Origin of the sequence: Arcicella rigui, from assembly GCF_034929435.1 — a bacterium.
GTDB classification, from domain to species: domain Bacteria; phylum Bacteroidota; class Bacteroidia; order Cytophagales; family Spirosomataceae; genus Arcicella; species Arcicella rigui.
Genome location: NZ_JAYFUM010000027.1, coordinates 57,672 through 115,342 on the forward strand (window position 1 = coordinate 57,672; position 57,671 = coordinate 115,342).

The window sequence follows — 57,671 nt, forward strand, 5'->3', positions numbered from 1 at the left end:
TCAAATCAATTTATATTATCCTACCAAGTTACGGTAGTCTTCTCTTGATTTCAAAATGATTTGGTGAGCTACTTCTGCACCGTAAACTTCATCAATATCAACCGCTACTTTTTCTTCGCCTGGGATATTTTTGTACGTTAAGAAATAGTGAACCAAACGGTCGATAATTGGTTTTGGACACTGAGAAATGTCTGTCCAGCCACCATATAATGAATCGCCTTTCAAAACAGCAATGATTTTATCATCTGCTTCTCCTTTATCAATCATTCTAATTCCACCGATTGGAATAGCCTGACAAATAATATCTCCATGTGTGATAGTACGTTCAGAAAGAACTAAAATATCCAATGGGTCTCCATCGCCTGATTCAATCGCTTTTCCTGATTGCTCACGAGCAAACTGAGCAGTATTTTCACCACAGTAAGTTTGAGGTAAGAAGCCGTACAAGGCAGGAACGATGTTAGAGAATTTTTGAGGACGGTCGATTTTCAAATAACCAGTCTCTTTGTCGATTTCATACTTTACAGTATCTGTTGATACTATCTCGATGAAAGCAGTAACTACTTTCGGCATGTTCTCTCCAATCTGGATGCCATGCCATGGATGGGCTTTATAAAAGTTTCTTTGCATACTAATTGGTTGGTAGTGGATGGATAGTGGTGTGTGAGGAATACCCGTTTTAATCTCTTTCGCAACCGGTTTTTTGACTCTTGATTTTTTTTTCATACCACGCTCGAATCGACACTTACTACTATTTTGAAATTTTGTAATATTTGTTCTTGTAAAACTTCAACAGGCTGGTTTAAATAGTTTGAAGCATGGGCAAATATAGTCGAAATAAAGCAATTTTTGTCGTCTGTTTCTAAAAATAACTGCTGAATTGGCATAGTTGAGATGATTTTACTGGCATTCGATTCAGAATTTAATATAGCCGTTCCGAAAGAAAGATAAAATTGATGTTTAATTAATTCTTCGGCAATTTGGGCATTATTATTAAAGCCATGAACTATCATTGGAATACTGGTTTTCAACTTTTTTTTCAAGGCAATCAAGTCCGAAAAAGCCTTTACGCAATGAATAATCACAGGTTTTTGCAAGCTTTCTGCCAAACGAATTTGTCTGATAAATACTTCTTCTTGAAATCTTAAATCTAAAGTTATCAATCTATCCAAGCCACATTCGCCAATGGCTAAAACGTTTGGCTGGCGAGCCAATTTTTCTAATTGAGCAAAATCCTCATCAATCCTTTCAGGTTTGATATACCACGGATGCAAACCCACCGAAAATTTTCCCACAGCCATATCCATCCAACCCGAAGCCGTTTGAGCATTAATAATACTCAAAGTATCTTTTTCTGTGGAAGGATGATGTGTGTGAATGTTGAGATAGATGGACATTAGAAATTCAGCTTTGCGTTTCAAATAAGTATGAGTGATTCTACAAATTACAACTCATTCTCAAAACAAATATACTCCTTTCAAGATTTATAAAGTACTCAAATGTCCTATCAAAATAAGTGATCAATATCTTGTGGTTTAAACGTGACCTTCGTTTGAGAGACAACGAAGCCTTGAAAGAAGCATTGGCGGATAATAAACCGCTTTTGATGCTCTATTGCTTTGAACCCTCGCTGATGCAAGATGCCCATTATTCTGCTCGCCATTGGCAGTTTGTTTGGGAGGCTTTACAGGATTTAAACCAACAATTACAAAGTATTCATCCGCAACTTTCTATTAAAATTATTTATGGAGAAGTAACCTCCTCTTTGGAAACTTTACACAAAAAAGAAACGATTCATAAAATCTTTTCACATCAAGAAACAGGGCTTAAAATTACTTATGACCGAGACAAAGCCGTAAGTACTTTCTGTAAACAAGAGCAAATTACTTGGCTGGAATTTCAGAACAATGGGGTAGTGAGAGGCAAACGCAATCGTGAAAACTGGGGAAAAGAGTGGCATCAGTACATGAGTAAGCCATTGGCAGAAGCTGATTTCAATAATATTGAATCGAATTTGAAATTACCAGAAAATTTGCCCATTCAAGTAATCAACAATCCTGCGATACTTTTCAAAGACTATACTTTCAATAAAGCACAACAGCCCGGAGGAGAAAGTTTTGCTCATCGTTATCTTCATTCTTTTCTGAACGAAAGAGTAAAGAATTATGCAAAATCGCTCTCAAAACCTTTGGCTTCTCGCAAAGGTTGTAGTCGGCTTTCGCCATATATTGCTTGGGGATGTATCAGTGTTCGGCAAATTTATCAAGCTCAAATAAAAGCTTCAAAAGAAAATCCAACACTCAAGTGGCAGTTGGATAATTTTGGTTCAAGACTGCGTTGGCATTGTCATTTTATCCAAAAGTTTGAAATGGAAGACCGAATGGAATTTGAAAATCTCAACCGTGGCTACGATTCCCTTCTGATTAGTGAAAATGATGATTTTTTTCAAGCTTGGGCAGAAGGTAAAACGGGTTTTCCGTTGGTAGATGCTTGTATGCGTTGTTTGATTGAAACAGGTTATCTTAATTTTCGGATGCGTGCTATGTTGGTTTCGGTACTTACTCATCAACTTTTTCAACATTGGAAAGAAGGAGCTTTGCATTTGGCAAGATTGTTTTTAGATTTCGAGCCGGGCATTCATTATCCACAAATCCAGATGCAAGCGGGTGTTACGGGCATTAATACGGTCAGGATGTACAATCCTATCAAACAGTCGCAAGAACATGACCCCGAAGGTATTTTTATCAAACAATGGCTTCCAGAATTAAAGAATTGTCCTTTGTCGTACCTCCACGAACCTTGGAAAATGACCAACTTGGAACAAGATTTTTACGGTTTTCATCTCAACGTGGATTATCCTTTGCCACTTATCAATTTTGAAGAAAATACCAAAATTGCGAAAGAACGTATCTGGGGACACTGCAAAACAGATGAAGTAAAAGCCTCAAAAAAGCAAATTTTAGAAAAACATACCATTCCGAAGAAGGAAGCCGTACAACGAAGAAAGAAAAAATAAACCTTTTCTGTAACTTTGTGGAAAGATTTGCGAAAGCCAATCACATACATAACCAATCGGTGAGTTTTGCCGAATTCAGAAAATACAGAAAATGATTTATCCTATAGTTGCCTACGGTGATTCCGTTCTCAGAAAAGTTGCCGTTGATATAGAAAAAGGCTCAATTGATGTTAAGAAATTATCAGAAGATATGTTTGAAACCATGTACAATGCTTCTGGTGTAGGTTTGGCTGCTCCGCAAATTGGCTTGGCTATCAGAATGTTTGTAGTGGACGGTCGCCCGTTTAACGAAGGGGAAGATTTAGACGAACGAGACAAAGACCCATCTTTAGTAGATTTCAAAAAAGTATTTATCAATGCTGAAATTTTAGAAGAAGACGGCGACGAGTGGGCTTTTGAAGAAGGCTGTTTGTCGATTCCAAATATCCGTGAAGATGTTTATCGTCCAGAATTTGTAAAAATTAAGTACTTGGATGTTGACTGGAACGAGCATATCGAAGAGTACGAAGGTTTGGCAGCTCGCATTATCCAACACGAATATGACCATATCGACGGAATTCTTTTCACCGACCATTTAAGTCCTGTGAAAAAGAGAATGCTGAAAAACAAATTGGCTAACATTAGCAAAGGAAATATCAAAGTAGATTACAAAATGAAATTTCCGAAGTAATTGTTTTTCCATAAAAATTAAAAAGGGTATCGAACTATTTCGATACCCTTTTTAATTTTTATACTTTTCGGAAGCTAAGTAAAGTTTTGATAATCAATGTGTAAAGTCAAAACGCTACACTCGTCAATCATCACTCTTACTCATCTATCTATTCACTGATGTCTAACCAATAACTTTTTCGTTACTAACGAACGTCCGTCGGCTGATAATTGATAGAGATAAATACCGTTTCCCCATTCTTTTGTCGAAATTCTTAATTTTCCTTGTTCTTTGTCTAATACTTCTTCTTTTACTTCACTTCCCAAAACGTTATAAAAAGTAATTTTCACTTCGTTTACCTGCGAGGTCATCACGTAATCAATCGTGGCATAATCATCCGCAGGATTGGGATATATATTAGAAACAATTAATTTTTCGTTATTAAAAAGTCTATCTTCTGTACTGATTGCTTCTTCTGCTTTGTTAGATTCAGTACTTGTTAGACTGGCTGTTTCAGTTTTAGCTAAATGGGCATTACTTTTTGGAGCTTGCACCATTAATGAATTAGTAAAATACTGGCGAATAGCAGTAGAACGTTGATAGTTTATATTTCTATCAAGCGAAAGATGTGATGGCTGAAAGTATGAAAACGGCTTCTTTTTGAAAGAAGTCGAGTTGATAATCTGATTCATCGTTTTTTGCTTGGGTTTTACTTCCAAGCGGCTTTTATAGCGGCTATCTGTTGTTTGTGCAAACACGAATGTCACCGACATTGTGAAGGCAATCAACAAAATAGCTCGTATGTGTGATAGTATAGGTTTCATTTCATTTATTAGTTATTTAGTCCAAACAAGATTAAGATATTCAGAAAAAACTTTTGTGCAATTACAATTATATAGACTGTTTATTCTTGAAAAAGGTTGCTTGGAAATCTTAATATTTTCAATATTTGAACAAAAATATATCAAAAAAATTCTATTTTCAAAGTTTGGTTTTAGATTTCTTGATTATTTTATCTAACGGTACAGGATTTACTGCTTTTATGTCTTTTTTTACCGACAAAGAATCTTTTTTTACTGCCTTTGTACTTGCTGGTATTGTGCGTGCTACTCTTGCTAAAATAGATTCTTTGGTGGGTTTATCTACCGCTTTCCATCTAAAACCGTCCAATTCTTTATCATCTTCTTTTACTTCTTTGGGTGGAATAAATTTTCCTTCGGGCTTTGCTAAAAAGGCAATTTTTGAAATTTTGTTTTTGGCAAAACTCATAGTCATTTTACCACATTGCACACGGTTCATACCTGTTAGCGTATTTTTTTCATCCACTGCAAAATAGATACTTTCGCCATTGCCTTCTACATTTACTTTTTCAATTTTCGAGTCCTTCGTAAAAGTTACCAACATTTTTCTTCCTTTCATTTGGTTGTAGTTGGTAAGGGTATCTATCGAAATCACAAAAGATTTACCTTTCATATTCATCGTACTGATTTTATTGTTTTTCAATAAAATATGAATAGAATCGGCTTCGGATTGATTCTTCAAATTCCACAAAATGGGCTTCTGATAGAAGTAAATAGTAGAATCTGAAACATTATAACTGAGTGAATCGCATTTGCCTGCAAAGTCACTTTTGTAAATCAGTACTTTCTTGTAAGCGTAAAGTTTCTTGGTTTTAGTTTCTTTGTTATCCAAAGAAACTAAAGTATCGGCTGTTAAAAAAAGCGTATCATTCTCAAAAACATTCTTCAATAAAGCGTGTCCAAATACTCTGGTAACACCCGTTTTTTTAGCATATCGTCCTCTATCTCCTGTTAAAATAGCTTTATCTTTTTTCGAGATAAAGTGAATATTTCCAATCGCTACACCAATTTCTGTCGGCGGGTCATAAATCATCGTGTCGGCAGTCATTGTATAATCTTCCGTTTTTACGGTCGAACGTCCTTTCAAATTAGAAATTTTCGTTACCGTATTATACTGACTTCCGGGATTGGCATAAGTAGTATCTTTTTTATTAACAACCAGCGTTGGAGCTATAAAAAAAGCTTCTTTCGACAAAGTACTATACCGCAAAGAATCAGCCGATAGGCTTCCTTCTTTATCAAAAACTTTTACATTTTTCTTGAAATCAAAAAGTTTTGTTACCGTACTGTAATAACCTTCTTTACTGGTAAGTGTACTCTTTTTATCGACAATTTTTCCACCAGTATTGTAATAAGCAATGTTGGTATTTAGGTCATAGTCCAAAGCACTTGTAGAAAGTACGATTGTTCGGTCATCTAATTTTACGTGACCATTAATTTTTGCTTTTCTTTCATTTCCGAAATAATAAGCAGTATCACCCGTAATTGTAACCGTGTCGGCTTGAATAATTTTTACTTTTCCGTAAGCTTCCAAAATATTGGTTGTTTCGTTCAAAACTGCCAAATTACAATACAAAAGCGTAGTGCCTTGTCGTAAACCAACGTTTCCAATCAGCTTTTTCATTTGCATAAATGGCTGATTTATACCAATTAAACTGTCGGCTTTGATAATTTCTACTTGATTTGAATTCGTAGTTTGGGCTTTTACCGAAAAAGAGGTGAAATTCAATAAAATCAACGTCAAGAAAATATACGATAAAATACTTGAAACGGACTTATTGCTTTCAAATGACTTCATCTTCTCTTGAATTGCTTTTAATTGATGTATTTTTGTGGAATATTTCATAAATCTTGTGCTTGCAAAATTAGCCAAATAAAATCATGCTCAACGAGTTTTTAACGTTTATTAACAAACAAAATCTTATTCAACCGTCTCAAAAAGTGCTTTTGGCTGTAAGTGGTGGTATGGATTCTGTCGTGATGTGCGACCTTTTCAGCAAAGCAAAAATTGATTTTGCCATTGCTCACTGCAATTTTGGTCTTCGTGGAGAAGAATCAAATGAAGACGAAATGTTTGTAAAAAAACTCTCTATCAAATACAAAGTTCCATTCTTTGTGACGACTTTCCAAACGGCTGATTTTGCCGAAAATGAAAAAATTTCGACACAAATGGCAGCTCGAATCCTTCGTTATGAATGGTTTGAAAAAATAAGAGTACAACACAATTTCGATTATATCGCTACGGCTCATCACCAAAACGATGTTTTAGAAACCGTTTTATTAAACCTTACCAAAGGTACTGGTATTGCTGGTTTGCATGGAATCAGAGTAAAAAACGGACACATTATTCGCCCAATTTTATTCGCTGAAAAAGAAAGTATTTTTGATTATGTAGTTGAAAATCAAATTATTTGGAGAGAAGACTCATCAAATGAATCCAATAAATATCAACGCAATCTGATTCGTAACGAAGTAGTGCCTTTGTTGAAACAAATCAACCCAAATCTTGAAAATACCATTCAACAAACCGTAGAAAGAATTACGGCAGTAGAAGATATTTTTGAACAAGAAATGGAAATGCTAAGAAAACAAATTACTTGGTCGGATTCTCAGGCGATTTATGTCAATTACAAAGCCATTCAAACGCTTTCGCAACCAGTGATTAAACTGGCGGAATTGTTGAAACCTTATCATTTTAGTTATCAGCAAAGTCAAGATATTTTTGAGGCTTTCGATAAAGAATCTGGTAAAACTTTCCTTACGCCGACCCATACTTTAGTAAAAGACCGAACAGAATTGGTGATTACGCCTAAAAATTTACAGGCTTTTACGAGCAAAACCATTGAAAAAAATAATGTGGTGGTAGAGTTTGGTGAAAGAATGTTGAATATCGGAGCAATTACAGAAATCGAAGAAGGATTTACAGTACCCACAGCCAAAAAAGTAGCTTGCTTAGATGCCGATAAAGTTCGTTTTCCGCTTCAATTAAGAAAATGGAAAGAAGGCGACTGGTTCTGTCCGCTTGGGATGAACAAGAAAAAACTTATCAGCGATTTTCTTATTGACCAAAAAGTACCTTTAAATCTAAAGAAAGAAGTTTATTTACTAACGTCAAACGGTTCGGTAGTTTGGGTAGTCGGTTTTAGAATTGATGACCGATTTAAAGTAACCGAAAAGACAAGTAAAATTTGCTTGATGGAAGTGAAGTAAATTGAGTTTAGAATTTTGAGTGCGGAGTGAGGAATAATTCTCCACTTTGTCATACATTTGATAAAGTGGAGAATTCCGAAAGCGATAAGCCAAGCATCAATCTGCAATAAATGCAATTATTTCCTTTGCAGTATTAAGTCCGTTAGTCATAATTCTTACGGATGGAATTCCGTGATAATAAAGACTTATATGCAAATCTCCATAAGCTTCGTTGAGCAAAGCTAAAAGCTTTTTATTATATTTTACAATTCGAGTTCTGTACTCTTCAATACTTCGAGGCTTAGTGAATTTATTTCCTTCTTTTCGTAATAAATACTCATCCAAAGCTAATAAAACTCCAACATAAGCAATCCCTGCTGCCGATTGAACATACTTTACATCGGCATATTCACCGTCTTTTTTCCCAGCTTTTTCTTTTAAAGTTTGCTTTGCATTTTCGATATACCTGTTGGCTTCTTGATAGGGCGTTGGCATCTTGCCTAAACTATTATTGGCTGTCATGGTTGTAATGATATAGATTTATTTATTTATGCTTTTAAAATTAAGCTTTTTCTTCAATACTTTCAACATAAGTAAAAGAAAATCAGCTTCATTGTATTTCTCAGAAACATACTTTATTAACTTGAAAGGAATTTTAAAACAAAAATTCTCATTTCAATGTAATTCTTTTTAAACTCATGCGACTAAACTTTCAAAAGCCTCAACTGTGTCATTTAATTCTTTAGAAAATCAATTTGTTGAACAAATCAAAATTCACCAAAGTATCGTGCATAAAGTGTGCGGTATGTATCGTCGTGACCCAGACGACCGCAAGGATTTGTTTCAAGAAATTGTGATTCAGTTGTGGAAGGCTTTTCCAAAATTCAGAAATGAAGCGAAAATATCAACATGGATTTACCAAATCTCACTAAATGTTGCCATTTCTGATTTTAGAAAAGAAAGTAGAAAACCTATCAGAGTAGAACTTTCGGATACGCTTTTGGATATTTCTGAACAGCATTACGACGATTCGATGGATGAAAAAGTAAAGGTTTTGTACAAGGCTATCGACCAACTTTCTGAAATTGAGAAGGCAATTATCATGCTCTATTTTGAAGAAAAACCCAATGAAGAAATCGCTGAAATTATCGGTATTACGCAAAATAATGTAAGAGTAAAAATGACTCGTATCAGAGAAAAACTAAGAACCTTGATGATAAAAGAACAGTAATTTCGAGATAAAAGTAAAATATTGTTAAACAAAAAATGGAATTAGACGAACTGAAAAATATTTGGCAAAAGACTTCACAAGAAAGTATTTCTTCGCAAATCGTTCAAAAAGAGGAACTCTCTTTGATGATTAAAGGGAAATCTAAAGATGCTTTGTCTAAATTAAAACGCAATATGGTAATTGAATCCATCTTGAGTTTGCTCTGTTTTCCATTTTTTATTTACATTATTTTGCTGCCAGATATTGCTGTTTTTCATAAGTACGTTTGTGGTATTTTGTTTGTGGTGACAGTCATCATTTTAGGTTTCTTTTGGGTTGAATATCGTATTATTCAAAATTTTGATGCTAATGTGGATTTGATTACTTCTCTTAAAAGTACCGTTCAGCAATTATCAAAATTCATCCGTATTTACCTGATTTTCAATTGTATCTTGCTGCTACCAATGATGTTTTATGGTTCAATTGTGGGGCTTGAAACCTCGGGACTTGAAATCTCCTCCAACTTTTTACTTATCAATGGACTTGTTACGATTTTGATTTCTCCGCTGGGTTATTGGTGGGTAAAATTTTATTTGAAAAAAGTATATCAACAACATTTAGAAAAACTCAAAAACTGCCTTGCAGAATTAGAAGAAAGCATTGACTAAAACTATTTTTCCACAAAAATTTCCTTTAACCAACATGACAAACTCCATTAAATTTTTCGCTATTGCTCTTATTTTTAGCTCTTTGTATTTCACTAAAGTTTATGCTCAAAAGGAAGAAAAATCACTTTTGTATGAAATTTCTGGCAATGGACTTTCAAAGCCTTCTTATATTTTCGGTACAATACACGTGATTTGCAAAGATGAATTTTTTATGCCACAAGTGGTAAAGGACAAATTTGCCACTACCGAACAAGTGTATTTGGAATTGGATATGGACGACCCGACGATGATGACAGAAATGCAAAAATCAATGATGATGACCGACGGCAAAACGCTGAAAACTATCATGTCGGAAGCTGATTATCAAAAGGTTGCTACTTTTTTCAAAGATTCTCTAAAAACAAATATTGCTATGATGAATGGCTTTAAACCTTTCGTTTTAAGCTCGATGACGATTCCTGTCATGCTGGGCTGTCCGATGCAGGGCTATGAAGAAGCTTTTGTGAAATTGGCGAAAGAGCAAAACAAAGAAGTAAAAGGTTTGGAAACAGTAAAAGAACAATTTGATGCTATCGACAATATGGGCATGGAAAAACAAGCTCAATTGATGTTGGTAAAAATGGTAGATAATTGGACAAAAGGTAAAACGGAAATGAAAACGATGATTAAAGATTATCGTAACCAAGACATCGAAGCTATATTAAAAGATATGGAGCATGCTTCAACAGCCGACGCTAATTTTGAAAAAGATTTATTGGAAAATAGAAACCGTAATTGGATTCCAAGAATTGATGCTATCATCAAAAGTAAGGCTACTTTTTTTGGCGTTGGAGCTGGACATTTGGGCGGAAAAACAGGAGTATTAGCTTTGTTGAAACAGCAAGGATATAAAGTAAAAGCCATCAAATAAAAATTTCATTAGAAATGAAACATTGGAAAAACCTCGGCAACAATTCTTATGCTTTTTTCGACTCAGAAAAGGAAATAGGAAAATTTACTTTTTTCAATACGCTCAATAGCAAAGCAATTGCTACTCAAAATGAGCAAGAATTTCATTTTAAAAGAACAGGTTTTTGGAAAAGTACAGTTGAGATTTCAGATAAATTAGGGCAAAAGATGGCTGAAATTTATCCTGAAAAATGGTACTCCAATACCTACATTTTGGTTTATAAAAACAAAAACTATCAACTGGTTATCAGAAACAATCCTTTGGCTGAATGGGTCATACTGGATAATAAAAAAGAGATTTTAGCCTACCAACTAAGTACCCAAAACGGAAAAGCGACGGTAAAAATCACTTCTGCGTCGGCAGAAATAGAAGTACTTTTTGACTATATTTTATGGTACTTGTTTCGACCGATTGCCCTTGAAAATACTGGCGAAGACCTAAGTTTTATGCTCCCTTTGTTGGTTCAGTAAAAGCCAAATTTTAAAACAAAAACCTGTGGAAAATATCAAAATCCACAGGTTTTTGTACTTTTGGAGGAAACCCACAAAATTATGTTACAACTCTCTGAAATTTGGATTTATCCCGTAAAATCACTTGGAGGAATTTCCCTCCAAGAAGCAATAGTTACTGAAAGAGGATTAGAAAATGACCGCCGTTGGCTTTTAGTAGATAATGAAGGCAATTTCTTGACACAAAGGCAATATCCACAATTAGCTATTTTCCAACCTGAAATTGACGACGATTTTTTAACCATTAAATATCTGAGAAATCCTGAAAAAACTTTAAAAGTAGGCATCAATGCCAAAAATGCTGATAAGAAGCTCATAGTGAAAGTTTGGGACGATAGTATCGAGGCTCAGGAAGTAAGCGAAGAGGCAAATACTTGGTTCTCTGAATTGTTGGAGATGCCCGTAAAATTGGTGGTAATGCCCGAAGAAAGTCGTAGAGAAGTAGATAAAAAATATGCTTTAACGGGTGAAGAAATCACTTCTTTTGCTGATGCTTACCCCTTTTTGGTCATTGGTCAGTCTTCATTAAATGATTTGAATACTCGTTTAGAAAAACCTGTTTCGATGAATCGCTTTCGCCCTAATTTGGTTTTTACGGGCGGCGAAGCCTACGAAGAAGAACAATGGTTTGAAGTACAAATTGGTAAAGCTACTTTTTGGGGCGTAAAACCCTGTGCAAGGTGTATTCTAACAACTGTCGACCAAAAAACTGGTGAAAAAACAGGAAAAGAACCGCTTTACACGCTTTCTACTTATAGAAAAGCTGGCAAAAGGGTTTTATTTGGACAAAATTTATTGGTTTCTGTTTTAGATAAAATTCAAGTTGGCGATGAAATTACGGTAAAAAGCACTAAAAAATTGCCTCAATTTGAGATTGAAAATGCCTAAAATGGAATATTTCAGCAATTCTTTGCGTTGTTTTTAACAAAGACTCTGATTAGTGTACGAAGGAAAATTGTTGATATAGGATTTCAAAAGTCGGATTTCGGATTTATTAAATGTTTTCTTTTGACGTATTTTATTAAAAATAAAGTCATTTTATCCATTTCCGAAATCAGAAATCCTAAATAATTTAGAAAATTCGTACACGACCAACTCATCATCCATAATTCCTAACTATTACTTATGACAGACTCATCGTTAAAACAATCTCCTTACGAAGCCCTCAAATACCCACAGTTTGTTGCCTTTATTTTTGCCAATAGTTTTGTTACAATGGCATTGTTGATGCAAGAAGTAATTATTGGATATTCAATTTACAAAATCACTCACGACCCACTGGCACTTGGTTTAATTGGCTTGGCGGAAGCTTTACCCTATATTTCTTTGGCACTTTTCGGTGGACACTTTGCTGATAGAAGAAATAAGAAAACTATTATGCAAGTAAGCTTGGCGTTTATTACAGTTGGTTCTATTGTACTCATCTGGGCGACTAATCCCGGCAATCATCTTAGCCAAACTCAAGTACTTACCATTGTTTATGGAGTAATTATGCTAATTGGTTTTTCAAGAGGTTTTTACAGTCCTGCTTCAAGCTCTTTAAATCCATTTTTGATTCCTAAAGAAGTATTTGCCAATGCTGCTACTTGGCAGAGTTCATTGTGGCAAGCGGGGGCAATTTTAGGCCCGGGTTTTGCAGGTTTCTTGTACGCTTATTTAGGACTTACACATTCGCTTTGGTGCGTAGTAGGTTTATTCTGTGTGGTAATGATGCTGATTTCTACCATCACTGCCCCACCAATTCCTGCACAAAATGAACAAAAAGTAAATATTTTTTACTCTCTTCGTGAAGGAATCGTTTATGTTTTCAAAACAAAAGTGATTTTATATGCTATCTCATTAGATTTGTTTTCAGTACTTTTTGGTGGTGTAATTGCCTTGCTTCCAGTATATTCAGAAGACATTTTGCACGTTGGAGCAGAAGGACTGGGCATTCTTCGTGCTGCCCCTTCTATCGGAGCAGTACTTTCTATGATTGTAATGGTTTATTATCCTCCGCTCAACCAAGCTTGGCGAAATCTTTTATTGGCAATTGCTGGCTTTGGTATAGCTACTTTGGTTTTTGCTATTTCTACCAATATTTGGCTTTCAGTGGTTGCACTGTTTTTTACGGGTGTGTTTGATAGTGTGAGTGTAATTATTCGTCAAACAATTTTACGTTACTTTACTCCCGACGAAATGCGAGGAAGAGTATCTTCTGTAAACGGTATTTTTGTAAGTTCTTCTAATGAATTAGGTGCTTTTGAATCAGGCTTAATGGCAAAATTACTTGGAACAGTTCCTTCAGTAATTTTCGGCGGAGCAATGACGATGATTATCGTGACGATTGTATGGTTTAGGTCTAAAGAGTTGTTTAAGATGAAGATTTGATTTTTGGGACTTGAGGACTTGAGGACTTGAGGACTTGAGGACTTGAGGACTTGAGGACTTGAGGACTTGAGGACTAAAAAAATTGTTACTATCCCCTATAAGTTCCCTTGTTCTCATTTTTTGTCCTAAAGTCATAAAGTCCTAAGTCCTAAAGTCACAACCAAAATAAGTAGAAAAAAGCCTTTAACTGCTTGATAGGGTAATTGAATGAACATTGTTCTTCGATTACCCTTTTTTTTGATTTTAATCTTCAAAACCATGCAAAAAAAGAATTTCATAAGGTGGGCTTTGCTCCTACTGATTGTTCCGCAAATTCATGCTCAAAAACTGCCTAAGAAAAAAGATTTACTTCATGCTTTGACTATCGCAAATGACTATTTTATGACAAAATGGTCGGATGTATCTGCTCCCATTGTTCGTCCTGATAAAACTCGCCCAAGTAATATTTGGACTCGTGGAGTATATTATGAAGGACTCATGGCACTGTATCAGGTTGACCCACAGAAACGCTATTACGACTACGCTGTGGCATGGGGAGAAGCCCACAAATGGGGTTTAAGGAACGGTATCAAAACCCGTAATGCTGATGACCAATGCTGTGGACAAACCTATTTGGATTTGTACTTAATCGACCCAAAACCAGAAAGAATTCGTGACATCAAAGCGTCTATTGATAGTATGTTGGTAACTACTAAAAAAGATGATTGGTCGTGGGTAGATGCACTACAAATGGCTATGCCAGTATTTGCTCGTTTGGGAGTAATGTACAAAGACGATAGATATTTCGAGAAAATGTACCAAATGTATATGCACACCAAAACCATTCATGGCGACAAAGGTTTGTATAATCCAGTTGAAAAACTTTGGTGGAGAGATAAAGATTTCGACCCTCCCTATATCACAAGTACAGGTAAAAATTGCTATTGGTCACGTGGGGACGGCTGGGTTGTTGCGGCTTTGGTGCGAGTATTAGAAATTTTACCTAAAAATGCCCCACATCGTGAAGAGTACGAAAAAACCTATTTAGAAATGATGCAAGCTTTGCCTCCGCTTCAACGTCAGGATGGTTTTTGGAATGTCAGCTTAATGGATGAAAATGATTTTGGAGGAAAGGAATTAACAGGTACTGCTTTGTTTACTTATGGAATGGCTTGGGGAATCAACCACGGATTACTTAGTAAGAAACAATACTTACCAATCATCGCCAAAGCAACCAACGCCATGCTGAAAGACTGTGTACAGCCCAACGGTTTTTTGGGTTATGTACAAGGCACAGGAAAAGAGCCTAAAGACGGTCAACCATTAAGTGCCGACAAACAACCCGACTTTGAAGATTTCGGATTAGGCTGTTTCTTGTTGTCGGGAGCAGAAGTGTTGAAAATGAAGTAGGTGGTGTATCATATTGTTATCTCTATCAAAACGGTTTGGGGTTAAATCCAAACCGTTTTGATTTTTGCTTTAACCTTTGGTTTTTACTTTATGCCTCTTCAATCTTACTTTATGGTCACTATATTTAACAGTATCTTGAATTGATTTTACTTGATACTTATTTAGTCTTACTTTATGGCTATTTCATTTTACAGTATTCAAAACTGATTTTACTTGATGCTTATTCAATCTTACTTTATGACCTTTTTGTTTTACAGTATCCCATTCTAAAGTAACTTGACAGTATTAGGGATAAAAACGGAATTACTACTACCTTTTCTACTATTCATAATTTCCTGATAGACAAAAAGCGAAGGTAAAAAATTGTATTTTTGTATAAAATAGCTTAACAAACATGATACAAAAATATCCCGTAGGCATTCAAGACTTTGAAAAGCTTCGTAGCGAAAACTTCCTTTATGTTGACAAGACTGAGTTTATTTACAAAATGGCAGACATAGGAGGCTATTATTTTTTGTCTCGTCCACGCAGATTTGGTAAATCGCTTTTTATCAGCACTTTGGAATGTCTGTTTTTAGCTAAAAAAGAACTTTTCAAAGGTTTATACATCGAAGACAAATGGAATTGGGAACAAAGCAATCCTATTATCAGAATGTCGTTTAGTAATATTGGGCATAAATATTTGGGACTGAAAGACGCAATTGACAAACGATTAGATGAAATTGCTGAAGAGTATAATCTTAGCTTAGTAGCTCCGAGTATCGACCAAAAATTTAAAGAGTTAATCCAAAAACTCTCAGCCAAACGTGGTAAAGTAGTAGTACTCATAGACGAATACGACAAACCCATTATTGATTATTTAGGCGAAAACCCCGATAAGGCTATCGAGAATCGGGATATAATGAAGGTTTTTTATTCTATCCTAAAAGATGCTGACCCACACTTGAAATTAGTGTTTATCACAGGAGTTTCTAAGTTTTCAAGAGTAAGTATTTTTTCGGATTTGAATAATTTAGATGATATAACGATTGATTCTCGTTTTGCTGGATGCTGTGGAATCACCGAAGAAGAATTGGCTGATAATTTTGTAGAAGAACTAAAAACTTTGGATAAACAAGAAATTAAACGTTGGTATAATGGCTATACTTGGGATTCATCAACCAGCGTGTATAACCCTTTTTCATTATTAAACTTTTTTAGAAAAAAGACATTTCAAAACTACTGGTTTGAAACAGGTACGCCAACTTTCTTAATCAAACTGGCAGAAAAAACGCAGTTATACGATTTCAGTGAAGTAGAAATTGGTGCAAATGCCTTGGCAGCTTATGATATACAGAAATTAGAACTGATTCCTCTGATGTTTCAAACTGGCTATTTGACGATTAAATCATATAGTCCGATGAGTGATGTGTACATCTTGGGTTATCCCAACAACGAAGTCAAGAAGTCTTATATTGAAGTATTAATGGCAGCATATAGTCAGAGTGATTTGGGCTATGGAGTGGTTTATGTTGATAAAATCAGGCAATTATTAGAAAAGGGTGAAATTGAACGTTTGGAGGGAATCCTAAACACTATTTTCAAATCATTACCGTATGAATTATGGCAAAAAGAAAATGAGCATTTTTATCATGCTATTATTCATTTGACTTTCTCGCTATTGGGTGTTTATATTCAATCAGAAGTACAAACTTCGGATGGACGAATGGATGCTTTGATACGCTTGAAAGATTTTGTGTATTGTATAGAATTCAAATTGGATGAATCGGCAGAAAAAGCGATTCAACAAATCAAAGACAAAGGTTACTTAGTCCCTTTTTCAGCAGAAAACAAAAAGTTAGTAGCCATAGGTATCAATTTTTCAAGGGAGAAAAAGAAGGTGGAGGAAGTGAAGTGGGAAGTGATAAAAGCCTAAGCCCTTCAATTATCGAAGGAAAAACCTATAACCAATTGGGAATGTAATCTATATCCCAAACGCCATGAATATAAATAGATTCAGGAAATCGACTGCCGCCAATACCGTAAATAACGATATATTTCTTTGATGCAGTAAAGCTTTTTGTTAGAAAGAAATTATCAAAGGGATATTTTTTTTCAATTATACCATAACTGTTTATTCCTTTTTTCACTGTCAAACCAAAATGAATTGACATAAGCTCTAAATCTTCTAATGAATATCTTTCATGGAATGTTATTAACGCATCAATGGATGGGGCATTGAACAAGTAAATTCTTAGGTTGTCGATTTCAATAAATGAATTTTTGTAAAAATTAAAATCCGCTGTTGTAAGCCAGTTATCGTATGTTTGCTGAACATTAAAATGATTTACTCCATCGAAAAAGACATATTTGTCAATTTTTTTGCATAAAAAATCTTTGTCTAATCTTGATTTATTCGACTCCATTTTAGCCATTTTAAATTTTATTTAGTTAATAATTTTCAAATAGTTATTAATTCCATAAATGAATACTATCCCTCACAAAACAAAACTACTTCCCAACGGAAAGCCCATTTCCATTTGATAGAAAAGCGAGTGAAGCCTGCTTTTTGAATGATATTTTCTAAATCTGTTTTTCGGAAGGCACGCCACACTGATAGCTTAGCGTCATTTTTTACTAAGTATGATTTTAAGAATAATTTGGTAATCCAAGCGATGGAATGATAGGCAAACCAGTGTCGGTGAATGTCGTTAATCACAATCGCTACACGACTTTGCTGTTTGAGTTGCTTGAGTAATTTCACTAAACTTTCATCATCAAAATGATGACAAAAGAGCGTCATAGTAACAATATCAAAAGAATGTTCTTGAAATGCTTCAGCAAAAATATTTTGATGCAAATACGTTATTTCTGGAAATTGAGCTGTTCTTTTTTGGGCAAACTCAATCATAAAATCGTTGGCATCAATGCCGATTAGTGTTGTTTTTAACTGCTTTTTTCTTGCCCATTTAGCAATTACCATCAACATATCACCTCCGCCACAGCCCAAATCTGCTATTTTATAAGTACTTTGTATAGGCTTTGAAGCCTTTAACACAGTTTCTAATCCACTGATAGTTACCTGATTTCCGCCCAAGTATTGATTGATGATTGCCAATTCTTCCAAATTCTGACGGAGGGCATCATTATCTAAATCTAAGTCATCAATCAGTTCTTTTTCTGTACTTCTAAATGATAAATCTGGCATATCTTTGTTGTTGAATATTCATTACTTTACTCATGCCATGACTTTGAGTCATGGCATGAGTAAAGTAATGAGTAATTATAAAGTAAAAATAGGTTAATTTCCTTAAAACATGAACTTAGATTTAACAGATAAAAACGCCATCGTGTGCGGTAGTACGCAAGGACTTGGGCGAGCTTCGGCTATTGAATTAGCTTTACTTGGAGCAAACGTAACTTTGGTTGCTCGAAACGAAGCCACACTCAAGGAAACTCTCAAAAGCTTAGATAGTTCAAAAGGGCAGCAACATACTTATTTTGTCGCTGATTTTTCTAAACCAGAAGAAGTAAAAGCAGGCATTGAAAAACATCTTGAGTCAAATCCAAATGTTCATATTTTGGTGAATAACACTGGTGGCCCAGCAGGCGGAGCGATTTTGGAGGCTAAGATTGAAGAATTTACACAGGCATTTTCTAATCATTTAATTTGTAATCATATTTTGGTTCAAGCTTGCGTACCAAGTATGAAAGTAGCAGGTTTTGGTAGAATTATTAATGTGATTTCTACTTCGGTAAAACAACCAATCAATGGCTTGGGTGTATCGAATACTACTCGTGGAGCAGTGGCTTCTTGGTCAAAAACTTTGGCAAATGAGTTAGGACAATTCGGTATTACGGTCAATAATGTTTTGCCGGGTTATACCAAAACAGCACGTTTAGACTTTGTAGTAAATGCCAGAGCAAATGCCGTAGGTTTGGCTAAAGAGGAAATGGAGAAAGTATTTCAATCGGATATTCCAGCAGGAAGATTTGGCGAAGCAGAAGAATTTGGAGCAGCAGTAGCCTTTTTGTGTAGTCCTGCCGCCGCTTACATCAACGGAGTAAACTTACCCGTGGATGGCGGAAGATTGTCTTGTATGTAAAGAAAAGCAAAAGGGTATTTTATATTTAGGATTTCTGATTTCGGAAATTGGATAAAATGATTTTTTTAAATAAAATACCTTAAAAGAAGTCGTTTAATAAAGCCGAAATCCGACATCTGAAATCCGAAAACAATAACTTTCTTATCCTTTGTTCACTATTAAGTTTAGATTGATTCCTTCTCTTTTGTTTTCAGGTGTCGTTCTCTCATAAACAAAAAGAGTGGAAAGGCAAAAGCGAAAGCAATGAAAAAAGTTAGGAATATATACAACCATACTCTTTTCATTTGTAAGCGAATACCTTCAAAAATCATGAATGAAGTGCCTGCAATAGCACCAGTCCAAAAATCAAGCGTGAGACTTTTAGCATAGAAATTATCAATCCAAGTACTGCTAATAAATTCAAGCACATCAAAACTACCTTGATGTGCTATCACACCCAACATAACATAATAATAAGTATAAGCTCCTCCAACAATGCTTAGGAGAAGATAGCAATAATGTTTTTGATGGAGGAGTGATTTCATGGGATTGATTTTGCTGTAAAAGCTTTACACAAGTTGAAGGTACTGATTTTCAATGGTTACATTGAAGTGTATATCTGCTTTTAAAGCTTTAAAAACTTTAAATACAGTATCAATAGTAGCACTATTAGAACTGTTTTCGAGTTTTGAAATTTGAGATTTCTGTACGCCAACAAGTTGCCCTAGTTGTTCTTGAGTTAAGTTTCGTTCTAATCGAGCGGCTTTAATCATTTTACCAAGCATTTCCATACGAAGTTCATATTCGTATGCTTCTCTTTCTAAAGTTCCTAATTTACCGATATACTTATCTTTCATTTCCTCAAGGGAATATGACTTTATTTCTGTACGTTTCATTTTTTCAGTTGAATAAACTTTCAAAATACTTTGTTCTAATTCTTATAGCTCTTTCAATCTCATTTTTAGGTACTTTATCTACTTTTTTTATGAAACCATGCGTGGCGAAAACTAAAGTATTTTTGCCGTCTGTCTTATCCCAGAAGGCAAGTAAACGAATTTGAAGTCCGGCATAGTTAGTACGAAATTCCCAAATATCGTGTTGAAGTTTTTTGAAAAGTTTTGGGTCGTTGGTTTGTTCGGCAATCTCAACATTATACAGAATTTTCTTTATGATTTTACTATCAAGTCCAGCTATAAACTTGTCAGCTTCTTCTAAAAATCTTGTTTGAAAATACCGCATCTTTTGTTGTAGATAAAATTTGTTTCCAAATATAGCAACTTTTAACTCTAATTGAAATCGTATTCTAAAAAATTAATGTTGCGAATTTTGCTTTGAAAGTAAAGTTTCTGACTTTATATCTTCACGATTGTTCAGAATTAGATTTATGATACTCTATCAAACAAGATGAGGATTACAACAAAAAAATATTGAGAGACTTTTTTTAGAAAGGCTTTAAAACAATACGGCAAGCATGATTTAGTTTCATGCCTGCCCTATCAAAATTAACTTATAAACTCTTTAAAACATAAACGCCACCTTTTACTGTTTGGAACTCGTATGCGTTGAAGTTTTTAGCTTTTTTCAGGCTTTGTTTTCCTGTTAATTGCAATGTATTGGGCGTTTTGATGATACAATTTCCTCCCAACGATGAACGAATGGTTAATTGTGTTACTTGTTTGTTTTTCCAAGTAATGTCGATTTCAAAACCGCCACGGGCTTTCATTCCTTTGATTTCACCCTCTTGCCAGTCGTCTGGAATAGCAGGTAAAATGTTTATCAAACCATCATGACTTTGAAGTATCATTTCTGAAATACCCGAAGTACCGCCAAAGTTGCCATCTATTTGAAAGGGTGGATGAGCACAGAATAAATTAGGATAAGTACCGCCTCCTTTTGTATAGTTTGTCCCTTCCATCCCTGTTAGTTTCAATAATTCACGAACTAATTTATAAGCATGGTTTCCATCGTGTAATCTGGCCCAGAAATTGATTTTCCATGACTTACTCCAGCCTGTTCCGTCGTCGCCTCTAATTTCCAAGGTTTTCTTGGCGGCGTTTGAAAATTCTGGTGTACGTAAAGGTGAAATCTGGCGACTTGGGTGCAAAGCAAACAAGTGCGAAACGTGTCTGTGTTGTGGGTCTTCGTCTTCCCAGTCTTTGTACCATTCTTGTAAATTTCCTTTTTTACCAATGTGCAAAGGATATAGTTTCGCTTTTTTGGCGATTAATTCTTTTCTGAAAGCTTCATCAATGCCCAATTTTTCAGAGGCTTCGATGGTATTGGTGAACAAATCCCAAATAATCGCCATGTCCATTGTAGTTGCCACAGAAACTGAACCCTTCAAACCTTTTTCGGTAATAAAAATATTTTCGGGCGAAGTAGAAGGTGCTGTTACTAAGTATCCATTTTTGTCTTCAACCAACCAATCTTCACAGAAAATAGCGGCTTCTTTCATTAATGGATAAGCTGTGTTGGCTAAGTAATTTTTATCCCCTGTAAAAGCGTAATGTTCCCAGAGGTGTTGGCTCAACCAAGCTCCGCCCATTGCCCAGTTTGCCCAAGAAGGTGAGCCTTTACCTTTGTCTCCCACAGGATTTGAAAGCCCCCAAATATCAGAGTTATGGTGAACCGTCCAGCCACGAGCATTATAAAAATGTTTAGTAGTTTCTTTACCCGTTTTAGCCATGTAGCCAATCCATTTCAATAATGGCGTATGCAATTCTGAAAGATTACACATTTCTACCATCCAATAATTCATTTCTGTATTGATGTTGGTGGTGAAATTACTACTCCAAGGCGGACGAACAGAGTTGTTCCAAATTCCTTGCAAGTTGGCAGGGATGCCGTCTGGACGAGAACAAGAAATCAATAAATAACGACCAAACTGAAAATATAGACTTTCTAAAGCTGAATCTTTTGCCCCATTTACATATTGAATTAGACGCTCGTCTGTAGGTAAATCTACACTTGGATTTCCGTTCAAAGAAAAGCTTACTCTTTTGAAATAACGTTGATAATCAGCGATATGAGCTTGTTTTAAAACATCAATATTTTGCTTCAATGAAGCCTGTAAATACTTTTCAGCAATGGCTTTTTCGTCCTTTCCTTCCGAATCAGGACATTTATCAAAACCATTGAAACTACTTCCTACCGAGATAATCAAAACAGCATCGCTTGCACCCGAGATAGAAATTCCAGATGTATCAGTACTTACTTTTCCATCGGTTGATTTTACTTTAATTCGCCAGTCGAAGCGAACGCCCCCACAGCCTGTTGGATCTTCATAAATCACAGGTGTCGGATTATAGTCAACATAATTTGGGTCGGCGTGGGCAGGCGTTTTTCCACGAACTACCAATTGGTCTGTACCTAAAACCGACTTTTTGATAGGGTGTTGAGCTTTGGTAGAGGCTGTGAAATTCAAAGCACCTTTTGTACTTGCTTTCAAATGAATAACCATTACTTGTGCAGGAGCAGACACAAAAAACTCACGTGTAAATTCTGTATTGCCTACTTTAAAACGAGTAGCGGCTGTGGCATTATTGATATTCAAATCTCTGTAATAATCGCTTACTTCTCCTTTTAAATCTTGTTTCAACAATAAATCACCCAAAGGCTGATAAGCCTCAGAATACAAGCCTTGTAGCTTTTGAGTTAGCTGTTCGGCTTTTGCATAATCTTCATTAAAAAGTGCTTCTCGTACTTGTTGAAGATATCTTGAAGCATCAGGATTGGGATGATTATTCACAGGTTTTCCCGACCAAAGGGTTTGTTCATTCAACTGAATCAATTCATTGGCAGGTCTTCCGAAAATCATTGCTCCGATGCGTCCATTACCGATTGGCAAGGCTTCATTCCAATTTCGGGCTGGCTGTTTATACCAAAGTGTTAGGTTCTTTTGGGCAAACGAACCCAACGTAACACCCAGCATCAAAATAGCTAAAAAGGTTTTTTTCATGTATTTATTGTTTTGAAAGATATTTGTTTTATTTAATTAGTGAATTGTGAATGAGTGATTTAGTGATTTTTTTGTGAAATCAAATGTTAAAAAACTCCTCATTCTTCACTCAAAACTCATCACTTAAAAGATTTTTCTCAGTCCTTCCCAGCGTACTTTCCATTGACCGTTTTTAGGAATACCTGGATTAGTCGTTTTACAACCATCATAGCCTGCACACATCATGGCTACTGCCGCTAATAATCCTCCGTTGCCTGGCAAGTACAAACGCAAACGAGCGTCTTGGAAATTATGACCGTTAGGCAAATAGGTATTCGTTTTAATGTCCATCATCAAAGCATCAATTGCTTTTTCTGGCTGATTCAGTCGAGTGGCTGTCATGGCAACCATTGGGAAATCCCAACCCCAAGTATCGTCCCAATGCCAAACTTTCCAGATTTTATCAAAAGTATTTTGCATGATTTTTTTATCAAGCATTTTACTTTCTGGCAACATTCCCAAAGTACAAAGTACACTCGGATGGTCTGTTAAGTACACAGGATTGGTATAGGAATCCGTAGCATTTTCGGTAGCCAAGTACAGATTATCTTGAACAGGCAGCGGCGACAGTTTCGCCAAAACTTCATCCCATTTTGTATTTCTTTTCAAACCCAAACGTTCACGCCAAATTTGTGCTGTTGATAATCCCCATTGCCAATAAGCCAATTCATAAGTCGGATTAAAAGTATCTTCGGGCTTGAATCGCTCTTGAGCAGGAATTACTCCTTTTCCTAAAATATATCGCCCTTTTTCTGGGTCGAAGTAAGCGTAGGAAGCCATAAATTCGGCAGTTTTGAAAACCAAATCTTGATACTTTACTAAAGTTGTTTTACTGGGATTTTTACGAAAAGCCAATTCAGCAAAAGTGATAAAATGGGGTTGTTGCCAAAGTAAATACGCCCCCACCGACGAAGGTGCTTCTTTGCCTTCGGGGTCGGTCATTTTTTGCCAACGAATCCCTTCAAAACCTTGTCTTTCAGCAATTTTTCTAGCTTCTGGCTCTACTTTTTTGTACCAAGCCATACTCTTTTCGAGCAATTCCGTTCTGTTCCACAAAGCAAAATGAACACCGTGCCACCAGTGCATTTCTAAATGTGGCTTGCCAAACCAAGAATTATAAGTAAGTCCAGTTTCTTGTGGAGGCTCGTTATTGGCACATTGAATTTTGGTCAAATACTGCGAAAGGATAATTCTTCGCTCCAATTCATTGGCTCGTGGGTCGCTACTTCCAGCAAAATCAACCGCAGCACCAGTACTCCAAAAAGTTTTCCAAGCCACTTTTGTACTCAATAAAGTACTATTAAAGTTGGGAATACTTTCTTGATTGGTTTTTTCAGAAAAGAGTACACTAAATTCAAGCGTATTAGATTTTGTGTCGGGACTGAGTACAAAATAATGTGCTTCGCTTTTACTTACTTTATTTTTTTGATTACTTAAAATACTTACAAAATATTGATTATCATTAAGTTGATGTTTGAATCCAATAGCGTTTCCTTTTGAATAAATAATAGAAGATTGATGTTTGTCGGCGTCGGCATTCGTCCAATTGTTTCCTTCATCCGTAAACTGATTTGTAGGGTAAGGAAAACGCAAACGGTACTTCAATTGTCCCGTTTTCAATAATTCAGATTGTACTTTTACCGCAATCAAATCTTTTTGTGAATGAGCTACCGTAATTACTTTTACGGGAACATTTTCTACCGAAAACTGACTGATAATTTCACCTGTGTAAGCATTTAAGGTTTGATGAATATTACTTAAATCTTGTGGATTTACTTTTGTACCATCTTTTTTGAACAACTCAAAACCAAGATTTCCTAATTGTAAACGATGCGGGTTTTGACGAAGAAAATTATTAGCTGCCTTTGCTCTTTCTGTATTTGAGGCTTGAACGGCATAAGGTACTTTTCTACCATGCGAACTGATTTCTTTTAAAGTTTCTTCAATTTTATAATTTTCAGTATTCGGAAAACGATGCCAGCCCCAAACCGACTGCGTGCCGAGCGATATACCTTTGGCATAAAAATTTGGAAAAGTTTGCAAGCCCGTAACATCGACAGTAAAAGCAAAAGCTCCATTTCCGACCGACAACGAAGCTAAAGTATCAACTTGATTTACTACAACCGTGTGGCGTTCGACCAAGGCTTTTCGATTGATTTTTTGTTGTGAAAAAGTATTTTTAGCAAGGCAAAGAATGAGAAAACAGCCAATAAATATGAGGTTTTTCATAGGAAATAAAAGGTTGGAGTTGAGCGAGTACTTATTAAAACAAAAGCCAAAAAACGATAAAATTTACCCTAAACAAAAAATCCTCCCCAAAACACAGATTGAATGTTACTATCAACATCAATCTGTACTTTGGGGAGGAGTATATTATTAAATTAATTATGCAAAATTACTTTTGGCTCTGATTTATCCGATAAGCAAATTCACAATTCACCACTCACACTTAACCCATTCTATACACGCAAGATAAATCTTTTACCACAGGCGAATTATCTGGATTCGTATCCATAATATCAGCCATAAATGCCCACCATTTTTTCATGATTTCGGTTTGTGGCAACTCGTCAAGGGTATGATTATCCACTCTTTTCTGAACAGCAAATAAAATTCCAGATGACTCATCTAAATAAATAGCATATTCGGTGATGCCAGAGTTTACCAATAATTCAGATAATTCTGGCCAAATTTCATCATGGCGTTTTTTGTACTCTTGCTCAAATCCTTTTTTGAGCTTCATCGTAAAAGCGATTTCTTGCATAAGCGTTAATGAGATTTTTAAATCTGTGAAAAATCCGTTGGTGTCAAGAAATGGATTTCGGCTTTAGTCATGGCATGGTCATATTCTGGAAGTACTTTAATACGATTCCATTCTGAATCTGCTCCGAAAGCTTTCCAATGCTCATCTCTCGACGCTTTGTTATCAAAAGTAGTCATGTACACCAAATTGGGTTGTTTCGCACCAATGATCGTTTGTGCATAAAACACAGGGTTGAAGCCCAATCGTACAAAAATACCAATTTCGCCACCTTCGTTGAACATGTGAATTTTACTCAATCCTTTTGTTTCACTATGGCTTTCGTACAAACGATACTCATACACTCTTTCAGATTTTGGAGCTGAAGTGGTAGGCACTTTCAGTTTTGTCCAATCTTTAAAAGCAACCGAAAGCGAGCTTTCGTAACGTTCATAAGCTGGTGTAGCGAAGTTGGCATCTAAGTAAGCTTTTGCGGCTTGTTGATACACAACATCAGAAGCCAATTTGCTTGAAATTTTACTGAATTGGTCTAAAGATTTATAAGGAATCAGTACATACAATTTAATTCCATCTTTTTGTTCAGCTTCGTTAAATACGCCTACTGAATTGATTCCCAAACGGTTAAAAGCAGGAATGGCAGCGTCTTTGAAATAATCTTCTACTACTTTTTTCTGCTCTACACTTTTGAAATTATATACTCTAATTTCATAGTATTCAGGCTGTTGCTTGGCAAAAGCAAGAAGCGAAAAAGTGGCGATAAACAAATAAATAGCAAAAATTGAGATACGTTTTAACATGATTGTTGTATTTAAAATGGTTGAAAAAAAGCAAAATTAGCTGTATGCTTCAGGCAATATGCTGATAAATTATTTTGATTTACTCAAGAGAAAAGTAATCAGATTTTAATTTTACAATTCTATACTTAATTGGATATTGCTGATAGCCTAAAGCTAATTTTGTTCAATCATTTCAAAACTTCTACGGGCGTTAAGCTTACTTTTTCTAATAAACCAGACGCTCTTGGCGACCAACCTTTTGTGGTGAAATAGCCGTCTTTTCCTAAGTTTTGTTTCAGTCTTGCTGATACGTTGATGTTATAAAACTTCTGCCAAACAGTGCCTTCTTTTTCTAAAGCGATTACTCTGTTTGCCATTGAATTAGTCACTTTTATGGCTAATTTATTTTGGTTTTTTAATAAAGTATTGGGTACAAAAACTTTATAAGTTGGCCCCAATAAAGTAGCCAAGTATTTCCCGTTCAGTGTCACCGATGCACTTTCGGCTACTTTACCTAAATCTAACCAATAGCCCTGTGCATTAGTTTTGGGTTTTACGAAATTCAATTGATACAAAGCCGTTCCAGAAAAATCTTGATAAGCATTGCCTGCATTTGTCCACGAACCTAATGTTTGGGTTTCAATGGCTTTTGGTAAAGTTGGGCCGCCGTCGATAAACGAAATTTTCCAAGTACCTTTTAGCTCTTCTGCTTCTTTGCTCGCTTTCCAATAAGGATAGCTTTTGCCTTTTTCTACTGTTTTAAAGGTTTCAATAATGCAAGATTCCCCCACAGATAATTGCAAAAACACTTCATTGTTTTTCACTTTTGCCATGCCCAAAACTTCCGTCATTGGATTGTACAAAGCCGCAGAATTTGCCTCTGCTTCCAATTTTACCAAGCCTTCAAAAGCCTGCTCAGATTTATTATTCACGAAATAATAATTTCCTTTTGCAGAAGTTTTTCTAACGAATTGTAAGCCTTTGTCAGTCATAGTTTCACGATAGATTTTAGCGTAAATCATCAATTCGTCTAAATCTTCTCCTAATAAAAATGAACCTTCGCCAATCTTAGCTTGATTCAATTGGGCATTTACTTTTACAAAATTTAACTGAGCCAAAAGTGCCTTAAATTTCGCTCTTCGTTCATCCAAATTCCCTAAACCCGGTACATCAGTAGGTAATTTGTGATGTACAATAATCGTTGCCCCAGCCTTTGCCAATTGCACTAATTTTTCTAAAGTTTCTAAAGGTACTTGCTCACTTTCTGCCAACAGTACTGTTTTGTAGGCAACGCCACCCGTAATAATTTGCTGATTTTGTGTTTTTAGGTTGGCAATTTGTTTATCAGAAATAAAATCGAAGCCATAGCCACGGTCAATCATTTTCTGAGCACTTGCTTTAAAATCTGTTCCGTTAAATTCTGGCGTTACGCCGTCGAAATGTTCTAATAAACCTTTGGGGGAAGGTTCTGTAAGTCGGTCAGTAATCGGGAAGTACAACAAAACATCGTTATTAGGTTTGCTATCTTGTAAAAAAGCCTGCGTGCGAGCCACGTAATGATTTAAAGTAGCAAAGTCTTTCCAGAAAGGGTTTTGTGGCGTAAAGTGTACAGCTGCATAAAATAACCAACCCGGAAACGCTTCGTTTTTAGGCGAGTAATTGGTGCCGTGGTAAAAAATATGATTCACACCACCGACCATAAATAAATCTAAGGCTTTTTTCACATCGCTCAATGTAGAAAGGAAATGTTCGTTTTCCCAAGTAGCAGATTCCGAAGAAGTTAATTTTTTACCCAAGACATTGGAAGCCGAAGAAGCAAATTTGATTCTCAATAAATCTGTTCCTTCAATTTCTGGAATATCCACCAAACCGTATAAATCTAAAGTATTTGCAGGCGAACCATGAGCCTGATTTCTCACAATTTTACCACGACCATGAGCCCATTTTGCCCATTCTCCTGTATATTTTTCCAGAATCAAATCCCCAATTGTAGTTCTATAATCGAATAATACTCTGTGGTTTAAATCTGTATTTTCTTTGCTAAAAAGATTTGGCAAGTAATTTCTTAAATCATAACCTCTTCTTTGCTGAAATTCTTTGAATAAATCATCCGTCCAGTCCGACTGCCCACGAGCGTCATCTACTTCGTAAGAATCATTGAAGAAAGCACGCATACTCGAAACATCCGTATTAGCGAAAGCTTTGTCAAATTCTTTCAAATAATGTTGAATTGCTTTTTCGGAAAAATGGTCTATTACATCACCTTCGCCACCCGGCCCAGCACGTTCTACCATTTTGCCATGCCAACCTTGAAAAATGGCGTAAAGCGTCCAATTACCTTTGGGTGCTTCCCAATTCAATTGTCCCATCGCACTTACTTTGTCTGTCAGATTCATTACTTCTCCTTTGTCAGAATACGCCATGAGCGTTTGTAAAGGCAAAGGTTTTTCATATTTAATTTGATCGATTGCTAATTCTTGGAGATTGTCATTTTTTGAAATTGGATACTTTAAAGCAGAAATTTCAGTCTTTTTTGGTAAAACATATCGTAACAACGGACTTTGTTGAAAAGTAATCAATTCCAAAAGTTTTTCACCTTCTTTCAATTGATACGTTTTGAAATTGACATTCTTGCAAGCATCCTCAGGCGTGACCCAGCGTCCGCCAAAAGGCCAACCAGAAGCATTGGCAAGGTCGATACCCAAGCCTAAACGAGTACCTTCATTCAAAGTATACTTGAACATTTCTACCCATTTTGGCGAAAGAAAATCTATAAAATTCGCTTCTTGACCTTTCACACCATAGATTGGCGTAATTTCTAAACCTCCCAAACCTGCTTTTTGGTAGGTTTCCATATTGTAAGTTAAATCTTTGGGATTTACGGCATTTCCTTCCCACCACCAACGTGACCACGGTTTGGTTTGCTGAGTAATGGGTTTCCATTTTGCTTGTCCGAAGCTCAGAGAAGAAGTAATTGATAAAAGAAAGAATACTTGAAAGGCTTTTTGATAGCAATTTTTCATCAGATAAAAGGTATTTTATTTGGTGCAAAATAAAGTCAAACCCTACCTGTGGCGTCCTGTGATGTCATGCTTTTTGGAATATCTTCTGAAAAATTATAATTTTTCAGAAGATATTCGAGGAGAGATTTAAAATCTCTTTGGCGTTAAAACAAAAGAGCTTTTTACGAGAATAGACCTTACTTCTAATTAAAATTGATACTTTTTTAATAAAAATAGACATATCTTTAGGCTTTTATTTCCTCCCACTTCACCTCCTCCACCTTCTTTTTCTCCCTTGAAAAATTGATACCTATGGCTACTAACTTTTTGTTTTCTGCTGAAAAAGGGACTAAGTAACCTTTGTCTTTGATTTGTTGAATCGCTTTTTCTGCCGATTCATCCAATTTGAATTCTATGGAATACACAAAATCCTTCAAGCGTATCAAAGCATCCATTCGTCCATCCGAAGTTTGTACTTCTGATTGAATATAAACACCCAATAGCGAGAAAGTCAAATGAATAATAGCATGATAAAAATGCTCATTTTCTTTTTGCCATAATTCATACGGCAATGATTTGAAAATAGTGTTTAGGATTCCCTCCAAACGTTCAATTTCACCCTTTTCTAATAATTGCCTGATTTTATCAACATAAACTACTCCATAGCCCAAATCACTCTGACTATATGCCGCCATTAATACTTCAATGTAAGACTTCTTGACTTCGTTGTTGGGATAACCCAAGACATATACATCACTCATCGGACTATATGATTTAATCGTCAAATAGCCAGTTTGAAACATCAGAGGAATCAGTTCCAATTTCTGTATATCATAAGCTACCAAGGCATTTGCACCAATTTCTATTTCACTGAAATCGTATAACTGCGTTTTTTCTGCCAGTTTGATGAGAAAAGTAGGCGTACCTGTTTCAAACCAGTAGTTTTTGAATTCTGAACCTTGTACAAAGAAACTCAATAATGAAAAGGGATTGTAAACACTGGTTTTGGCATCCCACGAATAACCATTATACCATTTCTTAATTGCTTCTTTATCTGTTTCGAGTAATTCCTGCTTGAAGTGTGCTTCTAATTCGTTTTGAGTAATGCCACAACACCCTGCAAAGAATTTATTAGTTGTGAGGTCTTGTAAATTATTCAAATCCGAAAAAATACTTACTCTCGAAAACTTAGAAACTCCTGTGATAAACACCAGTTTCAAGTGTGGGTCAGCATCTTTTAGGATAGAATAAAAAACCTTCATAATATCCCGATTCTCGATAGCCTTATCGGGATTTTCGCCCAAATAATCAATAATGGGTTTGTCGTATTCGTCTATGAGTACTACTACTTTGCCACGTGTGGCTGAGAGTTTTTGAATCAGTTCTTTAAATTTTCCACTAATAATTTCTTCTGAAAGTTGAATGTCGTATTTGTTGGCAATGCTGTCTAATTCGTCACTGATGGCTTTATTTAGCCCTTTTTCTTTATGCCCAATATTACTAAAAGACATTCTGATAATAGGATTGGTTTGTTCCCAGTTCCATTTGTCTTCGATGTATAAACCTTTGAAAAGTTCTTTTTTAGCTAAAAACAGACATTCCAAAGTGCTGATAAAAAGCGATTTACCAAATCTGCGTGGGCGTGACAAAAAGTAAAACTTCCCTTCATTTATCAATTTATAAACAAAAGCAGTTTTGTCAACGTACAAATAACCATTTGTACGTATCTCGCCAAAATCTTGAATGCCTACCGGATATTTTTGTATCATGTTTATTAAGCTATTTTATACAAAAATACATTTTTTTACCTTCGCTTTTTGTCTATCAGGAAATTATGAATAGTAGAAAAGATAGTAGTAATTCCGTTTTTATCCCTAATACTGTCAAGCTACTTTAGGATGGGACAGCATTCCTTATTTCAAAAAATCATACGGAATATCATAATTATCATTTGGCAAAATTGGTAAAAGCTCCTTAGGCACTAATGGACTATTTACCTCAACTTCTATTCCTTTTCTCCATGCAAGTTTTGCATAGCCTGTTGCAAGAAATGAGAAATACTGTCCTATAACTTCATTATCACTCCGTTTTTTATGAATTTTAGGGCTTACTAATTTCTCTAAAACTTCTTCCATTTTAGGTTTATTAGATTCATACAAGGCTTTATAAAATTCATAATCATCAACGAATCCAACTCGTTTAGTATCCGTTTTATGTAATACTTTAGTTTCTATAATGTTCAAGTTTCGTTCTATCCCTTCTGTATTGTTTTCCATAAAGAATTGAACTGTATTACACCATATAGAAACTCTACCTTTAGCTACATCAAAATCCATATCTGGCATTTTCCCATAAGCTCTATACCTTAGTTTAGCGTATCGTTGTATTAACCCCTCATTATCACTCAGGATAGGCGAACACATTTTTAATAAGCCAAAGTCAAAAAATCTGCTGTTATATTGAAGGATTTCAACCTCATCAAGTAAACCACATATATAAAAGTTGTTTTTTGATTCTTTAAATAGCTTTTGACGAATATTATCAACACCTAAGGCATTATTATAATAGCACAAGGTTCGAATAATCGTATCAGTGACTTCTACACCTTCATTAGTGATTTCTATACCTTCATTAGTAACAGAAAACCAATGCGATTTAAGCCCCTCTAAATTGTCTAAGAATTGTTTAAATGTTAATAGCATAATATAAAACTTTATCTATTTTTTAAAATCTCAACTTGAAAACAAATTTTATCTACTCCTAAAACCTTTCTCTTTCCTCTCTTCAAAAAACTTTCAGCCCAATTATTAGTTGATACAATTTAGCTATTAATATACAATTCCCTGATACTGTTTTCGGGTTTTGCTCAATCATTCTCAAAAACTATTGCCGATTTTCGCAATCTTAAATTTCATGAAAATACTCCTTTGGTTTCGCAACGATTTACGTGTTCACGACCATGAAGCTTTGTTTAAAGCGTCTCAAAAAACGGCTCAAGTATTTCCGCTTTACGTACTCGACCCCAGAATGTTTCAAGAAATGCCGATGGGCTTTCCCAAAGCTGGCAATTTGCGTACTCAATTCCTTGTTGAATCGCTTGAAAATCTTCGTAAAAATCTCCAAAGTATTGGCTCAAACTTAATTATCAGAATTGGGCATCCCGAAGAAATCATTCCACAATTAGCGAAAGAGTTGTCGATTGATGAAGTATTTATTTCTGAAGAAGTAACTTCTGAAGAAACGGACACAGATACTTCGGTAGAAGTTGCTTTGAAAAAAGAAGGCATCAAAATGAAGTTTTTCTGGCAAGCTACGCTCTATCATTTGGATGATTTGCCCATGGAAATTGAAAATTTGCCCAATATTTTCACCCAATTTAGAAACCAAGTCGAAAGAGCAATCAAAGTAAGAAGTACGTTTCCGATTCCTAAAAATCTTAATTTTTCAAACACGATTGACATTGGTGAATTACCAAAGCTTGATTTTCCCAAAACAAATCAGCAATTGTACAAAGGTGGTGAAGATGAAGCTCTAAAAAGGTTGGAGGAATATTTTTGGCAAAAAGACTTGCTAAAAGTGTATAAAGAAACTCGCAATGGAATGTTGGGTTTGGATTATTCTTCTAAATTCTCGCTTTGGCTGGCAAATGGCTGTATTTCGCCAAGATATATTTATGAACAAGTAAAAAAATACGAAGCCGAACGCACTCAAAATGATTCTACTTATTGGTTGATTTTTGAATTACTTTGGCGTGATTATTTCCGTTTTGTGGCTTTGAAGTATGGCAATAAAATCTTTTTTGAAAAGGGTATTCAAGGCAAAGCGGTTGTTTGGAAACAGCACAAAAGTATTTTTGAAAAATGGCGTTTAGGCGAAACGGGCATTCCTTTGATTGATGCCAATATGAAAGAATTGTTGGAAACGGGTTTTATGTCGAACCGTGGGCGACAAAATGTAGCGAGTTTTTTGGTAAAAGATTTACAAATAGATTGGCGTTGGGGGGCGGCTTGGTTTGAAAGCCAATTGATAGATTACGACGTTTGCTCTAACTGGGGAAATTGGCTCTACGTGGCGGGCATTGGCAACGACCCACGAGAAAACCGTTATTTTAATATTCTAAAACAAGCCCATAACTACGACCCTAAAGGCGAGTACGTAAAGTTTTGGTTGCCTGTCTTGGCCGATATTCCTGCTGAAAAAGTACATTCAGTAGCATTATTGACACAGGAAGAACAAAGAAAATACCAAGTAACGATTGGAGTAGATTACCCAAAAGCGATAGTTGATGTGAGGAAATGGAATATCAAAAAATAGTGATTAAGTAACTGTTTTATAAAGTCTAAAATCATACTCCTTCAACCTTCAATAAAATTCAAGGTTGAAGGAGTATGATTTTTGTTTAGAAATGAATAATTTAGAGAAGTGATGCCTCCACTAATTTCCTCAGTTCTACATATTTTTCTTGTCGTCCGTCAGATTTTAGGTAAAAGGTCATTAAAAAAGCACAGTACTTTTTGTTATTATTAACCCAAGGAAAACTCCCGAACAATCCCGGACTACTAATTGCTCCATTTGCCATAATCCACTCGCCAAAACCGTAACCCAAGCCGCCAGCCTCCGCAGGTGAATGTATGACTTTTACTTCCGTAGTAATTCTATTCATTTGCATTTCAGCAATACTTTTTTCTGAAAGAATTTGCTTCCCCTGAAATTGACCTTTGTTTAGAATCATCGTCAAAAAATTCATATAATCGTTGGGCGTACTATTTGCTCCGCCAGCGGGTAACGCTACTTTGGTTTTGCCAAAATCAGTATTTTTCATGCCTATTGGAATGGCAATGCGTTCTGCAAACAAGGTTTCAAAAGATTTTCCAGTTATTTTTTCAATTACAGCACCAGCAATCTGCAAACCTGTATTACTGTAACGAAATACTTTCCCAGCTTGTCCTTCGATTGGATATTGAGCAATCTTTTCAATGGCTTCGTCCATGCTGTTGATGGCTCTCATTTCTTTTAAATTTTCTCTCAAATCTGGCGATAAAATACCTGTTGTATGCGATAGACACGCTTGTATTGTGATTGCCCCTTTCCCATTTTTAGAAAGTACAGGCAGAAATCTCCCGACGCTATCTGTAAGTTTTAGTTTGCCTTCATCCACAAAAGTCATTACCAATGCAGCACTTAGCCATTTGCTACAACTGGCAATTGCTTGCTTCGAATTAGCAGTATAATCACTAAAATCTGCGGTTTTACCTTGTCGGGAAGCTATCAGTTTACCAAGCATTTTTTGCCTGTTATTCATCTGATTTACTGAATGGCTATACACTATTTTTCCATCTTGATACACCATCAGCATGGCTCGCCCACCCATTTCATCAACATTGTTTTCAAGCCATTGATTGAGTTTAGCGTATTGTTCTTGAGCAAAAGTATTTCCTGGTAAACCAAAGAGCAAGTACAGTAATAAAAGGTTCTTTTTCATGTTTTCGGGGGAGAAGTTGGGTTTCCTAAACACTAAGAATTTTGCATTCTCTCTTTCATTTTTTCTTGCAATTCATCTTTCAGTTCTTCATATTGTTTGAATTGCTCTTTGCTAAATACTTGCTTGAGTTCGGCTTCTTTGTCGTTTTGATTGGCTTTTAATTGACGAAACTTAGCCAATTTCCCATCGCTACTTTTCATAACTGGTTCGTTTTTCAAGGCATATTTTAGATTAATATCCTTTACTTTTTGAATTTGATTTGCATCCAGATGAAGCTTTTCTTTCATCCATTCTGTCTGAAAATTGGCTCTTTCTTCTGCTGAACTTCCTTTTAATTTTCCAGTACCTTGTGCAAATGTTGATTGAGAAATCAGTAAAAATAACAGGGCAAAAACTGCTAATACGACTTTGAGATTTGGGTAATTTTTCATGATTTTACTTGGATGAATTGTGAATACTTGATTTAGATTTATCATTTACTTTATTTGAATTTTATCGTTTTGAAATAGTCTATAAAACCTTGTAATACTAATTTGAAAGGATTATAACTTAAAAATCCTGTGGTTAATCCGTACTTTACTTTTTCGGTTTCTGGTTGATAAGTACCAAAAAGTCTGTCCCAAACAATGAGTACTCCCCCAAAATTTTTATCAATATAAATTGGATTACTGCCATGATGCACTCGGTGCGAAGAAGGTGTATCTATGACCTTTTCTACCGCCCCCAATTTCCCTACGACTTCGGTGTGTAAAAAGAATTGATACACAAGATTTAAAGAATATGAGAGTACGATAAAATCGGCTGGTAATCCTAAAATGGCGGCTGGCACAAAAAACAGTGGACTAACAATAGCCGAAAACCAATTGAGCCTATAAGCAGCGGTGAGATTCATCCGCATGGCAGAATGATGTACTTGATGAAATGACCAAAGTGGTTTCCAAAGATGTGATGCCCGATGAAACCAATAATAAATAAAATCTGTGACAAAAAAAGTAAGCAGAAAAATAAGCAGCGTGTGTGGCAACGTCACGAAAGAATGTTGTGCAAAGAAGCCTAAAGTACTTAGCTGATAACCTGCAAACAAATATTTTGAAAACTGAAAACCCATGAATATCGTCATATTGGCAAGGGTTTCCTTTAGTTCATAAGCCGCTTTTTGTTTTTTCCAACTCCAAATAATCTCTGCACTTATCAACAGAAAAATAAAGAGAAGTATGTAAATACGAAAAGGTTCTATTAGATGTTTCATCTTCTTAGGATTAAATACGATGTGAATTTGGCTAAGAAAAAGAATACATTTCAGCAAAAAACAGGTAAAACTGAAAAACTAAGGGGTGAAGTGTTTTAGTTATTCATCCAACTTTTAAAAACTGGTACTCTTACTTTACTGATTAAAATATGTTCTGGTGTTTCAGGGCTAATTTTTACAGCAAGGCGACCATTGAAATAAAATTCTATTTCAAGAATAGCCTTACGATTGATAATAAACTGACGATTAGCTCTAAAAAACAGCTCAGGGTCTATTTGCTGTTCTAATTGTTCCATAGTAAAGTCCATCACATACTGTTTGTTGTCTAAAGTATGAGCATACACTATTTCATTACTGGTGTAAAACCAAGCGATTTTAGCGGTTTCCAAAGGCACTAACTTATCTCGATAATGTACAAGAAAAGATTTTTTATACGATTTCAGTTCAATATTTACATACTCTAACAACTGAGCTAACTTTAGCCCCTTCAATTCCTGTTCTGCTGGTTTTGTTAGGTTTTCAAACTTATCTAAAGCTTTTGCAATTTCCTGTTCGTCAAATGGTTTTAGGATATAATCAATGCCATTGTTTTTAAATGCTTGAATGGCGTAATCGTTATAAGCAGTCACAAAAATAACTGGACGATGGATGTTTACTTTTTTAAAGATGTCGAACGATAAACCATCCGCCAACCTAATGTCCATAAAAACTATATCATAAGATGTTTGATTGTTCTCGAACCAATTCACCGCTTCGCTCACACTTTGAAGTATGACAACAATATTGATGTTTTCATTCAGACCTTTCAAGACATACTCCAAGTTTCTTGCCGTAGCAGCTTCGTCCTCAACCATCACCAAACGTAATTCTTTCATATTCTGAGGGGTAATTTAACGGAAAAAGTATCCTTTGTTTTTTCAATTTCAATATCAGTATTGAAGAGTAAGCTAAACCTTTCGTTTAGGTTTACCAAGCCAATACCTGTACTTGATTCTGGCGTTTCGATTTCTTGTAGATTATTACTAACAATAAGTTTATGCTCTTTTGTATAAATTCGTACCAACAAAGGCTTTTCGAGGGTGGCTATATTGTGTTTGGCTGCATTTTCCAATAATGGCTGTAACGACAAATGCGGAATCAAGGCACTATAAATAGTTTCATCTAAGTCTATAGATAGATTAAAGGCATTTTCAAAACGCATTTTAATAAGTTGTTCATAAGATTTTAGCGAGTTGATTTCTTCTTCTAAAGTAACCAAACTTGTTCCAGCACGCACTAAGGCATGACGAAATACTTTGGAAAGGTGAAAAATATAAAATTGTGCTAATTTGGGATTTTCCCTAACGATACCTGACAAACTACTGAGTGAATTGAATAATAAATGTGGATTGAGTTGTTCTTTCAATAATTCCAACTGAGCTTCCAAATATAGGCTTTTCAGTTGCTCGTGTTCTTTGTCTTTGCGTTTACTTTCTCGGAGTAATAAAATTATTTTAATAATAATCGCAACAAGTAAAGTACTTAGCCCAAAACGAGCCACATAACCTGCCCATACCATACCTTGCAAACGATGGTCATTAAACAAATGTGATTGTAGCCACGAACCCAATAGCAAAGTAAAAAATACCAACATTGCATTGAAGAAACAGTATCGTCCATATTTTTTTTGCTCTCGATACTGTGCAAAACTTCGGTAAGGATTAAGGTTGAGGTAAAAAAGTAAGGCACAAAATACCAAATTGTAGAGTAACTGAAAGCTATACTCTGCAAGGTCAAATTGCCAATAACGGGCTAAAATGCCCTTTTCACGCAAAGCCAAGAGGCGAGTCGCATTTACCATCAAGACTGTCAATAGCGAGCTATACCAACAAATTTCTTTTTCATTTTTATCCATGTTTTCAAATTACTAAAAAAATATTTTTAAAAGTTTATCAATTGGTTAAAGCTGAAAAAATTGGGGTTGAACTATTTTTGTTTAGGGCTTCGGCTAATTATTTTAAATGTAAAAGCTATTAAGAAAAGTGATTATCAAAATAGAATAAATACTGAAAAGGTTTTTTGACCGTTCAAAATCAAAAAACAAATATTCAGCATAGAAGTAATGCAGGCGTTGAAAAATTCTCTACTTTTGAAAGGTATTACACAGAGAAATACTCAATTTAGCTTTGTGTTTACTTAAATTTCACATTAATAAATTAAAACTATGTCAAAAGGACTTCTTATTGGATTAGGTGTTGCCGCATTATTGTTATTCTGGGGAATTAGTGTCAGAAATGGCATGGCGACTGAAAATCAAGAGGTTGAAGCATCTTGGGCGAAAGTACAAAGTGCTTATCAACGTCGTGCAGATTTGATTCCAAATTTAGTAAAAACGGTACAAGGAGTAGCCAACTTTGAAAAAAGTACTTTAACGGATGTTATCAACGCTCGTGCAAGTGCCACTCAGATTAAATTAGACGCAAAAGATTTAACGCCTGAGAATATGCAGAAATATCAGGAGGCTCAAAGTCAGTTAAGTGGTTCTTTATCACGTTTGATGGTGGTTGCAGAAAGCTATCCACAATTGAAAGCCACCGAGAGTTTCTCTGAATTACAGTCGCAATTAGAAGGCACAGAAAACCGTATCAAAGAAGAACGTGACCGTTTCAATGATACAGTGAAAGGTTATAACAACAAAATTGTTACTTTCCCAAATAGCTTAATTGCTGGCTTCTCAGGATTCACAACCAAAGGCTATTTCGAAGCCGACGCTGGTGCATCAAAAGCTCCAACGGTTGATTTTGGAAAATAGTTTTTCGATGAAATCGCACAAGGCGAAAAGCAGAAAACAAGATAAATTTTCGCTTTTCGCCTTTTTTATTGAGTGAGTTAGTGATTGAGTGAATTAGTGATTTTTTTGAGTTGTGAGTTATCAATTAGTGAATTGTGAATTTATTAAACCACAATTGAAAAAATCACTCAATCACAATTCACTAACTCACTTATTAAAAAAATCACTAACTCACAACTCACTCAATCACTAATTCACAATTCACTCAATCACAATTAATATGCCTCAGCACTTTTTTAATGAAGCACAAAAAGCACAGATTGTAAAGGCAATTCAGGCAGCAGAATTGAATAGTTCTGGAGAAATTCGACTGCATATTGAAAAGAATTGTACCAAGCCCAATGTGTTGGATAGAGCCAAAGAAGTATTCCAAGAAATCGGTATGACCAACACGGCTCAACAAAACGGTGTGCTTTTTTACTTAGCTATTGAAGACCGTAAATTTGCGGTTATTGGCGATAAAGGAATTGATAAAGTAGTACCCGAAGATTTTTGGGAATCGACCAAAGAATTATTGAAAAGCCATTTTTCACAAGGACTTTTCACCGAAGGCTTTATCAAAGCGATACATTTGGCAGGCGAACAGTTGAAACAATACTTCCCTTACCAAACAGATGATACAAACGAATTGCCAGACGAAATTTCGTTTGGTTAAATAAGTCCAAACCTTTTCTGTGAAGGAAGGGATTTTTTTTATGAAGATGTTTAAGAAATTTTCCATTTACGTAATTGGGCTACTCTTTAGCTTTTCGCTATTGTCGTTCCAATTCACCTTGAATGCTCAGGCTATTCCTGAAAAACCTAATCCGCAAAGATTAGTAAACGATTATGTCAGTATTTTATCAAGTACAGAAAGAGAATCTTTAGAACAAAAACTAAGAGGCTATGCCGATTCTACTTCTACACAACTAACCATTGTGATTGTAAAAAATACTGGGGAATCTGACCCTTATGATTTTGCGATGAAAATTGCCAAAGATTGGGGCGTTGGTCAGAAAGATAAAAACAATGGTTTGGTACTTTTATGGGCAACGGATACTCGTAAAATCAGAATTGTGACTGGGCGAGGCATTGAGGCAAGTATTACCGATGCCATTGCTAAAAGAATTATCAACCGCATACTTGCTCCTAATTTCAAAGCAGGTTTGTGGTACAAAGGCTTAGACGAAGCCACCAGTGAAATGATGAAAAGAGCTTCGGGCGAATATAAAGCCGAAGAAAGTGATGATGATGGCGGCGGTTTAGGCTTTTTCTTTATCATTTTGGTAGTGGTTGCTATTGTGCTTTTCATTATTTCTAAAATCAACAAACGTGGCGGTGGCGGCGGTGGTTTTAGAGGCGGTGGCTGGGACGGCCCAATTATTTTCTCAAGTGGTGGTTTTGGCGGACATTCTGGCGGTGATAGCGGTGGTGGTGGTTTCGACTTCGGAGGCTTCGGCGGTGGCGATTTTGGCGGCGGTGGTGCTGGCGGAGATTATTAAAAATAGAACTCAACAACAAAGGCTTCGCTTAGGCGAGGCCTTTGCTATTTCTGGATTGCTTCAAGAAATTTGATGAATGTTTCGTAATTTTGAAAATTATTAACCTTGCGACCTTAGCAAGGCTAATTTAAGAATTAGAGTAATGTATATCAATCTTTTAAATCGTAGTGGCAGACCGCTCATGATTCATCACTCATAATTCATTACTCGTACTTATTACCTAAAAATAGAAATTCGTGATTGATATTATTGCTCAAGAACTCAATGAAGCTCAATTAGTGCTTCAAAATTTTATCTCAAATCCAGACAATCTTGCGGATATTCAAGCCGCTGCCGAAATCATGGCGGAGGCGATTCGTTCGGGCAATAAAGTGATTTCATGCGGAAATGGTGGCTCGCACTGCGACGCCATGCACTTTGCCGAAGAATTATCTGGGCGTTATCGTGGCGACCGCCGTTCTTTGGCAGCTATTGCGATTTCGGATGTTTCGCATATTTCTTGTGTAAGTAACGATTATGGTTTCGACTATATCTTCTCTCGTTTCATCGAAGGTTTGGGTAGCAAAGGCGATGTGTTATTGGGTATTTCTACCAGTGGAAATTCTGCCAACGTCATCAATGCCGTTGAAGCGGCGAAGGCTAAAGGCATGAAAGTAGTAATCCTGACAGGAAAAGATGGTGGAAAATTAGCTGGACAAGGCGATGTAGTGATAACCGTTCCACATTTCGGCTTCGCAGACCGTATTCAAGAAGTACATATCAAGGTAATTCATATTTTGATTTTGTTGATTGAGAAGATGGTTGTTTAATTTTAAGACTTTAGGATTTTAAGACTTAAAGACTGGAGGATTTTAGGACTTGAGGACTCTGAGACTGGAAGACTTTGAGATTTTATGACTAAAGGATATTAGACTTTAGAACTAAATAAAACGTTAAAGTCTAAAAATATTGATACTTTATCCTAAAAACTTTTAATAATCGTAAATTATTAAGGTTTCCAGTATCAAAGCTAAAGTCTTAAAATCTTAAAGTCCTCAAGCCTTCCAGTCCTTAAATCCTAAAGTCTTAAAGTCCTTTAGTCAATAAAAATCTCCAAAAACTATGAAAAAAATCTTCATCATCATTCTTTCAGTCCTCACGCTTTTTGCTGGAATTTTGTTTGCTATTCCTTTCTTTTTTAAGGATAGTATTCAAGCAAAAGTAAATCAAGAAATACAGAAAAAGGTAAAGGCAAAAGTATATTACAGCAGTTTTGATTTATCGCTTTTCAAGCATTTTCCCGAACTTACAATTGGACTTTCTGATTTTGGTATAGTGGGCTTATCGCCATTTTCAAGCGATACGCTGATTCAAGCCAAAGAGTTTTCATTGGCAGCAGATATAAAATCTATCTTTTCTGGCGATAAAGTTGCCATTAGTGCTGTCACTATCGAAAGCCCGAAAATCTCTATCAAAATATTACCTGATGGCTCTGCCAATTATGATATTTACAAAAAAGATACTTTAGAAGTACAAAAAGAAGAGAGTAAAAGTAGTAGCAATTTTAATGTCGCTATTCAGTCTTGGAAATTGACTGACGGACAAATTCGCTACGATGATAGAATTACGAATACTTTAGCCATTCTTCAAAATATCACGCATGAAGGTTCGGGAAATATCGGAGCTGAAATCTACGATTTAGTAACCAATACTCAAATCGAAAAAGCTTCTATCAGTTACGGAGGTACGGAATATTTGCACGAAAAAACATTATCGGCAGATATGAAAATCAATATCGACCAAAGTAAAAACAAGTATTCATTTACAAAAAACACCTTAAAACTCAACGATTTCACCCTCAATTTTGATGGTTCGGTAACTTTGCCTGATACTTCAAGCATCGACCTTGATGTTCAGTATAATTCACCAGAAAATACGTTCAAAAATCTTCTTTCTTTAGTTCCCAACATTTATACTGATAAATTCAAAGACCTTGACGCTGACGGAAATGTACAATTTGATGGTTTTGTAAAAGGAACGATGAGTTCAAGTTCTTTTCCTACTTATGCCTTCAATTTATTGGTTGAAAATGCCATGTTTCAATACCCCGATTTACCTACAGCAGTAACAGGTATCAACCTTGATTTGAAAGCAAGTAATACTACAAACGACCTCAACAATTCTGTATTGAATATCAAGAAATTCACGATGAATTTGGGTAAAAATCCCATCAATGCTCGTGCTTTAGTTGAAGGTTTAGGCAAATCAAAAGTAGATGCTGATGTGGTAGCAAAGGTTGATTTACAACAAATTGGGCAAATTTTCCCGATGAAAGGCTTGACTATGCGTGGACTTTATAGCATGGATTTAAAAGCAAAAGGTACTTATGATACACTAACAAAAGCTTTTCCACAAGTAAATGCTACGATGAGTTTAGCGAATGGTTTTATTCAGTCAGACCAATTTCCTGAACCCATCAAAGACCTTAATGTAAAAGCCAATTTAGTGAATACCAATGCAGCTTTGGCTTCGACTCGTTTGTCGATAACAGAGCTAAAAATGATTTTAGATGGCGAACCTTTTACGGCAAATGGCGTTATCGAAAACTTTGAAAATTACAATTGGGACATTAAAGCAAAAGGTAAAATTGATTTAACAAAAATCACTAAGATTTATCCTTTAGCAGATATGACCTTGAAAGGAATTGTCAATGCAGACCTTGAAACCAAAGGGAAAATGTCGGACGTAAAAGCAAAACGTTATGGCAGTTTACCGACTTCTGGAAAAGCAACTTTGCAGGATTTTGAGTTTGTTTCAAAAGAGTACCCACAAGGCGTAAAAGTAAGTACTGCCGACATGAGCTTTACTCCTACTGCCATCAACGTAAGCAATGCTAAGGGTTTTTTAGGTACAAGCGATTATGTAGCGAATGGCGTATTTACAAATTACATTCCTTATGCCTTAAACAATGAAACATTGAAAGGAAAAATGAATGTAAAGTCACAGAAATTCAATGTAAACGAATGGATGACCGACAGCCCCAAAACTGGGAGTCAGGGCGGCGTAGAACAGCCTTTACAAGTAGTAGAAGTACCCAAAAACATAGATTTGGTAATGAATACCGAAATCGACGAAGCCAAGTATAGCTTGATGAAAATGCAAGACATCAAAGGTGCTTTGTTAATCAACAACGGAGCAATTAAGATGCAAAATGCAACGTTCCAATCGCTCGGAGGGAAATTCTTGGTAAATGGCACTTATAATACGGCAAATTTAGCCCATCCACTTTTCGACTTCTCGATGAATCTCGACAATGTAGAAATGGCTCAGGCTTATCAGCATTTAAACATTGTAAAATACTTAATGCCAGTAGCTCAGTACTTGGTGGGTGGCGTAAATTCAAACTTGAAAATAAATGGAGAATTAGGGCAAGATATGATGCCAAAAATCAACACTGTTAGTGGCGACGGTTTGTTGAAAGTTTTACAAGCGACGATTTCTGAAACCAATCCTTTGGTTCAAAAATTAGTAGAAACTACCAAAATTGCGAATCTTAAAAACACCAAGTTGAATAATTTATTGATGCAATTTGCCATTACTGACGGTACTTTCAGTGTAAAACCTTTTGATATTAAGTTTGAGGATTATAAAATCACCGTTGGTGGTCGCCACGGCTTGACGGGTTCAATGGATTACAATGTACTGTTGGATGTGCCTTCTGGCAAAATCGGCGAGGCTTTTGGCAGTGTATTTCAGAAATGGACAGGTAAAAATTTACAAGGAAGCGATAGAGTAAAATTTGATTTAACTTTAGGTGGAAATTTGAAAAATCCAGTCTTTGGTTTCAAAGGAAGCAGTACCGCCAATTCTTTAAAAGATGTAGCCAAAGCTACTTTGCAGACACAAATTGACGAAAATAAAAATAAAATATTAGACCAACTCAATATCAAAAAAGATGGCTTTCCAACACAAACTTTAGATAAAGAAGCGATGGAAGCAAAGGCGAAAGCTACGGCGGATAGTATCAAAAAGATTGCAGCCGACAAAGCCAAAAAATTATTAGACGACCAGAAAAAAAGTGTTATTAACGGACTTTTCAACAAACTGAAGCCCGCTAAAAAAGATACTTTGAAACAATAAAATATTCAATTTTATTCAATAAAAAATCCCGTAAAGTGAAACCTTACGGGATTTTTTTGTTGAATTGATATTAGAGAAAATAAAATCACTCAATCACAATTCACTAATTCTACAATAGATTACGCTCCAACGATTTGTTTGAACTCATCTACATTGATAGCTTTGCTTTCAGTTTTTACGTTAGCAACGATTACATCTGAAACTTTAGCAGCATATACTTCATTGAACATTTTCATAAAGTTATCTTGCTTGTTTTTGTCAGTTAAATAACCGTTAGCGATACGCTCAATCATTTCGTCCATGCTGTTATCAGCAGAAGCATACATTCCGAACTGACCACGAATCATTTCTTTAGTTCTTTCCAATACTTCTGGATATTCAACTTTGATTTCGTTTTTAGTAGCAATTTCGTTTTTGATTAAATTCAAACGAATATCTTTTTTCACGTTCTCGAAATCAGCATCAATTTGCTCTGGCGTGAATTTTCCTTCGTTTACTTGGATTAACCATTTACGTAAGAAATCTTCTGGCAATTCGATAGCAATATTTTCTAATAAAGCTTTTTCAGCGTCGATTCTTAATAAGAAATCAGCTTCACGCTTGTAGTTAGCTTTAATGATTTCTAAAATTTCGCTACGGAATTCTTCTTCAGAACTTACTTTTCCTTCGCCTAAAACTTTATCAAAAAATGCTTGATTCAATTCAGCGATAGCGTTGCGGGTAATATCTTCGATAGTGAAAGTAACTTCACCAGTTAAACCGTCTTTGTTACCTGTTGCCAATTCAATTGATTTTTCATCAACAAAAGTAGCTTGAAGGTCGAAAGTTAAAGTAGCGTCTTTAGCTGCACCAATAAAAGTAGCTTTTGCTTCTTCTTTGATAGCTTTGAAAGGAATTGCAGATTTTGAAGTCCATTCACCTTGAGCGAATGTTCCGAAAATCATATCGCCTTCTTCAACTGTATCAGGATGGATTTGGTCTCCAGAATTTTTTCTTAAATTCTCAATAGTTTCTTCTACTTCTTTCTCAGTAGCTTCGATTTCGTAAGTTTGGATTGTAGGCACTTTTTCAAAGTCAACTGAAAATTCACCAGCTAAACCAAGTTCATACGAGAAGCTAAATTCTTTCTGAGTATCCCAATCAATTGGATTTTCCAATTCATTTACTGGCATTGGGTCTCCTACTAAATTCAGATTATTTTCTTTGATGTATTCTGGAACAGCCTTGCCTAATACAGAATTGATTTCGTCGATTAAAACTGACTTCCCAAACATTTTTTGTACCATTTGCATAGGTACCATTCCTGGGCGGAAACCTTTAATGTTGGCACGTTTGCGGTAGTCTTTTAAGTTTTTATCAACTTGTGGCTTATAATCAGCTTCAGAAATAGATACGACCAAACGGGCGTTTACGGGGGTACTTTTTTCGAGAGAAATGTTCATCTTTTATGAATTCGTATTTTGGAATGCGGATTTCGGATTAAAAGTTGATAAATTTCAGTTTGTCTGACTTTCGTAAATCCGCATTCCGAAATCAACAATCCGAAATCAAAAAAGCCCTCAAAACCGTATCGGTTGAGAGGGCTTTGAATGAGTACGGGCGGAGGGACTCGAACCCCCATGCCTCACGGCGCCAGATCCTAAGTCTGGTATGTCTACCAATTCCACCACGCCCGCTTGCGTTTTGGAGGTGCAAAATTAGGAAGGCTTTTATTTATTTACAAGTTTTTGAAAATAAATTTTTAACATTTTTTGAAAAAATATTTCCACAAAATACAAACCCAGCATTAAACATTTGACAGTCAATCGCTTGGCATTAAATCGTAGTTCCGCCATCGGCTGTATAAATTCCGCCTGTACAATAGCCAGAAGCATCCGAAGCCAAAAAAAGAGCCAAACCTGCAATTTCATCTACTGTTCCCATGCGAGCAATGGGTAAATTTTTTACAAAACGATTTAAAATTTGTTCATTTTGCCATAAAGCTTCTGAAAATTTAGTTTTAATCAAGCCCGGACAAATTGAGTTTACTCTGATGCCATCTACGCCCCACTCCTTTGCCGTTACTTTTGTAAGCATATTCAAAGCCGCTTTTGACACCGAGTATAAGCCCAAACCGGGGTCGGGCGTAATGCCTGCGATAGAACTAATGTTAATAATCGAACCTCCGCCATTGGCTTTCATGGTAGCGTGTACGAGCTTACTGAGTTCAAAAGGAGCTTTTACATTTACGTTCATGATTTTATCAAAAGCCCATTCTTCGGCATTGAGTACTGGGCCATAAATAGGATTTGATGCGGCATTATTTACCAAAATATCAATCTTGCCGTAGCGTTCAAGCGTTTTTTCAATCAGTACTTTACAGCCCGCCAAATCACCTGCATTGGCGGCGATACCTGTACATTCACCGCCTTGTGCCTTAATGTCTTCGGCAACTTTGTCTAAGTCTTCTTGCTTTCGAGAATTTATTACGACCTTTGCACCAGCAAAGGCATATAAACGAGCGATAGCTTCGCCAATTCCTTTGGATCCTCCAGTAATGACTGCTACTTTTCCTTCGAGGCTAAAAATTTGATGAGTACTCATATTTTTAAGTTTTGAGATTGTTGATTATGAAAAATGATAGTTTTTATTGGAAAAATACCTAATTTATCAAATGTAATTTCTTTATCAGGATAAATCAAACAAATCATTAGCTCTTTAAAACTTATGGAAGAAAAAGATAAATCTTTGCCGCCTTTCATCAAATCTTGGAAACAACTCTACTGGGTAGTTGTCGGGAATCTGGTGTTGATGATTATCCTATTTTATCTCTTTAGCGAATACTTTAATTAAGTGAAAATTGTGGACTTAATTTGCCGTTTTAGATTGAACGAAATTGTCGATAGATAATATGAAATCCTCACAAAATAATTGGTAAGAAGGATTCTAAAAATTATTGATTTCGGATTTCAGGTATCGGACTTCGGATTTATAAAATGCTTTTTTAGAAATATTTTTATAAAAACGAAGGTGTTTTCTAAAATTTCCGAAATCAGAAATCCCAAATCCTCAATAGAACCTTTCGTACATTACTAACTCACAATTCACCAATTTACTCAACATGGGAAACACTGATTGGCTGGTACTGATTTTAACCCTAGGAACAATTATTGGCTTTGGACTTTGGAAAGGTCGATTTCAGGAACAGAATATTGAAGGATATTTATTGGCCGACCGCCAAATGCCTTGGTATCACGTTACACTTTCGGTAATGGCAACGCAGGCAAGTGCTATTACTTTTTTATCTGCACCCGGACAAGCCTATATCGACGGAATGCGTTTTGTACAATTTTACTTTGGTTTGCCTTTGGCGATGATTGTACTTTCCATCACTTTTATTCCTATTTTCAAAAAATTAAAAGTTTTTACAGCTTATGAATTTCTGGAAGGTCGCTTCGACCTAAAAACCAGAGTAATGGCTTCTTTTCTTTTCTTGATTCCACGAGCATTATCTACTGGCGTAACCATTGCCGCTCCTTCTATTATTCTTTCTACTATTTTGGGTTGGAATCTGTATTGGACAAATATTGTCACAGGAATTATCGTAACGATTTACTGTATGTACGGCGGTTCAAAAACGATTTCTTATACGCAAATGCAACAAATGTTGGTGGTGATGATTGGAATGTTTTTGGCAGGTTACATGGTCGTTCACTTATTGCCGACAGAAATGGGTTTTGTAGATACATTAAAAGTAGCGGGCAAAATGGACAAACTGAATGTAATAGACTGGAAATTTGATTTAAACAATCGCTATAACGTTTGGTCGGGTTTGATTGGGGGCTTTTTCTTGCAATTATCATACTTCGGTACAGACCAATCACAAGTAAGTCGTTATTTATCAGGCGAATCTGTTGGCGAAAGTCGTTTAGGTTTATTGATGAATGGGATTTTTAAAATTCCAATGCAATTTTTGATTTTACTCGTGGGTTCATTGGTTTTTGTGTTCTATCAATTCCATGAAGCACCGCTTTTTTTCAATAAAACTGAATTAGGAAAAGTAGAACAAACAGCAGCTTATAAGGCATTAGTCAAGAAAAATACTGAGGTTTTTACTGAAAAGAAAAAAGCCGTAGAAGAACTTTATGCCGTTCTTAAAACAGAGGAGAATGCCAGTACTTTAAAGACAAAAGCACTCAATGCTCAAAAGCTTGAAACGTTAAAAGCAAAAGCTTTGGCAGCCGATAAAAAAGCAAATGAACTGAGAAGTGAAGTAAAGGATTTGATGCTGAAAACCAATCCTGATGCCAATACCAACGACACAAATTATATTTTTCTTTCTTTCGTCACCAAGTACTTGCCACAAGGTATGGTCGGTTTGTTAATTGCCGTGATATTATTGGCTTCGATGGGTGCGATGGCTTCGGCATTTAGTTCGCTTACTTCTTGTACGATTGTGGACATTTATCAAAGAATGATTCATAAAGAAGATACTGAAAAACATTATGTAAACGCATCAAAATTAGTGACTTTGGGCTGGGGAATTGTTTGTATTATTGTGGCACAATTTACGGCAAATATTGGCAGTTTGATTGAAGCCGTAAACATTTTAGGTTCATGGTTTTACGGGACTATTTTAGGTGTATTTTTGGTAGCTTTTTACTTCAAATTTATCAAAGGCGACGCTGTTTTCTGGGCGGCTTTATTGGCAGAAGTATTTGTAATTTACGCTTGGTGGATAGATTTAACGGCTTTCCTTTGGCTAAATGTAATTGGCTGTGTACTGGTAATTGTGTTTGCTTCTGCGATTAGTTTGTTTAAATTGAATGAGAATTAGATAGTAATAAAGGTTTACTCAAAAGAATTAGGTATGTTATCAAAAAACGAATTAGGTATTTTACTCGCAGATATGGAGTCTGACCGAATAGAAAGAACAGTATCAATAAATAATACAGATAAATTTTGCGAGGCAATTTGTGCTTTTTCTAATGATTTTCCTAATAATAAGCAAAATGGGTATCTGATTATCGGAGTAGATGACAAAACAGGAATACCTGTTGGGAGTCTCATAACCGATAATGTATTAAAAAATTTAGCTGCGATTAGAGATGATGGAAATGTATTGCCTAAACCTGCATTAATTGTTCAACGCTATGAAGTAGATGGACAAGCGATTGCCGTCGTAGAGGTTTTACCAAGTTTATTTCCCCCAGTAAGATATAAAGGTAGAGTATGGATAAGAAACGGACCAAGAAAAGCGATTGCAACTGAAGCAGAAGAAAGAATATTATCTGAAAGAAGAACCTCAAGTGCAAAAACTTTTGATGCTTTACCATGCGCTGGTAGTAAATTAGAAGACTTAAATCTTGATTTATTTAAATTCACCTATTTGCCAAATGCCATAGATTCTGAAACATTAGCTAAAAATCATCGGGAAATTAAAAGTCAATTAGCATCACTCCGCTTATATGATTTACCCTATGACAGCCCAACCAACGGTGGAATAATTTTATTGTGTGACAATGCTAAGTATTACTTTATGGGTGCTTATGTTCAGTATGTAAAATTTTCTGGAATAGGAATGGATTCAGAAATTTTGAATGAGAAAGAATTTGTTGGTGATTTGATTTCAGTCATGCGACAATTAGATGATTTTGTAAAAAACAACATAGAGTTCAAATCGGTTTATATTTCTGCTTTAAAAGAAGAAGTTCAAAGAATGTATCCATTTAAGGCTATTAGAGAATTACTAAATAATGCTATTATGCATCGAAATTATGAATCAAATGCTCCTGTAAAGTTTTATGAATTTACTGATAGAATAGAAATCACAAATCCAGGTGGGTTATATGGTGCTGCTACCCCAGATAATTTTCCTTCGCAAAATGATTATCGAAATCCAATTTTAGCAGAAGCACTAAAAGTTTTAGGCTATGTGAATAAATTTAATAGAGGTGTAGATACTGCTAAGTCTGAATTAAAGCAAAATGGTAATCCTGAACCAATTTTTACTTATAACTTGCCATTACACTTTAGCGTGGTAATTTATAAAAAAGAGTTACGATGAAAACAATAATATTTTTCAATAATAAAGGTGGTGTAGGAAAAACTACAACAGTTTATCATATTGCTTGGATGATGTCAGAATTGGGGCTTAAAGTATTAGCAGTAGACCTTGACCCACAGTGTAATTTATCTTCAATGTTTTTGCCAAATGAACGCATGGAAGAACTGATACTTGAAGAAAATGGAAATACAATTTTAGATTCAATTGCTCCAATAAGTGAAGGAGAACCTTACAAGCCTGTTTATATTGAAAGCATAAATCACAATATTTCATTATTAGTGGGCAATTTAGCTTTATCCTCTTTTGAAGATAAATTAAGTGATGCTTGGTCTAAATGTTTAGGAGGAGATTCATTTGCGTTCAAAGTGACTTCTGTGTTTAAAACAATGATTAATGATGCATCTGAAAGAATTCAAGCAGATTTTGTCTTGATTGATGTTGGTCCAAACTTAGGTGCGATGAATCGTTCAATACTAATAACCACTGACAATATTGTTATACCAGTAGCACCAGATTTGTTTTCACTCCAAGGAATTAAAAACTTGGGAGATACATTAAAAGAATGGCGGTGGCAATGGGACAAAAGAAAACAAGAATATCGTAAAGCAGATATATCTTCAATACCCAATGGACGTATGCAACCAATAGGGTATATTGTAATGCAATATTCTGCCAAAGATAGTCGTCCAGTAAAATCCTATCTAAAGTGGGCAGATAAAATTCCTTTGGTTTATGAACAATATGTTAATGGTACTAATAATTCTCAACAAGATGATGTTGATAGACTGGCATTATTAAAGCATTATCATAGTTTAGCTCCAATGTCAATGGAAGCCCATAAACCTATATTTTTATTAAAACCAGTTGACGGAGCTATTGGTGCTCATTTACAGTCAGTAAGTAGATGTTATGTAGATTTTAAACAACTTACTCAAAAGATAATCTCAAAAAGCCTGTAAAGTAACCACTCAAAAACTTAAAAGCATATTAGCAAAACTATTTAACCAGACCGAGGTTAAACCATGAAAAAAATATTACTCTTACTCGTACTTGCTACCAGTATTTTTACTGCTTGCAAAACTTCTCAAAGTACTTCTAAGCAATCTTCTGAGAATGTTGTTAATATTACTTTTTTGCATTTGAATGATGTCTATGAAATTTCGCCTTTGGAAGGTGGAAAAGTAGGCGGTATGGCTCGTGTGGCTACGGTCAGAAAGGAATTATTGCAGGAAAATCGGAATACTGTTACGTTACTTTCAGGTGATTTTTTGAATCCTTCTTTGATTGCTACTTTCAAATATGAAGGTAAAAGTATCAAAGGTCGCCAAATGGTGGAAGCGATGAATGCCGTGGGTTTTGATTGGGTTGGTTTGGGCAACCACGAATTTGATATTGATGAAGCCGATTTACAAAGAAGAATCGACGAATCGAAATTTATGTGGTTGGCAAGTAATGCTTTGCAAAATAACAAAGGAACGCTTTCGCCTTTTGCGAAAAATGTTGATGGGAAAAGCCTTCCATTTCCAACTATGGCTGTTCTTACCTTTAGAAATACTTCTGGTAATGCCGTAAAAGTTGGTATGTTTTCGGTGGTTTTGCCTTCTAACCAAAAAGATTTTGTGCATTATGATGATTTCTTTGAAGCCTCAAAAAAGGCTTATGAAAGCTTGAAACCTCAGTGCGATTTTGTGGTTGCCATTACGCATCTCAACAAAGTAGATGATGCTAAATTGGCGAAAATGTTGCCAGAAGTAAAGCTTTTGATGGGCGGACACGACCACGACAATATGCTTTTCAAAGAAGGAAACGTAGTAATTGCCAAAGCCGATGCCAATGCCAAAACTGCTTATATTCACCGTTTGACTTTTGATACAAAAACGAAAGCTCTGACGATGAAGAGTGAATTACGTGCCATCAACGAGCAGATTAAAGATGATGCCGAAGTAGCCGTAGTGGTGAAAAAATGGGAAGATATTCTGGATGCGGCAATGATTAAGGCTGGTTTGAATAAAAATGATGTGGTGACTACGGTAAAAATCCCTTTGGATGGTAGAGAAAGTACCATGCGAAATAGCCATACAAACTTGGGCGATTTAATCGCTAAAGCGATGACTGCCGCCGCTACTCAACCCGTGGATTGCTCGATTTTCAATAGCGGTTCTGTAAGAATTGACGATCAATTGGTAGGTGCAATTACGCAATTGGATATTATGCGTGTCTTGCCTTTTGGCGGTAAAATTGTGGAAGTAAAATTACAAGGAAGTTTGCTGGCTAAAATTTTAGACACAGGTTTACAAAACAAAGGCAATGGCGGTTATTTGCAGTGGGATAAAATCAGTCAGGATGCTGGAACGAAACAATGGTTGATTGATGGCAAAGCTTTGGACGTAAATAAAGAGTATCAAGTAATGATGCCGAAGTTTTTGATAGAAGGAAAAGAAACCAATTTTGGCTATTTGACCGCTCAAAACCTCGAAGTAAAAAACATCATTGAACCAGATGATAAAGATACCAACGACATCCGTAATGATATTAGAAAAGTATTAATTGCCTATTTGAAAAAGTAACACGGCTTTCCAAGCCGTCTGTCAGATGAACGGACGGCTTGGAAAGCCCGTGTTACTTCACCGTTAATATCTTAAATTCTGTTCTTCTATTTTCTTGATGTTGGTCTTCGCTACATTCAACGCCATCTTCGCATTCGTTAATAGGTTCTGTTTCGCCATAACCTTTATAGACCAAACGGGCTGGGTCAACGCCTTTGTTCAATAAATATTTCACAACCGACTTGGCTCTTTGTTCGGATAAAGTAAGGTTGTAGGAAGCACTGGCACGTGAATCAGTATGCGAACGAATTTCTATTTTGATTGCTGGATATTTTTTCAAAACTGGAATTACTGTTCTTTCCAATTCAAGCGTAGCGTCTTTACGAAGTACGTATTTATCAAAATCATAATAAATATTATTGAGTTTCACCACATCGCCTTGTCGGAACATTCCTTGTTCTGATTGATACTTGGCAGGCGTTTTATCTACATTCGGAATTGCTTCTTTGTTGGTTGCGTAATTATCTTTTTCAGCAATTAGGCTATGAGGCGTTTCGGGTTTTACTTCAAATTCATAACCGCCATCTTTGCCCGTTACTACTACTTGTTTGGTTTTATCTTTTTCGTTTTCAAGAACTACTTTTACACCCGAAATAGGTTTTTTGTTTACTTCCGACCTAATGACTCCCGTGAGTACCGAAGTATTTGATTTGGTAAGTTCAATCTGCAAAGTTGTACTGTTGTCGGTTAAGCTACTGGTTGAATAATTCATTGATTTTACTTGATAGCCTTCTTTGAATACTTTAAACTCATATTCTGACTGTGACTGTAAGCAAATCGAAACTAAACCCATTGTGTTGGTTACTTTCAGTTCTTGGTTTTCGCCATTGAGGACAGTTCTTACATCGGCACTTTCTATAACAGCCTTTGTAAGGGCATCTGTAACGATAAGATTGAGCGGATGGCACTCTTTATGAAAACTATAAATATTATCGTCGTGTACGCCTTTTTTACGATTTGAAGAAAAGTAACCCGACTGACGCTGACCGTCGGTAATTAAACCAAAATCATCTTTTTCTGAATTGAGCGGAGCTCCAACATTCACAACAGAACCTTCCAGATTTCCGTCTTTGAGTTTAGCAAAGAAAATATCAAGTCCACCCAAACCTTCATGTCCGTCGGAAGCGAAGTAAAGATTTCCGTTTTCATCTACAAAAGGAAACATTTCATTTCCTTCGGTATTGATTTCTCTGCCAAGATTGACAGGTACACCCCAAGCTCCATTGTTGTAGGTCACTACATAAACATCTGTTCCGCCAAAGCCTCCCGGCATATCCGAAACAAAGTACATTTTGGTATTATCGGGCGTTAGGGCTGGATGTCCACAAGAATATTCATTTGAATTAAAAGGCAATTCTTTTACATCGCCCCAATTTTGTTTGGTCAAAGAGGCAGAATACAATTTTAAACGGTTTGTACCATCTTTTGAAACCCTTGCACGTCCTTTGTTGTAGTTGTTTCGAGTAAAAACAACTTTTTTCCCATCGTTAAAAAACGTAAGTGGACCTTCGTGATACTTGGTATTCAGGGTTCTGCTAAACTCTTCAATTTTACTTTGAGGAGCTTCTTGTGGGGCTACTTCGGCATTACTTGCCGACATCCCTCCCAAAGATGAAGCTACTTGCAAACCCGTTTTAGGATTAAGCAAAGAAGTATCTGGAGCAAAATATAAATTCAAAAAAGGGGTTTGATTCCATGCAAATACTCTTTTGATGCCTCCGCCTTCGTCACGAGCAGAACAAAAAACCAATCCGCCTTTGTAATAAGCTGGACTAAAATCTGCTTGGCGAGAATTGATAGAAAGGTACTCTACTTTGTAAGAAGATGAATCTCGGTAGAAATGATTCATGTCCATATAAGAAACCGTAAAGCGTTTTCCTCTTAAATCTTCCTTCTGTTTGTCGCCATAAATGGCAAAGTATTTTTGGGATTCACGGTACTTTTGGTTGGCAGCTAATGCCTGTGCGTAATATAGATAGTATTCGCTTTCTACTTCGGGAAAATCTCTGAGCAATTTGCCAAATACCCTTTCGGCATTTCGAGTATCCTGAATTTTTCGGTACGAAAAACCAAGGTTTTTTAGCAATTGTTGGCTGTTGTAGCTTTCGTTTTTATCTCTGGTATCATGTAAAAACTCCTCATAAAGTTTTACGGCATCGAGATAAGCCATTTGTTCAAATTCACGATTTGCCGCTTTCAACTTGCTCTGTGCCAAAGCTTGCCCAGAAAAAAAGGCAATAAAGACACCTACAAGAATTATCGTATAAGAAAGTTTGTTCATAATCGCTATTCTGAGACGGAGTTGTTAGGGCTTTTACTTAGAATAGATGATAGACTAAAGGTGTTTTTTTGCATCCCTCAGAGTGTACATCTATTCAGTTGTTATGCAACGATAACTAATAAGTAATGCAAAAAAACAAATAAGATACCAAAAGTCATAACTTATTCTGAATCATTTGAACGATAAAAGAAAAAGGCTCGGAAATTATCCGAACCTTTTATTTTTAAATACAATTTTTGGGCAATTATGGGATTTTTACCGCTTGGCGAGCCAAAAGTTTCCAATCGCCTTTTACTTTATGAAACACCAACAAAACGCTTAATTTCACTGTGGCAGGTACACCACGGTTGTTGGTTTCTGCAAAAATCTTATGACGTACAATGGCTGTTTTTCCAACTACTTGAATACTTTGTTCAGAAACATCCATTGTCTTAAAATCAGAGTCACCGTTCAATAATGTTTCAATTAAATGGGCTTTAGTTTCAATATTTCCGCCCGAATGTCCGTAGCTCAGTTGGTCGTCAACAATCTTTTCCAACACATTTTTGTCGGCATCAATCATCGCTTTTCTGTATGCTTCTACCACATTAGCTACTTTTGTTTCTTCGGCAGACTGTGCCTTCGAGAAACTCAATGATGCCAAAAAGATGGCAGCAATCATCAATATTTTTTTCATAGCAATTTTGTATTTTGAAAGGTTTATTTCTTTTTAGCTTTTGTCAATAACCAAGCTGCCCAGTTTTTGGCTGCTTGAAAGTTTTCAAATTCCATCGGCAAGCGTTTTCCATTCAAGTACTCATTATAAATCCACGGGTCACCGAGGGCAAACACTGTTCCTTTTCCTACTTGGGCAACTGCCATAATATTATCGCCACCTTCTGAAATAATAGTACGAGCAGGAGCTTTCACAGAAAGTACTGACAATTCTTTCACAAAAATTTTCTTGACATCCTTGAAAATTTCGTGATTGGCAGGTATCATTACTTTGCCTTGTTCATAGACATTGTTTTTTACCATATTGATACTTTTTCCTGTAAACTGAATGCCAAATCGCTCTGCCAATTTATTGAAATGAGGCAATTCAGCATTGGCAGAATCATTTGCCATCATTACCAATACGCCACCGGCTTTTACCCACTTTTCAATAGCCGCAATATCCTGAGCATCCACATAATTGGGATTTTCAGTTTCTTTTTTAGTATCAGGGTCAACGATGATATATACATCTACCCCTTTCAAAGTATTGGCTCTTGGTGCGGTTGGAATGGTACTTAGCGTAGCTCCGTAATTTTCAAAAATACTGGCTAATAAAGAAAAACCTGAATCTTTGCCATCTTCCCAAGTATAATGGAAAGGTTCTTTTACGCCTTCTTTAGAAGTTCTGAATTCGTGATTGAAATAATTATCCAAACCTACTTTTACGCCTTTGCCGATGCCTAAGTCTTCGGCAATTTCCATTTCAACGCTTGCCATGATAAATGGAGCTACTCCTTTTAAATCATCTTGGCGAATTTTTTCGCTGAGGTAATACTCATAGCTTCCATCACGATAAGGATTTCCGCCCAAGCCACTTACTAATACTACTTTTTCGAGGTGATTGATTCCTTTGCTATCAGTAGAAATAAAGTTTTTCAAAATGCCTTGATAACCTTTTTGTGCATATTTAAAGTACGATTTGTCAATATAGCCCATGCGTACTCCTTTGGCTAAACCATAGACCAACATCGACGAACCAGAGGCTTCTAAGTAATTGCCCTTCGCTCCTATTTTGTCCACTACCTGATACCAGCAACCTTCTTTTGGGTCTTGATACTTCACAATAGCAGGCACTAATCTTTGATAAATAGCGACTAATTCAGCACGTTTTGGATGATTTTTCGGGAAAGTATCCAACACATCCAACAAAGCCATTACATACCAACCCATAGCTCTTCCCCAAATATTGGGCGATTTCCCTGTGGTTTTGTCTGCCCATTTTTGCTCACGGCTTTCGTCCCAACCATGGTGTAATAAACCAGTTTGTGGATTTCGTGCGTGTTTTTCCATCCAAATAAATTGGTTGGCAATGTCATCAAAATTTTCGGGTTGATTAAATGCTTTGCTGTACTCGGCATAAAAAGGCTCTACCATGTACAGACCATCTAACCACATCTGATTGGGATAAATTT

Annotated in this window: 49 protein-coding genes and 1 tRNA gene (1 of these 50 only partly in view); 22 read left to right on the plus strand and 28 right to left on the minus strand. The window is 35.9% G+C overall.

Features of this window, described 5'->3' with window-relative positions:
* Positions 1–15 precede the first annotated feature (15 nt).
* The gene (locus VB248_RS19855) at positions 16–630 is read right to left on the minus strand and encodes an inorganic pyrophosphatase (protein WP_323298577.1); all 615 of its coding nucleotides are present in this window, start codon (positions 628–630) and stop codon (positions 16–18) included.
* Positions 631–722: 92 nt separating this feature from the next.
* On the minus strand, positions 723–1,397 hold the full coding sequence (locus tag VB248_RS19860) for a TatD family hydrolase (RefSeq protein WP_323298578.1): 675 nt from the start codon (positions 1,395–1,397) through the stop codon (positions 723–725).
* Between the two features lie 119 nt (positions 1,398–1,516).
* Here VB248_RS19860 and VB248_RS19865 point away from each other — a divergent pair, with 119 nt between their 5' ends.
* Positions 1,517–3,016 carry a cryptochrome/deoxyribodipyrimidine photo-lyase family protein gene (locus VB248_RS19865; protein WP_323298579.1) on the plus strand — a complete coding sequence of 500 codons (1,500 nt, stop codon included), beginning with the start codon at positions 1,517–1,519 and terminating at the stop codon, positions 3,014–3,016.
* Between the two features lie 91 nt (positions 3,017–3,107).
* Positions 3,108–3,686 (plus strand): peptide deformylase, encoded by a 579-nt coding sequence (gene def, locus VB248_RS19870; RefSeq protein WP_323298580.1) that lies wholly within the window; start codon positions 3,108–3,110, stop codon positions 3,684–3,686.
* Between the two features lie 152 nt (positions 3,687–3,838).
* Here def and VB248_RS19875 read toward each other — a convergent pair whose 3' ends face one another.
* Complete coding sequence (locus VB248_RS19875) at positions 3,839–4,489, minus strand: T9SS type A sorting domain-containing protein (protein ID WP_323298581.1); 651 nt, start codon at positions 4,487–4,489, stop codon at positions 3,839–3,841.
* A gap of 157 nt (positions 4,490–4,646) precedes the next feature.
* Entirely contained in the window at positions 4,647–6,371 is a 1,725-nt protein-coding gene (locus VB248_RS19880; protein WP_323298582.1) for an OstA-like protein, read from the minus strand.
* Between the two features lie 35 nt (positions 6,372–6,406).
* On the opposite strand from VB248_RS19880, the gene tilS reads away from it, so the two are divergent.
* Positions 6,407–7,735 carry a tRNA lysidine(34) synthetase TilS gene (gene tilS, locus VB248_RS19885; protein ID WP_323298583.1) on the plus strand — a complete coding sequence of 443 codons (1,329 nt, stop codon included), beginning with the start codon at positions 6,407–6,409 and terminating at the stop codon, positions 7,733–7,735.
* A gap of 96 nt (positions 7,736–7,831) precedes the next feature.
* Here the strand turns inward: tilS and VB248_RS19890 are convergent, their stop codons facing one another.
* Positions 7,832–8,236 carry a DUF5618 family protein gene (locus tag VB248_RS19890; protein WP_323298584.1) on the minus strand — a complete coding sequence of 135 codons (405 nt, stop codon included), beginning with the start codon at positions 8,234–8,236 and terminating at the stop codon, positions 7,832–7,834.
* A gap of 205 nt (positions 8,237–8,441) precedes the next feature.
* Here VB248_RS19890 and VB248_RS19895 point away from each other — a divergent pair, with 205 nt between their 5' ends.
* The 8 genes from VB248_RS19895 to VB248_RS19930 all read left to right on the plus strand — a co-directional run bounded on the left by VB248_RS19895 (position 8,442) and on the right by VB248_RS19930 (position 16,724).
* The gene (locus VB248_RS19895; RefSeq protein ID WP_323298585.1) at positions 8,442–8,945 is read left to right on the plus strand and encodes an RNA polymerase sigma factor; all 504 of its coding nucleotides are present in this window, start codon (positions 8,442–8,444) and stop codon (positions 8,943–8,945) included.
* 35 nt (positions 8,946–8,980) lie between these two features.
* Complete coding sequence (locus VB248_RS19900; protein ID WP_323298586.1) at positions 8,981–9,592, plus strand: hypothetical protein; 612 nt, start codon at positions 8,981–8,983, stop codon at positions 9,590–9,592.
* A gap of 34 nt (positions 9,593–9,626) precedes the next feature.
* Entirely contained in the window at positions 9,627–10,502 is an 876-nt protein-coding gene (locus VB248_RS19905) for a TraB/GumN family protein (RefSeq protein WP_323298587.1), read from the plus strand.
* A 14-nt stretch (positions 10,503–10,516) separates the two neighbouring features.
* On the plus strand, positions 10,517–11,011 hold the full coding sequence (locus VB248_RS19910) for a hypothetical protein (protein WP_323298588.1): 495 nt from the start codon (positions 10,517–10,519) through the stop codon (positions 11,009–11,011).
* 81 nt (positions 11,012–11,092) lie between these two features.
* The gene (locus tag VB248_RS19915) at positions 11,093–11,938 is read left to right on the plus strand and encodes an MOSC domain-containing protein (RefSeq protein WP_323298589.1); all 846 of its coding nucleotides are present in this window, start codon (positions 11,093–11,095) and stop codon (positions 11,936–11,938) included.
* Positions 11,939–12,175: 237 nt separating this feature from the next.
* Positions 12,176–13,420: an MFS transporter gene (locus tag VB248_RS19920; protein ID WP_323298590.1), complete on the plus strand. Its 1,245-nt coding sequence runs from the start codon at positions 12,176–12,178 to the stop codon at positions 13,418–13,420.
* 258 nt (positions 13,421–13,678) lie between these two features.
* Complete coding sequence (locus tag VB248_RS19925; RefSeq protein WP_323298591.1) at positions 13,679–14,809, plus strand: glycoside hydrolase family 88/105 protein; 1,131 nt, start codon at positions 13,679–13,681, stop codon at positions 14,807–14,809.
* Between the two features lie 394 nt (positions 14,810–15,203).
* On the plus strand, positions 15,204–16,724 hold the full coding sequence (locus VB248_RS19930; RefSeq protein ID WP_323298592.1) for an ATP-binding protein: 1,521 nt from the start codon (positions 15,204–15,206) through the stop codon (positions 16,722–16,724).
* 25 nt (positions 16,725–16,749) lie between these two features.
* Here the strand turns inward: VB248_RS19930 and VB248_RS19935 are convergent, their stop codons facing one another.
* Both VB248_RS19935 and VB248_RS19940 read right to left on the minus strand, forming a co-directional pair.
* Positions 16,750–17,223: a hypothetical protein gene (locus VB248_RS19935; protein WP_323298593.1), complete on the minus strand. Its 474-nt coding sequence runs from the start codon at positions 17,221–17,223 to the stop codon at positions 16,750–16,752.
* Positions 17,224–17,279: 56 nt separating this feature from the next.
* The gene (locus VB248_RS19940; protein ID WP_323298594.1) at positions 17,280–17,996 is read right to left on the minus strand and encodes a methyltransferase domain-containing protein; all 717 of its coding nucleotides are present in this window, start codon (positions 17,994–17,996) and stop codon (positions 17,280–17,282) included.
* 109 nt (positions 17,997–18,105) lie between these two features.
* Here VB248_RS19940 and VB248_RS19945 point away from each other — a divergent pair, with 109 nt between their 5' ends.
* Positions 18,106–18,894 carry an SDR family oxidoreductase gene (locus tag VB248_RS19945; protein WP_323298595.1) on the plus strand — a complete coding sequence of 263 codons (789 nt, stop codon included), beginning with the start codon at positions 18,106–18,108 and terminating at the stop codon, positions 18,892–18,894.
* A 164-nt stretch (positions 18,895–19,058) separates the two neighbouring features.
* Here the strand turns inward: VB248_RS19945 and VB248_RS19950 are convergent, their stop codons facing one another.
* The 10 genes from VB248_RS19950 to VB248_RS19995 form a co-directional block, all read right to left on the minus strand.
* A complete protein-coding gene (locus VB248_RS19950; RefSeq protein ID WP_323298596.1) occupies positions 19,059–19,418 on the minus strand; it encodes a DUF2834 domain-containing protein in 360 nt (119 codons plus the stop codon).
* 24 nt (positions 19,419–19,442) lie between these two features.
* The gene (locus tag VB248_RS19955) at positions 19,443–19,769 is read right to left on the minus strand and encodes a helix-turn-helix domain-containing protein (RefSeq protein WP_323298597.1); all 327 of its coding nucleotides are present in this window, start codon (positions 19,767–19,769) and stop codon (positions 19,443–19,445) included.
* A 4-nt stretch (positions 19,770–19,773) separates the two neighbouring features.
* Positions 19,774–20,112 (minus strand): type II toxin-antitoxin system RelE/ParE family toxin, encoded by a 339-nt coding sequence (locus tag VB248_RS19960; protein WP_323298598.1) that lies wholly within the window; start codon positions 20,110–20,112, stop codon positions 19,774–19,776.
* 268 nt (positions 20,113–20,380) lie between these two features.
* Complete coding sequence (locus tag VB248_RS19965; protein WP_323298599.1) at positions 20,381–22,831, minus strand: glycoside hydrolase family 95 protein; 2,451 nt, start codon at positions 22,829–22,831, stop codon at positions 20,381–20,383.
* A 123-nt stretch (positions 22,832–22,954) separates the two neighbouring features.
* Positions 22,955–25,099 carry a hypothetical protein gene (locus VB248_RS19970; RefSeq protein WP_323298600.1) on the minus strand — a complete coding sequence of 715 codons (2,145 nt, stop codon included), beginning with the start codon at positions 25,097–25,099 and terminating at the stop codon, positions 22,955–22,957.
* A 220-nt stretch (positions 25,100–25,319) separates the two neighbouring features.
* Entirely contained in the window at positions 25,320–25,634 is a 315-nt protein-coding gene (rhaM, locus tag VB248_RS19975) for an L-rhamnose mutarotase (protein ID WP_323298601.1), read from the minus strand.
* A 17-nt stretch (positions 25,635–25,651) separates the two neighbouring features.
* Positions 25,652–26,428 carry an NIPSNAP family protein gene (locus VB248_RS19980; protein WP_323298602.1) on the minus strand — a complete coding sequence of 259 codons (777 nt, stop codon included), beginning with the start codon at positions 26,426–26,428 and terminating at the stop codon, positions 25,652–25,654.
* Positions 26,429–26,595: 167 nt separating this feature from the next.
* Positions 26,596–29,430, minus strand: a complete 2,835-nt coding sequence (locus VB248_RS19985) for a glycosyl hydrolase (RefSeq protein WP_323298603.1) — start codon at positions 29,428–29,430, stop codon at positions 26,596–26,598.
* A 224-nt stretch (positions 29,431–29,654) separates the two neighbouring features.
* Positions 29,655–31,178 (minus strand): ATP-binding protein, encoded by a 1,524-nt coding sequence (locus VB248_RS19990; protein ID WP_323298604.1) that lies wholly within the window; start codon positions 31,176–31,178, stop codon positions 29,655–29,657.
* Positions 31,179–31,322: 144 nt separating this feature from the next.
* Positions 31,323–32,111, minus strand: coding sequence for an immunity 49 family protein (locus VB248_RS19995; protein ID WP_323298605.1), 789 nt, complete (start codon positions 32,109–32,111; stop codon positions 31,323–31,325).
* 211 nt (positions 32,112–32,322) lie between these two features.
* Here VB248_RS19995 and VB248_RS20000 point away from each other — a divergent pair, with 211 nt between their 5' ends.
* Positions 32,323–33,723, plus strand: a complete 1,401-nt coding sequence (locus tag VB248_RS20000; RefSeq protein ID WP_323298606.1) for a DASH family cryptochrome — start codon at positions 32,323–32,325, stop codon at positions 33,721–33,723.
* Positions 33,724–33,823: 100 nt separating this feature from the next.
* Here the strand turns inward: VB248_RS20000 and VB248_RS20005 are convergent, their stop codons facing one another.
* The 5 genes from VB248_RS20005 to VB248_RS20025 all read right to left on the minus strand — a co-directional run bounded on the left by VB248_RS20005 (position 33,824) and on the right by VB248_RS20025 (position 38,034).
* Positions 33,824–34,891, minus strand: a complete 1,068-nt coding sequence (locus VB248_RS20005) for a serine hydrolase domain-containing protein (protein ID WP_323298607.1) — start codon at positions 34,889–34,891, stop codon at positions 33,824–33,826.
* 32 nt (positions 34,892–34,923) lie between these two features.
* The gene (locus VB248_RS20010) at positions 34,924–35,322 is read right to left on the minus strand and encodes a hypothetical protein (RefSeq protein ID WP_323298608.1); all 399 of its coding nucleotides are present in this window, start codon (positions 35,320–35,322) and stop codon (positions 34,924–34,926) included.
* Positions 35,323–35,372: 50 nt separating this feature from the next.
* The gene (locus VB248_RS20015; RefSeq protein ID WP_323298609.1) at positions 35,373–36,140 is read right to left on the minus strand and encodes a sterol desaturase family protein; all 768 of its coding nucleotides are present in this window, start codon (positions 36,138–36,140) and stop codon (positions 35,373–35,375) included.
* 95 nt (positions 36,141–36,235) lie between these two features.
* Positions 36,236–37,015, minus strand: coding sequence for a LytR/AlgR family response regulator transcription factor (locus VB248_RS20020; RefSeq protein ID WP_323298610.1), 780 nt, complete (start codon positions 37,013–37,015; stop codon positions 36,236–36,238).
* Positions 37,012–38,034: a sensor histidine kinase gene (locus tag VB248_RS20025; protein ID WP_323298611.1), complete on the minus strand. Its 1,023-nt coding sequence runs from the start codon at positions 38,032–38,034 to the stop codon at positions 37,012–37,014. The genes VB248_RS20020 and VB248_RS20025 overlap by 4 nt, the downstream gene beginning before the upstream one ends.
* A 309-nt stretch (positions 38,035–38,343) precedes the next feature.
* Between VB248_RS20025 and VB248_RS20030 the strand changes: the two genes are divergently transcribed.
* The 5 genes from VB248_RS20030 to VB248_RS20050 all read left to right on the plus strand — a co-directional run bounded on the left by VB248_RS20030 (position 38,344) and on the right by VB248_RS20050 (position 44,570).
* Positions 38,344–38,931 (plus strand): LemA family protein, encoded by a 588-nt coding sequence (locus tag VB248_RS20030; RefSeq protein WP_323298612.1) that lies wholly within the window; start codon positions 38,344–38,346, stop codon positions 38,929–38,931.
* 259 nt (positions 38,932–39,190) lie between these two features.
* Complete coding sequence (locus VB248_RS20035) at positions 39,191–39,625, plus strand: TPM domain-containing protein (RefSeq protein WP_323298613.1); 435 nt, start codon at positions 39,191–39,193, stop codon at positions 39,623–39,625.
* A 46-nt stretch (positions 39,626–39,671) separates the two neighbouring features.
* Positions 39,672–40,451, plus strand: a complete 780-nt coding sequence (locus tag VB248_RS20040; RefSeq protein ID WP_323298614.1) for a TPM domain-containing protein — start codon at positions 39,672–39,674, stop codon at positions 40,449–40,451.
* A 236-nt stretch (positions 40,452–40,687) separates the two neighbouring features.
* Complete coding sequence (lpcA, locus tag VB248_RS20045; protein ID WP_323298615.1) at positions 40,688–41,260, plus strand: D-sedoheptulose 7-phosphate isomerase; 573 nt, start codon at positions 40,688–40,690, stop codon at positions 41,258–41,260.
* 292 nt (positions 41,261–41,552) lie between these two features.
* Positions 41,553–44,570 (plus strand): AsmA-like C-terminal region-containing protein, encoded by a 3,018-nt coding sequence (locus tag VB248_RS20050; RefSeq protein WP_323298616.1) that lies wholly within the window; start codon positions 41,553–41,555, stop codon positions 44,568–44,570.
* 119 nt (positions 44,571–44,689) lie between these two features.
* Here VB248_RS20050 and VB248_RS20055 read toward each other — a convergent pair whose 3' ends face one another.
* The 3 genes from VB248_RS20055 to VB248_RS20065 all read right to left on the minus strand — a co-directional run bounded on the left by VB248_RS20055 (position 44,690) and on the right by VB248_RS20065 (position 47,153).
* On the minus strand, positions 44,690–46,012 hold the full coding sequence (locus VB248_RS20055) for a trigger factor (protein WP_323298617.1): 1,323 nt from the start codon (positions 46,010–46,012) through the stop codon (positions 44,690–44,692).
* A gap of 152 nt (positions 46,013–46,164) precedes the next feature.
* A tRNA-Leu gene (locus VB248_RS20060) sits at positions 46,165–46,246 on the minus strand.
* Between the two features lie 139 nt (positions 46,247–46,385).
* A complete protein-coding gene (locus VB248_RS20065) occupies positions 46,386–47,153 on the minus strand; it encodes an SDR family NAD(P)-dependent oxidoreductase (RefSeq protein WP_323298618.1) in 768 nt (255 codons plus the stop codon).
* Positions 47,154–47,670: 517 nt separating this feature from the next.
* Between VB248_RS20065 and VB248_RS20070 the strand changes: the two genes are divergently transcribed.
* From VB248_RS20070 to VB248_RS20085, 4 genes are all read left to right on the plus strand, one after another.
* Entirely contained in the window at positions 47,671–49,386 is a 1,716-nt protein-coding gene (locus VB248_RS20070; protein WP_323298619.1) for a sodium:solute symporter, read from the plus strand.
* A gap of 33 nt (positions 49,387–49,419) precedes the next feature.
* Positions 49,420–50,616, plus strand: a complete 1,197-nt coding sequence (locus tag VB248_RS20075) for an RNA-binding domain-containing protein (RefSeq protein ID WP_323298620.1) — start codon at positions 49,420–49,422, stop codon at positions 50,614–50,616.
* Complete coding sequence (locus VB248_RS20080) at positions 50,613–51,575, plus strand: ParA family protein (RefSeq protein ID WP_323298621.1); 963 nt, start codon at positions 50,613–50,615, stop codon at positions 51,573–51,575. The genes VB248_RS20075 and VB248_RS20080 overlap by 4 nt, the downstream gene beginning before the upstream one ends.
* 63 nt (positions 51,576–51,638) lie before the next feature.
* Complete coding sequence (locus VB248_RS20085; RefSeq protein ID WP_323298622.1) at positions 51,639–53,183, plus strand: bifunctional metallophosphatase/5'-nucleotidase; 1,545 nt, start codon at positions 51,639–51,641, stop codon at positions 53,181–53,183.
* A 52-nt stretch (positions 53,184–53,235) separates the two neighbouring features.
* On the opposite strand, the gene VB248_RS20090 is transcribed toward VB248_RS20085, so the two are convergent.
* From VB248_RS20090 to VB248_RS20100, 3 genes are all read right to left on the minus strand, one after another.
* The gene (locus VB248_RS20090; RefSeq protein ID WP_323298623.1) at positions 53,236–55,503 is read right to left on the minus strand and encodes an OmpA family protein; all 2,268 of its coding nucleotides are present in this window, start codon (positions 55,501–55,503) and stop codon (positions 53,236–53,238) included.
* A 244-nt stretch (positions 55,504–55,747) separates the two neighbouring features.
* A complete protein-coding gene (locus VB248_RS20095; RefSeq protein WP_323298624.1) occupies positions 55,748–56,179 on the minus strand; it encodes a nuclear transport factor 2 family protein in 432 nt (143 codons plus the stop codon).
* Between the two features lie 23 nt (positions 56,180–56,202).
* Positions 56,203–57,671, minus strand: partial view of a glycoside hydrolase family 88 protein gene (locus VB248_RS20100; protein WP_323298625.1) — the 3' portion only. It continues 472 nt past the right edge of the window; the window shows 1,469 of its 1,941 coding nt (coding positions 473–1,941); its start codon lies beyond the right edge, outside the window — the gene reads right to left on this strand; the stop codon is at positions 56,203–56,205.

What these genes read in the sequence shown, in the direction of transcription:
- VB248_RS19965 (WP_323298599.1), bottom strand. Translation starts at nt 22,831, where the DNA reads ATGAAAAAAACCTTTTTAGCTATTTTGATGCTGGGTGTTACGTTGGGT.
- VB248_RS19905 (WP_323298587.1), top strand. Translation starts at nt 9,627, where the DNA reads ATGACAAACTCCATTAAATTTTTCGCTATTGCTCTTATTTTTAGCTCT.
- VB248_RS19955 (WP_323298597.1), bottom strand. Translation starts at nt 19,769, where the DNA reads ATGAAACGTACAGAAATAAAGTCATATTCCCTTGAGGAAATGAAAGAT.
- VB248_RS19860 (WP_323298578.1), bottom strand. Translation starts at nt 1,397, where the DNA reads ATGTCCATCTATCTCAACATTCACACACATCATCCTTCCACAGAAAAA.
- VB248_RS20055 (WP_323298617.1), bottom strand. Translation starts at nt 46,012, where the DNA reads ATGAACATTTCTCTCGAAAAAAGTACCCCCGTAAACGCCCGTTTGGTC.
- VB248_RS19880 (WP_323298582.1), bottom strand. Translation starts at nt 6,371, where the DNA reads ATGAAATATTCCACAAAAATACATCAATTAAAAGCAATTCAAGAGAAG.
- VB248_RS20075 (WP_323298620.1), top strand. Translation starts at nt 49,420, where the DNA reads ATGTTATCAAAAAACGAATTAGGTATTTTACTCGCAGATATGGAGTCT.
- VB248_RS19855 (WP_323298577.1), bottom strand. Translation starts at nt 630, where the DNA reads ATGCAAAGAAACTTTTATAAAGCCCATCCATGGCATGGCATCCAGATT.
- VB248_RS19920 (WP_323298590.1), top strand. Translation starts at nt 12,176, where the DNA reads ATGACAGACTCATCGTTAAAACAATCTCCTTACGAAGCCCTCAAATAC.
- VB248_RS19935 (WP_323298593.1), bottom strand. Translation starts at nt 17,223, where the DNA reads ATGGCTAAAATGGAGTCGAATAAATCAAGATTAGACAAAGATTTTTTA.
- VB248_RS19915 (WP_323298589.1), top strand. Translation starts at nt 11,093, where the DNA reads ATGTTACAACTCTCTGAAATTTGGATTTATCCCGTAAAATCACTTGGA.
- VB248_RS20095 (WP_323298624.1), bottom strand. Translation starts at nt 56,179, where the DNA reads ATGAAAAAAATATTGATGATTGCTGCCATCTTTTTGGCATCATTGAGT.
- VB248_RS20025 (WP_323298611.1), bottom strand. Translation starts at nt 38,034, where the DNA reads ATGGATAAAAATGAAAAAGAAATTTGTTGGTATAGCTCGCTATTGACA.
- def (WP_323298580.1), top strand. Translation starts at nt 3,108, where the DNA reads ATGATTTATCCTATAGTTGCCTACGGTGATTCCGTTCTCAGAAAAGTT.
- VB248_RS20000 (WP_323298606.1), top strand. Translation starts at nt 32,323, where the DNA reads ATGAAAATACTCCTTTGGTTTCGCAACGATTTACGTGTTCACGACCAT.
- VB248_RS20030 (WP_323298612.1), top strand. Translation starts at nt 38,344, where the DNA reads ATGTCAAAAGGACTTCTTATTGGATTAGGTGTTGCCGCATTATTGTTA.
- VB248_RS19950 (WP_323298596.1), bottom strand. Translation starts at nt 19,418, where the DNA reads ATGAAATCACTCCTCCATCAAAAACATTATTGCTATCTTCTCCTAAGC.
- tilS (WP_323298583.1), top strand. Translation starts at nt 6,407, where the DNA reads ATGCTCAACGAGTTTTTAACGTTTATTAACAAACAAAATCTTATTCAA.
- VB248_RS20070 (WP_323298619.1), top strand. Translation starts at nt 47,671, where the DNA reads ATGGGAAACACTGATTGGCTGGTACTGATTTTAACCCTAGGAACAATT.
- VB248_RS19875 (WP_323298581.1), bottom strand. Translation starts at nt 4,489, where the DNA reads ATGAAACCTATACTATCACACATACGAGCTATTTTGTTGATTGCCTTC.
- VB248_RS20005 (WP_323298607.1), bottom strand. Translation starts at nt 34,891, where the DNA reads ATGAAAAAGAACCTTTTATTACTGTACTTGCTCTTTGGTTTACCAGGA.
- VB248_RS20015 (WP_323298609.1), bottom strand. Translation starts at nt 36,140, where the DNA reads ATGAAACATCTAATAGAACCTTTTCGTATTTACATACTTCTCTTTATT.
- rhaM (WP_323298601.1), bottom strand. Translation starts at nt 25,634, where the DNA reads ATGCAAGAAATCGCTTTTACGATGAAGCTCAAAAAAGGATTTGAGCAA.
- VB248_RS19900 (WP_323298586.1), top strand. Translation starts at nt 8,981, where the DNA reads ATGGAATTAGACGAACTGAAAAATATTTGGCAAAAGACTTCACAAGAA.
- VB248_RS19890 (WP_323298584.1), bottom strand. Translation starts at nt 8,236, where the DNA reads ATGACAGCCAATAATAGTTTAGGCAAGATGCCAACGCCCTATCAAGAA.
- VB248_RS20080 (WP_323298621.1), top strand. Translation starts at nt 50,613, where the DNA reads ATGAAAACAATAATATTTTTCAATAATAAAGGTGGTGTAGGAAAAACT.
- VB248_RS19940 (WP_323298594.1), bottom strand. Translation starts at nt 17,996, where the DNA reads ATGCCAGATTTATCATTTAGAAGTACAGAAAAAGAACTGATTGATGAC.
- VB248_RS19925 (WP_323298591.1), top strand. Translation starts at nt 13,679, where the DNA reads ATGCAAAAAAAGAATTTCATAAGGTGGGCTTTGCTCCTACTGATTGTT.
- VB248_RS19970 (WP_323298600.1), bottom strand. Translation starts at nt 25,099, where the DNA reads ATGAAAAACCTCATATTTATTGGCTGTTTTCTCATTCTTTGCCTTGCT.
- VB248_RS19985 (WP_323298603.1), bottom strand. Translation starts at nt 29,430, where the DNA reads ATGAAAAATTGCTATCAAAAAGCCTTTCAAGTATTCTTTCTTTTATCA.
- VB248_RS19945 (WP_323298595.1), top strand. Translation starts at nt 18,106, where the DNA reads ATGAACTTAGATTTAACAGATAAAAACGCCATCGTGTGCGGTAGTACG.
- VB248_RS19930 (WP_323298592.1), top strand. Translation starts at nt 15,204, where the DNA reads ATGATACAAAAATATCCCGTAGGCATTCAAGACTTTGAAAAGCTTCGT.
- VB248_RS20065 (WP_323298618.1), bottom strand. Translation starts at nt 47,153, where the DNA reads ATGAGTACTCATCAAATTTTTAGCCTCGAAGGAAAAGTAGCAGTCATT.
- VB248_RS20050 (WP_323298616.1), top strand. Translation starts at nt 41,553, where the DNA reads ATGAAAAAAATCTTCATCATCATTCTTTCAGTCCTCACGCTTTTTGCT.
- VB248_RS20085 (WP_323298622.1), top strand. Translation starts at nt 51,639, where the DNA reads ATGAAAAAAATATTACTCTTACTCGTACTTGCTACCAGTATTTTTACT.
- VB248_RS19910 (WP_323298588.1), top strand. Translation starts at nt 10,517, where the DNA reads ATGAAACATTGGAAAAACCTCGGCAACAATTCTTATGCTTTTTTCGAC.
- VB248_RS20090 (WP_323298623.1), bottom strand. Translation starts at nt 55,503, where the DNA reads ATGAACAAACTTTCTTATACGATAATTCTTGTAGGTGTCTTTATTGCC.
- VB248_RS20040 (WP_323298614.1), top strand. Translation starts at nt 39,672, where the DNA reads ATGTTTAAGAAATTTTCCATTTACGTAATTGGGCTACTCTTTAGCTTT.
- VB248_RS19960 (WP_323298598.1), bottom strand. Translation starts at nt 20,112, where the DNA reads ATGCGGTATTTTCAAACAAGATTTTTAGAAGAAGCTGACAAGTTTATA.
- VB248_RS20020 (WP_323298610.1), bottom strand. Translation starts at nt 37,015, where the DNA reads ATGAAAGAATTACGTTTGGTGATGGTTGAGGACGAAGCTGCTACGGCA.
- VB248_RS20035 (WP_323298613.1), top strand. Translation starts at nt 39,191, where the DNA reads ATGCCTCAGCACTTTTTTAATGAAGCACAAAAAGCACAGATTGTAAAG.
- VB248_RS20010 (WP_323298608.1), bottom strand. Translation starts at nt 35,322, where the DNA reads ATGAAAAATTACCCAAATCTCAAAGTCGTATTAGCAGTTTTTGCCCTG.
- VB248_RS19990 (WP_323298604.1), bottom strand. Translation starts at nt 31,178, where the DNA reads ATGATACAAAAATATCCGGTAGGCATTCAAGATTTTGGCGAGATACGT.
- VB248_RS19980 (WP_323298602.1), bottom strand. Translation starts at nt 26,428, where the DNA reads ATGTTAAAACGTATCTCAATTTTTGCTATTTATTTGTTTATCGCCACT.
- VB248_RS19995 (WP_323298605.1), bottom strand. Translation starts at nt 32,111, where the DNA reads ATGCTATTAACATTTAAACAATTCTTAGACAATTTAGAGGGGCTTAAA.